Genomic DNA, 57,671 nt, shown 5'->3' with positions numbered 1-57,671 from the left:
TCTGTACCCAAGCTACATTCGTGGGCGTGGCGGGTGCAAGGTACCCTAAAACGTTCGGGCGACCTCAGTACCGCTAACTATCTGCTGAACAACACCGCAGCCCGTGAGGCGAACTTTTCGGTAGCTACGGGTGTACAAAAAAAGCAAGGTACTGCTGAAGTGTTTTACAGCCGTTATGAGAACGAAAGTAGTGTGTTTTATGGTTCTCACATCGGTAATTTAGACGACCTATTAGGCAGGTTTGAAATCGGCAGGCCGCTGACTACTTATCCGTTTTCGTACACTATCAACGCTCCTAAACAAAAGGTTGTGCATCATCTATTGAAAACTAAAGCGTTTTACTATTTGCCTTTTGGCGGTAAACTCACCACACAATACGCTTTTCAGAAGGATATACGCCAAGAGTTTAGTGTGCGCCGAATGGATAGAACACGTATCCCTGCGCTGAATATGGAGCTCACCTCTCACACCCTTGATGTAGATTGGGAAAATAGTTATAATTATTGGCAAACAACCTTAGGAGGTAGTTTTGGTAAGCAAGATAACTATAACCAACCTGGTACTGGGGTTGTGCCTGTAATCCCTAACTTTGCTTCCCTTAGTTATGGAGCTTTTGGGATACAGCGTTATCACTCTAATAGATGGATGGCTGAAGCTGGACTTAGGTATGACTACAAATACCTCAATGCTGATGGTTACGATATGTATTCACAACGCTACGGGGGCGAACATCAGTTTCATAATCTTACTTATACAGCAGGAGCATCATACCACTATAAATGGATAGACCTTAGTACAAATATAGGGGTAGCTTGGCGTGCCCCTCACGTAAATGAGCTGTACAGCAGTGGGTTACACCACGGGGCAGGCACCTACGACTTAGGCGATGAGACACTACAATCGGAAACAGGGGTTAAATGGCTTACCTCTTTTGCTTATAATCGCCCAAGACTACGAGTGAATGTAGATATGTATTTACAATGGATAAAGAACTACATTTACGATTATCCTACGGGAGAAGTGCGCACTCTCTTTTCGGGTGTGTACCCTATCTTTCAGTACACTCAAGCAGATGCTTTCTTTAGAGGCATAGACCTCGAAGCAAAATTACCTCTAGTAAAATGGTATAACCAAAGTGACAATGAGCTAAGTTATGAACTGAAAGGATCTGTAGTATTTGCTAATGAGATGCAAACCAAGCGTTATTTTCCGTTTATCTCTGCTCCACGTGTGAATCAGCAGTTAAAATGGAATGTAGACGGCAATAGAGGATTGCTAAGAAACTTTACCATAGGTATAGGGCATACTTTTGTAGCCAAACAAACTCGCTTTGAGTCTTCACAAGAGTTAGTTCCTACTACACCTGATGCTTATCACCTTTTTGAGGCTAATATAGGAATAACTCTGAAGATAGGTGAGCAGCAAACTTTAGGAATAAGGCTTTCTGCTGAAAACCTTTTAAACACTGAATACAAGGAATACACCAATCGTTTTAGGTATTACGCACACGATTTGGGTAGAAATGTATTCGTAAGATTGATTTATAATTTTTAAAAAAACATCAAAATGAAAAAAATATCACATTTTTTAAAAACTATTAGCTTAATAGCTATAATATGTTTTGCAGCAAGCAGCTGTAGTAAAGACAATACCCAACCTAAAGCTCCTACTGATGAAACTAAGGACAGAGGACACGATATGCCTGATAAGGTGCAGTTTATCATTACCGATATAGGCACTAACGAGGTACAAGAGCGCACCGCTAATAAGTCACCTAAAGATATAGTATATGACATCAATACCCCTATACAATGGCAAATAGGACACGAATACCGTTTTGAGATTGTCTATTACAACAATGGAGCTCGTATGAACCATGAGTTTGTAACTGCTGAAATGGCACCTATCCACCAACATTTCTTTCAGTTATTTCAAGGAAATTACCCTGGAAATAAAGAAGGAAGAGATGCGATGGTAACCGCTATGAACAAAGCTGTAAGTTATGAATATCAAGATACGGACCCTGAAAATGGCACTTATGGCACACAAGGAGTAAATTTGCGCTTGCGCACTTGGGATAAAAAACACCCTGAACTACGTGATCCTATCGGTCTAAAAGGCGTTTTTCACATCAAAGACGAGGCTACGGCTGGCGATTATAAGTTGCGTATCAAGTTAGCACACTTTATTATTGCTAATAAACTCAACCCTCAAACCCAAGAAGAACGCCCTTATAACGTAGTGGAATACTCTAATGCTTTTCAATTAGACTCGGATATGACACTACCCATAGAAATTAAACAATAACCTTTTTAATATTAAAAAACGATGAAAAATATATACGACCTTTTTAAAATCTCATTGCTCTCAATATTTGTTACTTTTCTTTCTGTCTCTTGCAGTAAAGACGATAATAAAGTAACCCCTCCTACTACGCAATCTTCTACCACTACCGCTACCACTACCTCCACCACCACAGCTACTACCGAAGAGTTTGTAGCTAAGTGGAGCCGACTTGAAGTGCGTTTTACCAAAGGGCATTCTCACGGCTATTTCCACGGCAACCCCGACTACCCCGTGAAATACCTCAAAACAGTACAACGTTTCTATTTTGAGAACAAAAATGGCGTTATTACCCCAGCAAGCGATAATCCTACCGCTATCCGTTGGGAAGGAAGTAATGATCAAGCTGGAGTGTCACTCTCTGGAATAGAACTTATCTTCTATGATAAAGAGGGCAAACGTATAAACTCACTCTTGACTACTGGTCAGGCTCCTAATCACTATCAATTCTTCTTTATCGCCGATAATTTCACAGCTGTAGCTAGCAATACTACAGTGCCTACCCAAGCTGAAGCCTTGCGATACAAATATCGTGATACCAATCCTGAAGAGTTGTACATCAAAGGAGGAGCAGGAATAGACAATAACCCCAATGCCCCCAAAGGTGTACTCCGTAAAGAGCAAATAGGTTTAAAAGGCTTTTTTGAAATCAAAAGAGCTTATGTAAATTTCAATTTGCATATTGTGTTAGGCTATTTCGCTACCAAACCCGCTGGATTAACTTATAGTACCCTTCCTGCTAATAAAGTTATGGAGGTGAAAGTCCCAATACACATTTACCACGATATCATAGCAGAAGATAAACAAATAGAGGATGCTGTGCGCGAATTTGGTGTAAGTAAAGATGAAATCGAAAAAGACTATAATGATATTCTCTCATCAGACCTCTCTCCTGAAAGTAGTGGTACTTTCTTGTAAAACAAAAATAAATAACATTGCTTTGCCAAAGGTCATAATACAACAAGTTATGACCTTTGGCAAAGTTTTTATATGATTTCCTTTCTAAATTTTGGTGGTTCAAATAATTGTTGTATCTTAGCCGAAAATTTTTAATACATCAACAAACTTAAAACACAAAATAACAATGGGAAAAGGATTTTTTAAAGTACCTAAGGCTGTAAATGAGCCCGTAAAGAGTTATGCACCAGGTAGCCCTGAGCGCGAAGCGGTGCTAAAAGCTTACAAAGAATTGTGGAACACCCGTGTAGACGCTCCGCTATACATTGGCAGTGAGGAAGTACGCACTGGCAATACGAGCGAGATGCACCCCCCACACGACCACAAGCACTGCTTGGGCGTTTACCACAACGCTGGCAAAGCAGAGGTAGAAAAAGCGATAGCTGTAGCCCTTGAAGCTCGTAAGAAATGGGCTGACCTTGCGTGGGAAGAACGCGCTGCTATCTTCTTAAAAGCAGCCGACCTTATCGCTGGTCCTTACCGCGCTAAAATGAATGCTGCTACAATGATAGCACAATCTAAAACTGTACACCAAGCTGAAATAGATTCTGCTTGCGAGCTAATAGACTTCTTGCGCTTCAACGTAGAGTTTATGGCTAATATCTATAACGACCAACCCAACTCTTCTGAAGGTGTTTGGAATCGCGTAGAATACCGCCCCTTAGAAGGTTTTGTATATGCTGTTACTCCATTCAACTTTACAGCTATTTCAGGTAATCTGCCTGCCAGTGCTGCCTTAATGGGTAACGTAGTAATATGGAAACCAAGTGCTTCGCAAGTATTTTCAGCCAATATGATAGTAGAAGTATTTAAGAAAGCAGGTTTGCCAGATGGCGTTATCAATGTACTACACGGCGATGCCGCCATGATTACCGATACACTACTTGCTAGCCCTCACTTCGCTGGTATCCACTTTACGGGCTCTACCAATGTATTTCAAGATATTTGGAAAAAAATAGGTAACAACATCCATAACTACCGTTCCTACCCCAAAATCGTAGGCGAAACAGGGGGTAAAGACTTTATCCTTGCGCACCCAAGCGCTTGCCCTAAACAAGTGGCTACTGCTATTACTCGTGGAGCTTTTGAGTATCAAGGACAAAAATGTAGTGCTGCCTCTCGCGTCTACTTACCTGAATCTAAAGCCAATGAAACCTTAGCCTTCGTAAAAGAAGATGTATTATCCTTCAAAATGGGCTCTCCCGAAAACTTCGAAAATTTTATAACTGCCGTTATTCACGAACATTCTTTCGATAAATTAGCTAAATATATCGACCAAGCTAAAAAAGATAAAGATGCCGAGATATTCGTAGGTGGTGGTTACGACAAGAGCAAAGGTTATTTCATTGAACCTACAGTGATTGTTACTACCAATCCTCATTACACCACTATGGAAACTGAACTTTTTGGTCCTGTAGTAACCGTGTATGTATACGACGACTCTAAATGGGAGGAAACCCTTAAATTAGTAGACCAAACTTCAGCTTATGCTCTCACTGGAGCTGTATTTGCTACTTGTCGTTATGCCATAGACGAAGCCGTGAAAGCTCTCGAAAACGCCGCTGGTAACTTCTATGTAAACGATAAACCTACAGGAGCTGTCGTTGGACAACAACCTTTCGGTGGCGCACGTGCCTCAGGTACTAACGATAAGGCTGGCTCTGCCCAAAATCTATTGCGTTGGGTATCACCACGCCTCATCAAAGAAACTTTTGTACCCCCTGTAGACTATCGCTACCCTTTCTTAGGATAAAATAAAATTTTAACTTTGCCAAAGTTCTCTGCCCATGTGGCTCACATCTTTGGCAAAGTTTATACTAATAAATAATTAATCATTAAACACTAAACATTAATCATTAAACATTAAATGGACTGGCTTTGGAATTTGATGACTAACCACGAAAGTGTTGCCTACACCGTGATAGTGTATAGCGTTGTCATCGCAGTAGGAGTTGCCTTAGGTAAAATAAAAATATTTGGCATCTCATTCGGTATCGCTTGGGTACTATTTGCAGGTATTGCTATGGCTGAAATGGGCTTTACTGTTAATATGCACATTCAGCACTTCATAAAAGAATTTGGGCTTATTTTATTCGTGTATACCATAGGATTACAAGTAGGACCCGGATTTTTCTCAGCTTTTAAAAGAGAAGGTATCAAACTCAATTTATTAGCTATTCTTTCTATCGTTACTTGTGTAGCAACTGTTATAGCAATTCACTACATTACTCAAACTGATATGTCAACCTTAGTAGGGATAATGTCAGGTGCTGTAACCAATACCCCTGGGTTAGGAGCTGCCAATGCTGCTCTTGCCGAAAAATTTGGTGAAGAAGCTCCCTCGCTCACTACAATGTACGCAGTAGCTTATCCTTTTGGTGTATTGGGTATCATCATTGTAATGTTAGGTTTAAAAAGTATTTTCAAAGTAAATTTAGATTCTGAAAAACGCTTAAATTCTGTACGCCATTCTAAAGACCAAGTGGTAATCAACCGCTTTGCTATCAAAGTTACCAACCCTTCTTTATTTGGAAAAAAATTAAGTGTTATCAAAAAAACACTTGATTTTGATTTTACTATCTCACGTATGTGCCGAAAAGGTGAAATCTTATTAGCTAATGCCGAAACTCTCATAGAAGAAGGCGATATAGTTCTAATTGTAGCCAACCAAAAAGAGAATGAAAAGTTCTTTACCCTAATGGGAGATAGTGTATCAATTACCGATTATTTCCCTGATGAAAAAGATATGCGTTACACCTCACGTCGCATCAACGTAACACAACGTGCTATTTTTACCAAAACCTTAGCCGAATTAGATGTACGCCGACGTTTTGGAGTAACCATTAGCCGTGTATTCCGTGCAGGGGTAGAGTTTGTGCCTTCTGCTCATACCAAGTTGCAGTTTGGCGATACAATTACTGTAATAGGCGACGAGACTCATATACAACTCGTGAGCAAAGAGTTTGGAAACTCCAAACGCCGCTTGCAAACCCCTCATATAGCCGAACTTTTTATGGGTATCACTCTTGGGGTGCTTTTAGGTAGCATTCCTTTTTCTATACCTGGTATACCTGGAGCAGTCCGCTTAGGTTTGGCGGGTGGTCCTCTCATTGTAGCAATACTTATCAGCCGTTATGGTGGTAAATTCTCAGTTACCCATTATGTATCACAAAGTGCTAATTTAATGGTGCGAGAAATTGGTATCGTGCTCTTCCTCGCTAGTGTGGGCTTAGATGCTCGAGCGCAATTTGTCCAAACCTTATTGCACGGTCAAGGTTTATATTGGATGGGATTGGGGGCTCTTATCACCCTTATACCTCTCATTATTACATCTTTAGTAGCCCGTATCAAAGAAAAGTTAGACTATTTGGAAATTTGTGGTTTGCTCTCTGGCGCCTCTACTGATCCTCCTGCTTTGGCATTTGCCAATGAAATGAATAATTCTGAAGTACCAGCCCTTACGTATGCAAGTGTTTATCCGCTTACTACCTTCTTGCGAATAATGGTCGCTCAATTATTGATTGTATTTTTTGTGTGATGTTTCAAAAAAAGTTGTACTTTTGCCCTCTGAAAAAAATAAAATATTATGTTTGGAGATATGATGGGAATGATGGGGAAACTCAAAGAAACCCAGCAAAAAATAGAAGAGGCTAAAGCGCGCTTAAATCACGTATTAGTTGATGAAATTGCCTCTGATGGCAGTGTAAAAGTAACTATTACTGCCAATCGAGAAATTAAAAGCATTCAAATAAACGAGGCTTTATTAGAAGACAAAGAAGCCTTAGAAGATTATTTGATTATCACACTCAACAAGGCTATTGCCAAAGCTACAGAACTTAATGAATTAGAATTAGCTAATGTAGCCAAACAAGGTCTTCCTTTTAACTTTTAAAAACACTAAATCTATGGGTAAAATAATAGCTATTGCAAACCAAAAAGGAGGTGTGGGAAAAACTACTACCTCTGTGAACTTAGCCGCCTCATTAGGCGTATTGGAGAAAAAAGTATTACTCATTGATGCCGACCCACAAGCAAATGCTACTTCTGGCTTAGGTATTGATGTAGATTCTATTGAGCACGGTACTTATGAGCTTTTAGAACACACAATGGAAGCTAAAGATATGATTGTTCACACTACCTCTCCAAATCTCGACCTTATCGCTGCTCATATCAATTTGGTGGCTATCGAAATTGAGTTGGTTGACAAAGAACAACGTGAGTTTATGCTTAAAAAAGCCTTAGAATCTATCAAAGATGAGTATGATTATATTTTAATCGACTGTGCTCCTTCCTTAGGTCTCATCACACTGAATGCTCTTACAGCAGCCAACTCGGTGATCGTACCTATCCAATGCGAATACTTCGCTCTGGAAGGATTAGGCAAACTCCTCAATACTATTAAAAGTGTACAAAAAACCTTCAATCCCGATTTGGATATCGAAGGCTTGTTGCTAACTATGTACGATGCTCGTTTGCGACTCTCTAATCAAGTGGTAGAAGAAGTGCAAAAACACTTCAGTGATATGGTATTCAAAACCATTATCCAGCGCAACGTACGCCTTAGCGAAGCTCCTAGTTTTGGTGAAACTATCATCAACTATGATGCCACTAGTAAAGGAGCTACTAATCACATCAACTTAGCTCAAGAGATTATAGATAAAAACAAAACTGCATAATGACGAAACCTGCTAAAAAACCTGCCTTGGGGAGAGGTATTTCAGCTATTTTTGGCAATAGCCCCGAAGTGGCTATCAATTCTATCAAAGATAAGAATGCCGATAAGATCGTAGGAAATATCATAGAGCTTGAACTCGACCTAATAGAAACAAACCCTTTTCAGCCTCGTACTTCTTTTAATGAAGAAGAACTACAAGGGCTCGCTTCCTCTATTGAGGAATTAGGAGTTGTACAACCTATCACCGTACGCAAACTCGACGGAGAAAACAAATATCAACTCATTTCTGGCGAACGCCGTTTTAGAGCTTCTAAATTAGCTGGGCTCAAAACAATCCCTGCCTATATCCGTATCGCCGATGACAACGAGTCGCTTACAATGGCTTTGGTTGAGAATATCCAACGTCAGGATTTAGACCCTATAGAAATTGCTCTTTCTTACCAACAGCTCATTGAGCAGGTAAACCTCACTCAAGACCAAATGAGCAAACGCGTAGGTAAAAAACGTTCTACAATCACTAACTATTTGCGTTTGCTGAAGCTTGCACCTATCATTCAAACAGGTATACGCGATGGCTTTATCTCTATGGGGCACGGTCGTGCGATTATCGCTATAGAAGCCCCTGAACAACAAGCCGAAGTGTACCAACGTATCATTTCCGATAACCTATCTGTACGTGATACCGAAGAGTTAGTACGCCGCTTGCAAAACCCCGAAACACCTAATGTGGTAAGTATTCAAATCCCTAAAAGCAATAGTAAAACTGAAGTACCTACTTATATCAAAGAAAATATGAGTAGTTTCAATCATTTTTTTGGCACTAAAGTTGCCGTAAAAATGAGTAAAGATGGCAAAGGCAGCCTTACCATTCCCTTTACCTCAGAGGAAGATTTCAAACGTATCCAAAGTTTATTACACAAAAAAGATGAGTAGAACAATTGTTTTCATAATGGTACTCCTTATGGGAGTGGGTATTTCGTACGCACAAAACGATACAGAGGAAGTGGTAGAAGTACCCTCCGATTCTATGCAGGTAGCCGTTATGCAAGACAATATGAAAAAAGTTCCTTGGAATACCGATCCTCTTTCGCCTGCCAAAGCAGCTTTCTATTCGGCTGTTATCCCTGGTTTGGGACAGATATACAACAAAAGCTACTGGAAAGTACCTTTGGTATATATTGCTATCGGAACCCCTATATACTTCTATGTACAAAACTCTAAGGAATACGATCGTTATCTCTCCGCCTACAAACGTCGCCAACAAGGCTTTACTGATGATGAGTTTTATGGTAATCGCTCTGATGGACAACCACGTCTCAGCACCGATGGATTGCGTCGAGGCATACAGTTCTATCGCCGTAATAAGGAACTCTCTATTCTCATAGGAGTAGCTTTGTACACCTTAAATATTATCGAGGCAAATGTAGATGCCCACCTCAAGCAGTTCAATGTTGATGAACGTCTTACTTTAGAACCTTTTATCCACAACGATTTCCTCACTCAACCCCAATTTGGTTTGACTCTTACTTATAGATCTAAAAAATAACAATGAACTCACAAAACCTATTAGAAACCTTGCGCCACATCGTTGGCGCAAAGTACGTTATTACCGACCCTTCAAAAACTGAACGTTACCGCACTGGGTATCGTTTTGGTACCGGAAATGCTATTGCCGTAGTCCGTCCTGCAACTTTGTGGGAACAATGGCAAGTACTTGAGGCTTGTGTCGCAGCCGATGTGATTGTAATTTCACAAGCTGCCAATACAGGTATTACGGGAGGGTCTAACCCTTTTGGTAACGATTACGACCGCGATGTGGTTATTATCAACACTATGCGTAATGACAATATTCAGCTTATCAACGAAGGGGAACAAGCGGTATGTCTCACTGGCGCAACTCTCAACCATTTGGAACAAGAACTGAAAGTATACGATCGTGAACCTCATTCTGTGATTGGCTCTTCTTGTATTGGGGCTTCTGTAATTGGAGGCGTGTGTAATAACTCTGGTGGTTCATTAGTTCAACGCGGACCTGCTTATACCGAAATGGCTCTCTACGCCCAACGCAATGCCGACGGTAAATTAGAGCTCATCAACCATTTAGGTATTGATTTAGGAAATTCTCCTAAAGAAATTCTCACTAATCTTCAAGAAGGAAAATACCAGCAAAAGGATATCCATTCCACTGGCAAAAAAGGACACGATCACAACTATTGTAACCATGTACGCGAAATCAATGCTGATACTCCTGCCCGCTTCAATGCCGACCCTGCTCGCCTATATGAAGCCTCAGGTAGCGCAGGTCGTTTAGGAGTTTTCGCAGTACGTGTAGATACTTTCCCCGCCGAGAAAAAAACTGCCGTATTCTACATAGGTACTAACGATACAGCCGTACTTACTAAACTGCGCCGTGATATGCTTGGAACTTTCGAAGAAATTCCTATTTCTGGTGAATATATTCATCGTACCGCTTTTGATATTGCTGCCAAATACGGCAAAGACACTTTTTGGTATATCAAAAATATCGGTACTGAATACTTACCTAAACTATTTTCTATGAAGGCTTGGGGAGATCGTGTAGCTAAAAAGCTACCTTTTATGCCCAACCATTTCAGTGAAAAATTCTTGCAATTCACCTCTAAACTAATGCCTCAACACCTCCCTAAAATATTATGGGATTATCGCAACCAATACGAACACCACCTCATTTTAAAAATGGGAGGTAAAGGAGTAGAAGAAGCACGTGCTTATTTGCAAAAAGAATTTTCTGATAGTAGCAAAGGAGCTTATATAGAATGTGATGCCAAACTTGCTCAAGCAGCAATGCTCTTGCGCTTTGCTGTAGCTTCTGCAGCCATTCGTTATCGCTCAGTACACGAAGATGAGGTAGAAGATATCGTGGCTTTAGACATCGCTTTGCGTCGTAATGATGAGGATTGGTTTGAAAAACTTCCTCCTGAACTCGATGCTAAGATTCTTCACAAATTGTACTACGGGCATTTTATGTGTCACGTGTTCCATCAGGATTATGTAATTAAAAAAGGTTACAATTGTGAAGAAATAGAAGAAGAGATGCTCAAAATATTAGATACTCGTGGCGCTCAATATCCCGCCGAGCATAACGTCGGACACTTATATCACGCTAACGACGACCTTAAAAACTTCTACAATTCACTCGACCCAACCAATAGCTTCAATCCTGGTATTGGTAAAACCTCCAAGAAAAAAGATTGGAAATAAGTAAATACTTTATCTCATTAAAAGCTGTTTGATGTTTTCGAACAGCTTTTTTTATGAAACTACTCCTTTTATGAAACACTGATTTACAAATATTTAGTAGCTATTAGACAATTTTATACCTTTTTTAGACAACAAAAGAAATCGTTTTTGCACGTTATTTATACCTTTGTGTCATCAAACGATACAAAAACAAACAACCATTGTATGAAAAGAAATCTATTTTTATCAGTTCTACTGTTATTAGTGAGTTGGAGTTATGCTCAACAACGCACCATTCGTGGAACTGTCAGCGATGCTACTACTAAGGAGCCTTTGATGAGTGCTTCAGTAGTAGTGAAAGGAACTACCAAAGGTGTCAGCACCGATATGGATGGTAAATATACCATAGATGTAGCGGTGGGACAGACCTTAGAAGTGTCTTTTATGGGTTATGTTACCCAAAATGTAAAAGTAACTGCCAATACCCCAGTGCCTTTGCTCATTGCTTTGGCTGATGAACAAAAAAAATTGGAAGAAGTAGTCGTAGTAGGATATGGTGTTACTAAAAAACGTGACTTAGCGGGTGCTATCACCTCTATCAAAACAGGTGATGTGAAAGCTGGTGTAGTAGCCGATATGTCACAAATGTTAAAAGGACGTGCCTCAGGTGTACAAGTACGTCAGAACTCATTAGAACCTGGTGGTAATGTATCTATCCGTGTACGTGGTGCTTCTTCAGTAAGTGCCGAAAATGAGCCTTTGTACGTAATTGATGGATTTCAAACCGACAATATGTCGCAAATTAGTATAGACGACATCGAGTCTATAGAAATCTTAAAAGATGCTTCTACCACAGCTATTTATGGAGCCCGTGGTGCCAATGGGGTTATTCTTATCACTACTAAAAAAGGTAAAGAAGGAGCTTTTAATGTAGAATATTCTAACCAAACTTCTTATAAGAATATGTACAACCCCTGGGATTTACTCGATGCAGGACAAACCATTTCACTTACTCGCCGTTTGTATGAGCAAACCCAAGATGCTGCCTATAATAAATGGACAGCACAACAAGCTACTTATCGTGGCAAAGGAACTGATTGGCTCAAAGAAACCACTCACGATGCTGTTACTGTATTACACCAATTCTCTGTTTCAGGGGGTACAGATCGTCTTTCTGCTTTTATGTCGGCTAACTACCTCAGCGAACCTGGTATTTTGCTTAATACCGATTACAGTCGTTATGGAGGTCGTACCAATTTACAATACAAAATTAGCCCTAAAGTAAGAGCGGGAGCTAATGTGAGTTTTTCTCAATCTAAAAAGAAATTCTTAGATATGGGCACTATCTCTTCCGATAAGAATATTATGTACCGCATCTTCAACTTAGAGCCTTGGAAAAACAAAGAAGGTTTTGATGTTTTTGGAACTAAAGATCGTCGTCCTGCTGTATTTGAAGAAATGAACGGAGCGCAACTCTATCGTCATTTCAATACAATGTACGCTACTGCTTATGCCGATATTGATTTATTGCCTTCTCTTACTATCAATGGCCGTTACACTTATGCTTACGACCATTTAAAAACTGAAAAATATTACGATCGTTCTACTTCTATCAGACAGTCGTATAAAGGTCAGGCTTTCCTTAGCCACGAAGAAAACGTAAAACACCAAATTGAAGGTGTTGCTACTTATCACCCCAAAATGGAAGGTAAACACGATGTAAAAGTAACTGCAGGTAGTTCTTATATCTATCAAAGAGGTAAAGGTGATGAAGTACAGGCTTATGGTTTTGCTTCCGATGTATTCTCTTTCAAAAACATCGGTGCTGCCCAACACTTAGACTGGATAGGCTCTGGCGAATCATCTATCAAAAAAGCTTCTGCTTTTGGTCGTGCCGAATATATCTTCAACAATCGTTATATTCTCAATGCTTCTGTTCGCGCCGATGGTTCTTCAGTATTTGGAGCCGACTATCGTTGGGGTATATTCCCTGCAGGTTCAATTGCTTGGCACTTAGGTGAAGAAAAATTTATGGAGTGGGTAAAACCTCTTATTTCTCGTATCAAATTGCGCACCAGCTATGGTCTTAGTGGTAATGATGGTATCCGTTTTGGTTTATCTCAATACCAATATTCAGTACGCGATGTGTATATAGGTAATGACCTCAACTCTAAGGGTATGTATCCTTCTAATCCTTACAATCCAAAACTTCGTTGGGAAACTACTGCACAATGGAATGCGGGTATTGATTTGAACATTGCAAGTGTAGAACTTAGTTTTGATTACTATATCAAACGCACAAACGATTTGCTAAACCCCGATCCTATCCACCCTTCAGGAGGATTCCCTAACTATACTAACGATGGTCGCCGTTTTGAGTATACCGCTATGATGGTAAACGATGGTGAAATAGAAAACCGAGGTTTTGAAATAGCTATCAAATCCACTAATATCAACAAAAATGGATTTATATGGAATACCGCTTTCAACTTTGCTCACAACCGCAGCGAAGTATTAAAACTCAACAACGGAAAACCTCGTTTTCAATACATACGTCCTCACGGGTCTTATGAAGAAAAAGAATATATGATGCTCAAAGAAGGTGAACCTTTAAGTGCTATCTATGGTTATGTGTTTGAAGGAGTTATACAACAAGGTGAAAGCTATGCTCCTCAACCTAACTCAGCAGCTGGTGATCCTAAGTTTAAAGACCTCAATGGCGATGGCAAAATAGACGCGAACGACCGCACTGTATTAGGTACTGGTATCCCTAAAACTATCATAGGTCTTAACAATAGCTTCACTTACAAAGGATTTGATTTTTCTTTCTTCTTTGAAGCTTCGTTAGGAGCTAAAATGCTCAACCTTACTCGTATCTACTTGGAAGACAACAACCGTTTAGCAGCCTCATCCGACCGTTGGACACGTGCTCACGCTTCTAATAGCGTACCTCGCAATGGTTATCAAAAAACAGCTGGATTGCAATATGGTTCTTATGTAAACTCTCGTTTTGTAGAGGATGCCGATTTTGTAAAACTCCGCAATGTTGAATTAGGTTATACTTTCACTGGTAGCCAATGGAATGTAAAAACCCTTAAAGCAATGCGTATGTTCATAGGAGGACAAAACTTGCTCACTTTCACTAAATATCAAGGTTTCGACCCCGATATCAGCACCAATGGCAGCAGTGCTGTTGCTCAAGGATTGGATTTGAACTCTTATCCTGCTTATCGCACAATCAACTTTGGAGTGAAATTAACTTTTTAATACAGAAGAAGAATGAAAACGAATTATAAACTATATACATTAGTAGGCCTCTTAGGATTATCATTTACAGCTTGTGAACTGAAAGAAGACTTAAGTTCGGTTTACAATAAGGATAACGCCTATACTACTGAAGAAAATGCACAAGAAGGGGTAAACGGAATTTATCGCTATCTTCTTGGAGCTACACACACAAGCAATTTCTACATCAACGATATGTCTACCGATGATTGTTATAAAGAAGGTATCGCTTTTGAAATTTATAACGAAAACGGACTTTCAGGAAATGTGGAACTCGCGAGATGTTATAACGGAAACTGGCAAATGATAGGTTGTGCTAACACAGCTATCGACAATATAACAATGATTCCTGAATCTCGTTTCAAAACGGCTGATAAAAAACCTGAGCTTTTAGCCGAAGCTCGCTTTATGCGTGCCTTCGCTTTCTATCAGCTTACAAATGCTTTCTACAGAGTACCTCTCATTACCAATGGTTTCTACGATTCTAATGCCAACCCTACTTTGGCTACAGTAGATGAATTAGACGACCAAATAGAACAAGATTTGCTCATCGCTATCAATAACCTCCCCGATCAGTGGAGTGCAAGCGAAGAAGGTGGCAATGGTCGCCCTACCAAGGGAGCTGCTTATGGTTACTTAATGCGTCTTTATATGCGTAAAGCTGGTCGTTTGCGTGAAGAAGGTAAAGATGCTACCGCCGCTTGGCAAGCTGCCTTAACTTATGCCGATCTTGTAATTGCTTCTGGCAAATATGCCTTGCAAACCAAAGTGTTTGATGTGTTCGACCCTTCCAAAAAAGAAACATTGAACAATAACGAAATTATATTTGCTATTCGCGCAAGTGATAAGGTACCTTCCGGTTCTTCCGATTTAGCTTTGTATTTCACCCCTTGGGAATACGATATGGGATGGAACAATATCAATATGCCTTTGGAATTGTATTGGAAATTCCACAGCGACGACCAACGTTTGAAAGAGCTAATTGTAACCTCTTACGACAATGTGTACGGGAAACCTATTAAGTATGTATCTCCTAAACTTAGTGAAGTAGGAACACTTAGAAATGAAGCAAGTAATCCTCAAATAGTTGAAAATGATGCAGTATATACTAAAAAATACAAATATACCAAAACAGGCTCTTACAACTACAATACACCTAACAACCTCATACTATTGCGTTATGCCGATGTATTGCTATGTAAAGCCGAAATCTTAAACGAACTCAATGGCCCTAATCAAGAATCAGTTGATTTAATCAATAAGATTCGCGAACGTGCTTTCGAAAACAGTACTCACAATTATACTTTAGCTAACTTCCCTTCTAAAGAAGAGTTGAGAAGCAAATTGTGCGACGAACGCTTATTTGAACTTAATATGGAAGGTGTACGCCGCGTAGACCTTATCCGTATGGGATTGTGGAAAGACCGCTTAGATACTTATATGGACACTGTAAAACAAAAATTTGAAGCTAAAGAAGCTAATCTCAATGCTAGAAGAGACCCTAATAAAGTACCTAACCCTTATGATTTAAGCCCTCAATGGAAAGTATATCCTAAGTTTAGCAATCCATTGAAAACTTACGACAAACGTAGATATTATCCTATACCAGGGGTATATAGCAACAAATACCCCGATTTGCAAAACAATCGTTCTTTTAGAGAACAATAATTTTAAAATGTAAACTAATATGAAAACCTATACAAAACCCATACTAATGGCAGCAGCTATCCTGAGTTTGAATAGCTGTAGCAAAAGCGATGTAGATGGGCGCTTTAGCGACAATCCTAAAAGTGAAATAGGCACCCCTCAAAAGGGAACTGCTAATACCGCCAATCAACTCAAATGGAATTTCGACAATACCGACGATTGGATTAATGCCAGTCAAGGTGATAATGCTAATATTTCACAAACCTCTGTGGAGAACAATACCGATGCTGAAGATGGTAAAGTAGTGAAAATATTCACTAATTTAGCTAGTAAAGAACGTAAAAAACTAAAAACTAAAAAACAATACGGAGCTGGTCTCTATACGTGGCGTACCTATATTTCCGATTTAGGAACTAATGAACGCGTGAGTATAGGCTCTTGGTTGTGGAATAGCGATAAACACGAACTTGATTTCGAGGTAGGATCTGGTACTAGCAAAGACCGTGATCTTTTAAAAACCGCTGATGATGAAGTGATTGCTTATATCACCAGTCAGGACAATCCTGCTCTACACCAAAAGATTAAAATCAAGAAAAATGCTTGGCACACCTTCCAAATCGATTTACAATTAGTAGGCAACAAGTATTTCGCTACTTGGCTCATTGATGGAGTGAAATGTGCTGCTCAGCAACTAAACTACGGACAAGAACACCCTTTCCACATCTTCTGTAGTACAGAAAACTTAAAGTTCGTAGGTGATAACTGGCCTTATAAAGATAATTATGGGTTATGGGATTATGTAACTTATACCCCTTATACATATTCTATAGCCCCTACAGAACCTCAAAACCAAATCAATCCAAAAGACCCTGAACCAGAACCTGATACTGGAGAAACAAAAGTATGGACATTTAAAAACTTCCCTAATGATTGGGGAAAATGGGCAAGAGCTAATGTAGAAGTTAATAATAAAATAGAGAATGGAAAATTAGTACTTACAACTTCTGCCAACTGTAGTGTTTCAAAAATATTTAATAAAACTCAGGCTGGTTATGGTAAATACACTTGTTCTATTCGTTTGCCAGAAGTAAATAAATCTGCTAAGATACAATTAGGTATGACTTTCTACAATGAGTCTCCGGAACGTTTCTTTATAATGATGGCTCGTTATGGAGATGAAGCAGAACGTAAACGCTTAGGTGCCAAAACAGGAGAATTGCTACTATTTGTACAATCTGTATCACCCGCTATAGAAGAGTATGTAGCTGTATTAAAACCTAATAAAGACTACAAATTTACTATCGACCTTAAAAAAGTAGGTAATAATTATGGCGTTGAATTTTCTCTTGATCAAAATGTTGTAAAAAGTTTAGCTGTAGCTAACTTTGGAGAAGACCAAATGAAATTTGAATGGAGTCTTTCAGCAGAATCTAATAGAGGAAGTTGGTTGCCAGGTGAAACCCTAGTAGATGGTGAGTATAGTGCTACTTTCAACTTTATTGAATATACCGCCTATTAGTAGTGAGTCAATGTTTATCTCTATAAATGGCAAATTGATTTTTTCCAGAGGCTGTCTCGCCTCCAATAATGAGACAGCCTCTGTTTTTAAAATAAAAGCTTAAAAGTGTTTTGAATACAAAAAATTAAACCTATGCAACGGATAAATCTATTTTTAATGATTGTGTGCTTAACGGCTTTTATAAGTTGTAGCAAGCAAGTCAGTGATATTCCTGAGGTAACCATTGATAAAACCAAAGTGATGCAATGGGATTTCAAAACGCTTGATGGTTGGTTATTAGGTAATCAAGATGAGGATTATCCGCAGGGGAAAGATAAAGAAACTTATGCTAAGGTAGTGGGAGATTCTTATGCCGAAGATGGTTGGGCTCTAAAAATATGGACAAAAGCTCACACTGAACAACGCAAAAAACAAAAAACTACACATCGTTATGGTGCAGGCATTTATACTTGGCGCGCTTACATTCCCCCAATGGAAACAAGTGCTTGGGCAAGTATAGGCTCTTTCTTATATAACAGTGAAGGTCACGAAATAGATTTTGAAGTAGGCTCGGGTGATGCCAAACGCAGAAAGAAGTTAGGCGCAAAAGAGGGACAGGTAGTAGTTTTTATGACTAGCCAAAATAATCCTTGGGCGCAAAATGCTGAGGTACTTATAGACAGCGACCAATGGCACACTTTTCAGATTAAATTAACTATCAATCCGCAGAATGACCATTATATTGCTACGTGGCTCATCAATGGAGTACAATACCTTCAAAAGGAACTCAACTATGGGCAACAGTATCCTTTCCGTATTTTTTGTAGTGTAGAAAATATAGATTTTATAGGCGACCATATTCCTACCAAAGATCATTATGCTTTATGGGATTATGTAATGTATGAGCCTTTTGCTAATGCTATTGAACCTGTAAATCCCGATAAAGAATAACACTTTTCCTTATTAAAACAATTAACTTAGAGAAAAACAACAAAGATTTAAAAATATGAAAAAGTCAATCATTATTTTGTTTTTAGCCATAGGTGGATTATTAGTTTCTTGTAAAAAAGACGATTCATTACCCCCTTCTCATCAGGGTAGCCTTACCGCTTTTGAGGTAGCTTTGAGTAAAACTAATAATCTTCGTGCTGAAGTAACTGCTACTTTTAGCACCGAAACTTCCTATCATATTGCTTATTGGGAGACTGCAAACCCTCAAAAAGTACAACAAACTAACACCTATAAAGCTACGGGCATTACTCACAAAACACTCTTGTTTCTCAAGCCCAATACCGACTATACCTGCCAAATTATTACCACAACAGGTATAAAATCACCTCTAAAAACTTTTAAAACCAAAAGTATAGAGACTTTTTTGCCTAATGCAACCTTGTTAGAAGACAAATTTAAAGAAAAAATAGAGGGTTTCTTATTAGCTAACAATCGCAGCTCAAAACATATCTACCTAATGGATATGAACGGAACTGTAGTGTGGTATGAACCTGTGCCTGATACTCCTGCTGTTGTGAACTACGACTCTCGCACACAGCGTTTCTACTTGCTCACCGATGCCCCTGGAGAAGGATTATTTGTATTCAATTCTAAAAAACTAAAAATAATAGACCTCTTTGGCAACATCGAATTGGAAAAAGAATTTGCCTCTATCCCCGAACTGAACAACCGCGAAGTACATCACGAATGCCGTCCCCTCCCCGATGGCAATATAGGCTTAGTAACCTATATTCATCAAACAGTAGACCTCAGTTCTAAAGGAGGCTCTCAAACCGATACTGTAACAGGTGATGGTTTTGTGATTATGACCCCAAAGGGTGAAATTGTAAAAACGTGGAGCTGTTTCGACCACCTAAATCCGATTGACTATCCTAATATAGCCCAAAAGAAAATAAAAGAAGACTGGATACACGCCAATTCCATCGATCAAGATAGTGAAGGCAATTACTATATGACCACCAATCGCGATAGTGAACTCTGGAAAATCAATGGTAAAACAGGCGAATTGATGTATCGCGTAGGTGAAAACGGCACCATCAAACCTACCGAAAAGCTTTTATCTCACGGTATCCATTGTGCTATAGTACAAGCGCCTAACGAAGTATTAGTGATAGACAATGCTCGCAACAACCAATTTACTGGTTCAAGAGCTCTTATTTATAATGTGAACGAACAAATGAAAACTGTGAGTGTTCCTTTGGAAGTTGCTTTGCCTAAGGGAATGTCCTCTGGCACTCGTAGTAATGTACAATTTATAGATAATCAGCACGTACTTTTTGCGTTGAGTACTCAAAAACAAGTACTCATTACTAATAGAAGTACTCCGCTCGAAATAAAACGCACTCTTTCGTTGCCTTATACCTTTTATCGTGTAACCTATATACCAACAATCCAATATTAAACAACTTTCCAATGAAAAAACTTTTATTCAGCACGCTTGCCTTATGTTTAATGGCTTGCTGTGAAGAAACAAAACCTGTAGTGAATTACGAGGTAATTCCACTACCACAATCTATTCAGTACACTAAGCAGCAACCTTTTGTATTAGATGCTAAAACAGTAATTACTTATCCGCAAGGCAACACTTTACAGGAAAAGAATGCTTCCTTTTTAGCTTCTTATATCCAAGAACTTTCAGGAATGCCTATAAAAACACAAGCCGGAGTAACCAATGGCAAACGCATTATATTGAAAACCGATTTGCGAAATGCAAACCAAGAGGCTTATCAGCTCACTGTAACAAGCGACCAAATCACTATTGATGGAGCAAGCCCTGCCGGTGTGTTCTATGGTATTCAAACTTTGCGCAAATCTATTGATGTAACTCACCCCAAAGCCTTAGTTTTTCCAACCGTAGTTATAAACGATGCTCCCCGCTTTGCTTATCGCGGAATGCACTTTGATGTGAGTCGCCATTTCTTTACTGTAGATTTTATCAAGCAGTATATTGATATACTCGCTCTGCACAACCTCAATAAGTTTCATTGGCATCTCACCGACGACCAAGGTTGGCGTATTGAAATCAAAAAATACCCTCGCCTTACTGAGGTAGGTTCAATGCGTAAAGAAACGCTTATCGGGCATTTGCTCAAAGATAAACCCCATCAATTCGACGGCAAACCCTATGGCGGATACTACACTCAAGAGCAAATAAAGGAAATTGTAAAATACGCTCAAGACCGCTATATCACCATTATCCCCGAAATTGATATACCTGGGCATACTCTCGCTGTACTCACCGCTTATCCTGAGTTAGGTTGTACCGGTAAAGACTATGCTGTGGGTACTAAATGGGGCGTTTTTGACGATGTGCTTTGTGCAGGTAACGAAGCATCTTATAAATTTTTAGAAGACGTTTTTGATGAACTTACCGAACTTTTTCCTTCTAAATACATTCATATAGGAGGTGATGAGTGTCCCAAAACACGTTGGAAAGAATGTCCTAAATGTCAGGCTAAAATCAAAGCTTTGGGTTTAAAAGGCGATGGAGAACACACTGCCGAGCAACAATTGCAAGGTTATGTGGTATCACGTATAGAGCAATTCCTTAAAACTAAAGGCAGGGAAGTAATAGGTTGGGACGAGATTTTAGAGGGTAACAACATCTCACAAGATGCGATTGTAATGTCTTGGCGAGGTACTGAAGGAGGTATTGCTGCAGCGCAACGTCACAACCGCGCTATTATGACCCCTCACTACAGTTTGTATTTCGACTATAATCAAGGAGAAGACCCTACCAAAGAACCGCTTTCCATAGGTGAATACCTCCCTGTAAAAAAGGTGTATGACTACGAGCCTATCGACCCTAAACTCACTCCTGAACAAGGTAAATACATCTTAGGAGCACAAGCCAATTTATGGACAGAATACATCGCGAGCCCTGCACACGCTCAATATATGCTCTTACCCCGATTAGCTGCCTTAGCCGAAGTGCAATGGACAGCTCCCGAGAAAAAGAATTTTCCTAATTTCCTAAAACATTTGGGGAACCTGCTAAACTATTATCAGTTAAAAGGTTATCACTACGCCAAACACATAATGGGAGTTACCCCTATAATCCAACCAGCTGCCAATAAAGACGGCATTCAAGTAGAGCTCCTCACCGTAGGTGATGGCAAAGTGTACTACACTACCGATGGCTCTACCCCCAATGCGAACAAAACACTCTACACCCAACCTATTAAGTTGAGCAATGAGTTACTACTCAAAGCTGTTGCTGTACATAAGGATACTATAAGCGGAGTATTTAGCTATCAATCCTTATTCAACAAGGCTACTTACAAAAAAATACAATTACTCACCGAAACCAACCCTAAATATACTTTTGGAGGAGCTACAGCCTTAGTCGATGCCCAAATAGGTGAAGATTCATATATCGATGGACATTGGGTAGGTTTCCCCGGTCGTGTAGGAGTAGAAGCAGTGATTGATTTGGGTAAAGAAGAAGAAATCAGCAATTTAAAAGCAGGTAGCTTAGCCGATACCCCTAACTGGATATTCCCTGCCTCAGAAGTTGCTATTTATAGTTCCCCCGATGGCAAAAACTTCCAACTCATCGCTCAGCAACCTTTGAAGATTGCCGAAAAAACCGACCCTATCAAGCGAGTACCTATCAGTTTAAATTTTGCTAAAACTAAAACCCGCTATGTAAAAGTAGTGCTCAAAGGTACTATAATCCCCGAATGGCACGAAGGTAAAGGCACCCCTGCCCTACTCTTTGTAGATGAAATCCAACTAAATTAAATACTTTAGAAGATACATTTTTCATACGTAATATTGCTTTTATTTAAAAATTGTGTAATTACACAATGAGGGCTGCCGGATTTTTCTGGCAGCCCTTTTTTTAATTTGCACCTGATACCTATCACCTGACACCTGATACCTGATACCTGACACCTCTTTTACTTTGGCAAAGTTACTCTCCTCCCGCAACACTTACTAACTATTGACTTTTAATCACTTACGATTTTACTACCAAAAATAAATGTTAAAATTCTTGTGTAGCGTAAAAATTGTTCATACTTTTACAGCCGAATTAGACAACTGAGAACAATTTAAACATTATTCAATTGTGTTTAAATAACTATTAAAAGACATAAATAATATTAGCGTTTCGCTTTACATTTTCCTATCATAGAAAAACGACCAATTTTTTTTGATGTAAATAGGAAAGTAAAAGTGGAAATGCCTGCGATTACGTGGGCATTCCTTTTGCTTATTTACATCAGCCTTTGGTCGGGCATTCTATGATAAGTAAACAAGGAATGCACCGCGTTTTTTTATGCAGTAGAATGAATATAATGTTAAAAACAAAAATACTATGAATGATTTTATAGCCAAACTATTAGACCATAAACAACCTATGGAAATAACTCCAGAAAGGACTTCTGTAGTTATGATAAATTTGAAAACAGCTCGTCTCTTATGTGGTAGAAATATAGAAACAGGAGATAAACTAACTGACAAAGACAAAAAAGTTTTAGAAATTCGGGAAGCACTTTGGAAAGAAGGTTTAGGTTATTCCTATTTTTCGGGCATTATGTGTTATCTTGTCTTGTTAGAGCAATTAGGACAAATCTTTAATCCTTCTACTACTCAGGAAAACGCTATCTACAAAGTTTTAAAAACTTACAACAATGTAGCAAATAGTGATGAAAATTATACCTTAGTAGGACTTAGAAATGCTTTAGCTCATAATGGGGGCTTGGTTAGCAAAAGTGATAATTACCCTAAAAAATTTGTACTTAGCTTAGAGGAAAGTAACAAAGTGGTTGAACTTCCTCAAGAGAATTGGGATAACAACTATTCCAATAAAAGTGAAGACTGCAATACAATTATTTATGTAAATAATTTTATCAATTTAGTAGAAGACATCTTTAGAAGAGTCAAAGAAGATGCAATAAATGGAAGTCTTACTTCTATAGATGAACAAGAAATAAAATCAAGATTTACAGTAATTAACGGATAAAAAATAACTTATGGAAATTATAGTCATAATTTTACTAATAGCAATGGTTGTTGTTATGTATGGTATTTTTCAAAATTTATTTGGCTCTTCAGAAGAGATTACAGTAATAGAAGAAATACCCTCTCCTCCTAAGGATTTAAAAGAGGTAATGGCTCAAATGCAAAGTGAAAAACTTTTTAAACAAGCAATATCTTTAACAGAACAGAACAATTACACTGAAGCATTACCTATTTTAGAACAAGCCGCTAACTTAGGGAATGTAGAAGCTATGTGCCTATTAGGTGATTTGTATAGTGAAGAAAAGGGAGTTGAATGTGATTTACAAAAGTCTTATGAGTATTACATTCAAGCTGCTGAAAAAGAATTTCCAAAAGCACAATACAAATTAGGTATGCTGCTATTTGAAAAGAATGACACATATAAAGCTCAACTCTGGATAGAAAAATCTGCCCAAAATGGATATCCCGAAGCTCTTGAAATTTTAAAAAGAATGGGGATTAATATAACTCCCATAAGAAAAGATGAAACAACCTTAGATAGAGGGAGCAATAGTATTGGGAACAATAGTATTGAAAGTATGCGTAATAGAGGATTACTTAGCAATGTATTTGTATCTACTTTATTGTTAGGTATTACTCTTTGGATAGTATTTTTTATGTTAGGACTACTTGTTCTAAACTCAACTAATTATGATAATTATATTTATAAAAACGACTCTTATATAAGAGAAGAGGCAGCTGTAATAGCTTCTATCACAGCTCTTATAGGAAGTGCCATTGGTTTGATATGTATGATTATTGCTTACTTTAAACCAAAAGTATCCTCTTTTGCTTATGCTATAGTAATATTTTTATTAGCATGGATACCAACATTAGTAATATTCTTTATAAATTCAGGCTTTTCACATGAAGATGATACTATAGGATTTTTTGGGCTAACTTTTGTCTATATAATATCGTTGGTTATTATAAGTATGTTTATCCATTTATCTAAAAGTAAAAAACCTATCATAAATTTTTAAGATATGAAAAGGATATTACTATTTTTCAGCTTTTTCTACATAGTTTTGCTCTCAGCACAAAAAGTAAACATAGATCTACTCACTGAAGATGCAACAAAAGGTAATGTAGAAGCTCAGTTTTATTTGGCTACACTTTACTATTTAGGAGGAGATGATGTAGAAAAATCTCCCGAAGATGCCGTTTATTGGTTTGCCAAAGCAGCAGAAAAAGGAAATGCACTTGCTCAACTTGGGTTAGGTGAATGTTATCGAGAAGGTGTAGGAGTAGAGCAATCTCATTCAAAATCAGCTTATTGGTACAGAAAATCAGCACAACAAGGTAATTATAGTGCTCAATTCAATATTGGTTATTACTATAGCGAAGGGATTGGTGTAGAGCAATCTGATAGTAAAGCTTTCTATTGGTGGAAAAAAGCGGCAGAACAAGGAGATGCAAAAGCTCAGAATAACTTAGCTGCTTGCTATTATCTTGGAAAAGGAGTTGAAAAGTCTAAAAGTAAAGCTATATTTTGGCTACGTAAGGCTTGTGAAAACTTCAATGACAAAGCTTGTGAAATGTTAAACCAAATAAAATAAATATCATAACAATGAAAAAAGTATTGTTTATCTGCATGTTACTTGCTTTGGTTTCTTGTGAATCAGAAGAAACTAAAATCAACAAAGCAAAAGAAGTTGTTAGTCTTTTTGCAAGTAATACCGCGTTTGAAAATTTAGAAAAGTTGCCTCTATACTATCCTGATATAAAAAAAATTGAAGGACGTTTTTTGGCACTAAAAGATTTTCAATTATTAAATGCTGTACTAAATGAGAGAACAATTTCTGTAATAGGAAAAGCTCAAGGAAATGAAGTACTTTTCGAAGTTGAAAAGAAAAACGGAAAGTATATTATTACAAAAACCAAAGGGCTTTCTATGTTTGTATATTCTGAACTTTACAAATACTGCAAACAAATTGGTTGTATAAAAGATGATAACTACGACATTGAAATCTCTAAAATTTGCTTTGAAAAACGATTTGAGTTTAATAGCTTAGTGGAGAGCATTAAAAGAGAAATCGAACAAAATGTTCGTTTGGAAAATCACACTGTTCAAGGTGGATATGGATATGTTACAGGGAATATTACCTACAAAAATTACTCAAATTTTACGATCCCTCGTGATACATACAATTTATATGTTGAGTATCTTAACAGCAAAGGAAAAGTACTTTTTAAGGAAAAAACTGTTGAATTTACTACACTAACTTATGGTGAAAGTAATACAACTTGGGTATCGAAAGATGTTCAAGGAGCAAGCAAAATAGCTGTTTCATTAGAAATAACAAACACTGATTTTATTGAAAAAATACTAGCCGAACACGCAAAGGGAAGCGATTGTACCTATTCTAATAACCTATAAAATTAAGAACAATGAAAAAAATATTATTTTTAATAGTGTGCTTTTTGCCTTTTGTTGTAGCTTGCACACAAGAAAATAAAATAAAGAATGATCTAACTGAACTCGAATTGAAAGATAAGGTCAAATCCTTAAGAATTATCAATTATGAACCTATTGATAAATTTGGGGAGATTACAGCAGGAGAAAGATTAGAAGGCAATAGATCTTATAGTTTTAATGAACAGGGATTTATATTGTCTTTTGAAACTTTCGGAAAAGATGGAGAAATTAAAACTTCTCAAAAAATAATTTACAACGAACAAAATAAGAAAAGTGAAATACGTACTCTAAATATAGTTGATTTAGGAGATACAAAAATAAATTTTGAAAGTAAATCAGTCTACAAATATAATTCAGAAGGTAATAATGTAGAGATACTTACTTTTGCAAGAGATAAAGAAACAGCTAAAGAAGAGTATCAGTACAATTTAAAAAATGAAAAAATAGAAGGAAGAACAATATTCTTTCAAGATGATGGGAAAGAAATATTTGGAGGAAAAGAAATCTATAAGTATGATGATAAAGGCAATTTGATTGAACAAATTGGCTACTCTTCTAACGGAGATGAAACTACGAGAAGTCTTTTTGTCTACGATCAAAAAAATAATAAAGTAGAAGAGGCTTCTTATAAACAAAACACTTTGGAAGAAAAACGATTTTTCAAGTATAATAATGAAAATAGAAAAATAGAAGAGTTAGTTAATCTATCCAATTCTAAATATAAGTTGGTATTTTATTTTCAATATGATAATAATGGAAATGAATTGAGTTCTGAGGGAGTGCTTAATATGAACTTAGAAAATAGAATTCTTAGAAAAGATTCCTATAAGTATATTTATGATGATAAAGGGAATTGGACAGAGAAAATCATCTATGAAAATGGCATAGCTAAGTTTATCACAAAAAGAATTATTGAATATTACTAAAAAATACACTTATGAAACTAATATTTTTTTTGTTGAGCCTTATGGCTTTGGTAGCTTGTGAGAGCAAAAGTAGTAAAACTGACTGGGATAAACAGAATTTAAAAGGCAAGGTGAAATCCATAAAAGAAACACCTTATGAAGCTATAGGATATTCAGGTGAATATCACAAGGGAAATTTAGCTCCAAGAGGCTTTGCTAATAATGAATTTTCTTTTGACGAGACAGGAAAATTACTTAAAGAAATCTCCTATAATAAAAATGGGGGAGTCTTTAATGTTTATACTTATAATTATGATAATAAAGGACTGTTATTAAGCAAAGACACTTATGACAGCAAAGGAAATCTCGAAGAAAAATCAGTTTATAAACATGATCTTCAGGGTAATATAACAGAAGAAAACTCATATAATACTAATGGGAAATTAAAATCCAATAATTATTATATCTATAGATATGATGAAAAAGGAAATCAAGTAGAACGTTATCTATTCGTTTATGCAACAGATGAGGAAGGTAATTTTTCCTTTGATGAAAATGGCACTGCGAAAATTGAAATTATCTATAAAGAAGAAAATTCGTATGACCAAAAAGGAAATAAAATAAAAAGCACAATTCAAGATCTATTTCTTGGTAAAACAGAAATTTCCTATGAGTATGATAATAGAGGCAACTTAGTTAGAAAAATTGAAGCAGGTGGAGTATTGGACGGAAAAGAAAACGTAACTTGTAAATACAAGTTTGACAGTAAAGGCAATTGGATAGAAATGACTAAGACAATAACATCTCAAGGGCACAGTAAAAATTTAATCATAGAACGGAATATAGAATACTATTAACTATGAAAAAAATAATCTTACTCCTCACCCTATTTTTAACTTTGATTGCTTGCAACCAAAGAAAAAATTATTACAACGACAATAGCACTGATGACTATGAGGAAAACTCTACTTATGAAAAAGAAGAGAAATACCCTGATGGTACTTATGAAGCTGAAGTAGAAGTTTACAATCCTGACACGGGGCACGAAGCTACTTATACATTAGATGTAGAAGTGGAAGACGGAGAACTTACCAAAATATATTGGAATAATGGTGGATGGTTAGACGATAGCCATTTCTCTCCTGTAGACATTAGCGATGGTTCAGCCTCATTTGAGGATGATAGAGGTCGTGAATACAAAGTTGAACTCAATTAAATTCTACATCTATGAAAAACATTCTTCTTATCATTACCCTATTCACCTCCTTATCTCTCTTTTCACAAGTAAGAAAAGAAGTAGAAAATGGTATTTGGGTAACCTTCCCTAAAAATCCGCAGTACAGTGTGGCACAGGGGGCACGACAGTATATCGCACAAACAGACAACGCGGTGTGTATGGTGCAGAGTGTAGACCTACCACAACGCTCTCAGTACTTAGTTGCTGAAAGAAACTTTTCAGAAACTCAAAAAAAAGAGGTAGCGGATAGTTTTCTCAACAACTATACTCAAGGGGTGATGGCTTCCTCGGGCAATACTGCACAGATAAGCCCTATCAAAAAAGGAGCTCACTATGGTAGAAAAATAAACTATTCAGCGGTCAATCCTGCTACGGGTGAGGTTACCCAGCGCAGTAGTATAGTGCTTTTTGTCCGTGCTAAAGTAGTGTCGGTAGAATGTATAGCAATGAACAACAGCTCCAAAGCTACTACCGAGATGAATAGCTTTTTAAACTCTATTACTGTGAGATAGTATTTTACAAAACATTTAAAACTTTGCCAAAAGTCATAGCCTTTATTGCTACAACTCTTGGCAAAGTCTTTCTTACTTCTTATCTTTTATCTCTTACCTACCCCCTACTTTCCCATTCTACTTTTCGCGATACGTACATCACGATTGCTAAAATGGTGAACAAGCCAATACTACCCACTAATAAAGCATAGTTTTCAAGCTGAATAATCACATAGATAAAGCCGTAGAGTGCCGCTAATGAAAGCCCTATAAAAGTAGGGAACTTCTTATTTTTCAGTATAGAAACCGAATACAAACTGATAAGTCCTACAGTCATTACCGATGATATAAAGTAAGCAAACGAGAAACTACTGTGTTCAGTAATAGAAATAAGTAAGGTATAGAACAAGATAAGGGATAAACCTATCATTGAATATTGAAAGATATGAATCTTTATCTTGCTGATACTTTGTATCAAGAAGAATATCAAGAAAGTGAGAAAGATAACCAAATAACCGTATTTAGTAGCGCGTTCATTCTGTTGATATTGGTCTACAGGAATGATAAAATCTACATCATAAGTGTATTGCGCAATGCTTGGCAAACTTCCAAACGATTGTTGTGCAAACGGACGATTGATGTGCAACACCTTCCACGAAGCGTTAAACCCATTAGTATTTATCTGTTTGGTATAAGGCAAAAAGCCACCAGTAAAGCTGGGGTCAGCCCAATTGGAGGTAAGTGTGCCCTCTGTCGTCTTCCCGATAGGTACAATAGCTATCTTCTTGCTACCATCGTACTGCACCGTAAAACTAAACGATGGATTTGCTAAAAACTCCTGATAGTTGATAAAACCTGTTTCAAGTGAGGACACCTCATTAGCTTTACTCTCATAGTCAGAGTAATAATTCTCGTTATCACTTTGCTCATAGATAGGTTCAAAAGCGTAAGTCTTACCCCCTAATTGAATGCTTACTCCGTTTTTAATACTTGCAAGGTTAGTAGTGCGGATGAGAATTGTAGCCTTATCCCAACTGATATCCTCATTAGCAATTCCTTTAGTTGTAAAGTTAGGAGCTACATAACTACCTGTAAAATCCATAGTTGCATTAAACACCACCGACTCATAGTTATTGCGTTTCTTCACTTCAGTTTTTACATTTGAAGTATTTTTCAATTCCTCGGGGAAGAAATAAGCATATTGAGTTTCAAAAACATTTTTGTTCTTGTCGCTATACACCTTATAAGGGATTTTGAGAATAGGTCCATAGAAAAAGACCTCACGCCCCCACTTGCTATCAATCTCATTGATAACCTCCTGCTGACGTTCTTTGCGTTCTCTCACTAAGTTTTGCACTAATAAGAGCGGAATGAGCAATACCAAAGTAAGTGCCCCAATAAGCATCAAACGAAAAGTGTTTGATTGCCATACATTAGATGTTGTTGATGGTTTTTCTGGATACATAATATTTAAAATTTATAATTAATAATTAACAATTAACACTAAAGCGCTTTGTAATTCAAAGTGCGTATATAAAAAAGAAAGGAGATAATGTTACTCCTTTACGGATCGTCCTCCTTCGGGGGTTCGGGGGCAAATTGGCAAATTTCCTAATCTGCTAATTTCCCAATAATCTTCTCGAGTGCATTTAAATGTTCTTGGAAAGCCTCGCGACCCTTTTCAGTTACTTTATAACTCGTATTAGTTTTGCGCCCTATAAACGATTTTTCAATAGTGATATACTCTTCAGCTTCCAAGGCACGGGTATGGCTTGCCAGATTGCCGTCGGTTACCCCTAAGAGTTCTTTTAGAGTATTAAAGTCGGCACTGTCATTGACCATCAACACCGACATAATCGCTAAGCGAATGCGGTGGTCAAAAGCCTTATTGATATGTGCTAAAAGAGACTTCAAAATTAGATAATAGGTATTTAGGTAATAAAACCAGCAAGGGGTCTTTTAATTCTTTTTCTTTTTGGGTTCTATATAGAAATTCTTATCACTTAAAATATTAGTAATCATATATTTCCCTTTGTTATTTTTCTTCAATTGATAATCTACGCAAGTTTTCTTCTTTTCCCAGTCAGAAAGCAAAAAACATACTCTATATCTATCATTACCTAAAGAGGTAATTTTCAAACTGCGATTAAGAGTTTTTGCTTCATAGTCTTGTGCTTGTATAAAAGGGTCATATTCTGGTGAATTATCTTCGCGAGAGGGAGGAAATACTTTATTGAACAATTCCTTAGATACATATTTTAAAAATTGCTCTTCTTTCCATGAATTATCATCATATATTACTTTGTAAAACTCCTTCAAAGTAGCGATAGCCTTTTGTGTATCACTACTTTCATTTTGGGCTTTTAAAACTGTTGCTCCAATAAGGAAAAATAGTGTTGTGATAAAAATTTTTGCTTTCATAATATTTTGTTCTATCCGTCCCAACCTATATCAGTAATTTCTTTGTCGTTAAAATCTATTTCTAACGAATGGTCAGAGGTAAAAATATCTCCTGCCGAGATATGTGCCGAAACCTCTTTACCACCTACCCATATACTACCGCTATATACCTCTAAAGTGTTGTACCAATTGTCATCAGCTTGAGGTGTATATTCAGCACAATGCTCATTGTAGTAATTAATGAGTGTCGCTTTAGCATCCGAAAGCCATTCTAAATATTCATTTATACTATGCAAGCAATTTTCTAAGGAAGTTTCTTTGTTTATAAAGAATGAAAAATCCTCTCCTGCCACCTCTTTGTTAAAAATCACTACTTTTTTCGTTGAGAGCACATACTCACATTCTGACTCTAAATCTTCTACTTTCTCAAAGTCACTTGTTTTAAAGGCAGTCTGCTTTTTCTTTGCTTTCAATTTGCGAACATCCTTGATACAAAAAGTATTTTTATGCGTTTTGGCTTTATCTTCCAAAACTAATAGTTTGCTTTTCTCCTTATAATTAGTAGTATCGGCAATGCGCAAGAAAGTCTCATAAGCCGAAAGGTGGTATTCTAATAAGGTATAAGTATCAGCGAGGATACGCTCTTCCTCTTTAGTGCACTGGGTTTTAGCTTGCAAATCGTACAACAAATCGTACAATGCGATAGCTCCCTCGTGAGAACCTCCTGCTTTGCGAAAAGCATTAGAAGCATCGATATAGCGTTTTAAGATTTCAGTCATCATTTATTATTTTCGTTCATATTTGAAGTGCATAATGCCTCCATAGAGAATATGGCATACGCCAAAACCTAATGTCCAGAACAAGAGTCCGTAACCAGGAAAATATACAGCTAATAAGCCTAAAATAATTTCGGTAATACCGAGATAATGCACATCACCAAAGGTGTATTTACTCACGTTCACACACGCCAAACCGTAGAAAATAAGCGTCATAGGAGCTAACAGTCCGTAGTACTCATTTTTGATAAGCAAGACACTGAGCAAGCCTCCCGTGAGTAGTGGAATCATAAAGTTATACAATGCTCTTTTAGCAGTAGGTGTTACTAAAGTTTCGCCATTGCGTTTGGCTTTGCGCACTGAAAACAAATAAGCTGTGAGAATAGAAGCTACAAGCACTGCTAAAGCAATAGCTATAATAGCTTTAAAGGTTTTGCTTTCGATATACACATACGGATAATAGTTATAATGGTGTTGCAATAATACATACACTCCTGCTGCTCCCATAAGAGCATACACACCTGCCAATACCCCCGAAAGTCCGCTAAGCGAAAGAAAAAGGGTAGATTTACGCATCATTTGGCGTATTTCACGTAGATCCTCTAAATATTTATTTTCTTCCATAGTGAAGCACTTTGTGCTGCAAAGTAAATACTAATAGTTGTAACTGCCAAATATTTTTGAAACAATTTGTAAAAATATTTTTCTAAACACTGAATTTGAATAGGTTATAAAATTAAAAACTTTGCCAAAGGTTGTAGTAATGTGTTACAACCTTTGGCAAAGTAAAAATATTGATATGAACAATCAGAATTGTACGATGATAAACTCACTTCGGCGGTTAGCTTGGTGTTCCTCTTCGGTACAAGGTACGCCATTAGAGCAACCATTTACCAATTGCGTTTCACCATAGCCTTTACCTGTAATTCTGTTTTTCTTAATACCATGACTTACAATCCATTTGATAGTAGATTTAGCACGGCGCTCAGAAAGTGCTAAATTGTACTTATCAGAACCACGACTATCAGTATGCAAACGTACATCCACTTTCATTGTAGGGTATTCTTTCATTATAGCTACGATTTTAGCCAATTGCTCTGCAGCATCTTTGCGAATATTAGCTTTATCATAGTCAAAATAGATGTTTTCTATCTTCAACACTTTAGCTAAATCAGTACCCACAGCTATTTTAGGCGTTGCTGGAATTGGAGTAAGCAACACTTCGGCTGTTACTTTCTGATTGCCATTGAGAGCTATTGATTGTTGCCCCGATTTGTATGCTTCTTTTTCCGATTTGAGAAGCAATTGTAAATCACCACAATCGGCATTGTAGAGAAGAGCGAAATTACCATTGGCATCGGCTGTAGTTTCTTCTAACAGAGTATTATTAGCTCCCCAAAGTGTTACCTTTGCCATTGGTATAATTTGCTTAGTATCTGCATCTTTTACTACTCCTGATAAGCTATACTGACAAGTGAAATGCAATGGAGTATGCTCGTAGAAACTATAAATATCATCACTTCCTTTTCCTTCGGGACGATTAGAAGTAAGATAACCTATTTTAGTTTGACTATTAATGACATAACAAAAATCATCTTCGGCACTATTAGCGGGACGACCTATATTTACAGGTTTAGTAATAGGGTTGCCTTCTTCATCTAATTTCACTGCATAGATATCCAAACCACCCAAACCAGGGAAACCATCTGATGAATAATAAAGCACATTATCATCTGAGATAAAAGGGAAAGACTCGCGCCCTGAAGTATTGATGCGATCGCCTAAGTTTTCGGGTTTGCCATAACCACTTTTGAGGATTTTAGCACGATAGATATCTGATGAGCCTAAAGTACCTTTCATATCCGATGAAAAGTAGATATACTTACCATCGGGACTGAGAGCAGGATGTGCCACGCTGTGGATATTGCTATTGAAAGGCATTTCTTGCACATCACCCCATTTGCCGTGTTTATCTTTAGTTGCTTTAAAGATTTTGAGGAGTACGGTTTGGTCTCCATTAGTCTTCACTTCGTTGTTGATGAAGTTATTACGAGTGAAATACATTGTATTGCCATCTTTCGTAAAAGCAGCTGTCGATTCATTGAATTTGGTATTGATACCGTTTAATTTAGCTTTTTTAGTAGCTTTTAAGCTATCGGTATTGGCTTCATAAAGACTATAGAAATTATCCCCTGTCCAATCGGAACGGCGTTTGAGGAATCCGCTTTTAGAAGTAGCATATACGATATTATCACCGTAGAAAGCTGTACCATATTCAGATTTTTTAGTGTTGATTTTTAACAAATTCAGCTCTAACCTATCCGAATTGCGTTTAATCTCTGCTTGATAATCTCTATTTTTGAGGAAAAGAGCTGCACGAGTATCTTGTTTGCCTACCAACTCTACAAACTTATCCATTATCTTATCAGAATTATCATAGTCACCTACTGTTTTGAGTGTTTGTGCATAACGGTAGTAATATTCTGGTTTGATATTGAAAGGCTTGTTAGTTTTAGCATCTTTGCCTTCAAAAAGTTTGGCATACCACTTATTAGCTTGTTGATAATCGGCATTGTAGTAATAAGCATTGCCAAGATTTTCTAAAAGCTCTTGAGGTTCTATTCCTCTCTTTGCAATACTTTCATAAGCATTAATAGCTTGTACATAATCTAAATTCTTGTAGTATTGCGCTGCTTTCTTCAATGCTTCTTTATCGCTTTGAGCATAGCCTAACTGCAAAATCGCCAATGTTATAGCTAAAAAAAGTTTTTTCATAGAATTCAATAGATTTCTTTTTATTATCTAATTTTTAAAGCATTACAAGATTAGAAGAATCGAGGTGATACGATTTTTTTGTAGGTTTTCACCAATTCGTAACGCAAGAAGATTTCGTGTGAACCTGAATTATATTTGCGCAACTCAGTAGTTTCAAAATCGTAGCCATAACCCGCAAACCAGCGATCGTTGATTTGGAATCCTGCCATTAAACTCACCGCAGCCGACCAACGATAAGCGGCTCCTAACACAAACTTCTCGTTGAACATAAAGTTTGCTGAAAAGTCTAATTGCAAAGGTGCTCCAAACGATACTTTAGAAAGTACTGCTGGTTTGAACTTTGTATTTTCGGATAAATCAAACACATAACCTCCTATCAAGTACAAGTGTTGTGCATTTTTAAGCACTGACACTGAACTTTTGTTGTAGTGAGTAGTTTCGAGCATATTAGGCACTGAAAAACCAATGTAGTATTTATCAGTATACCAATACAAGCCTGCTCCTATATTAGGAGAAAATACACTTTCACTCCCTGAAAGGCTTTGATCGGTTTTATCTTTTACATCCAACTTGTTGTAGTCTATTTGAAACAAACTTGCTGAACCATTGATACCGAATGCCAATTTAGAATTTTCGAAGTTTAACGTGTATGACACATCGATTGTTAAATCTGTTTGGTTTTGAGGTCCTATACTTTCACGGAAGATACTTCCTCCTAAACCTACATTGCGCAAACTCTCCATAGGCTGGTGATAACTGATGCTTCCATTAGTAGGTGCACCACTGATACCCACCCATTGGGTACGGAACATTCCAAAGAGGCTTCCTACCTCTCGAGACCCTGTGTAAGCAGGGTTAAACAGCATAGTATTATACATATACTGTGTGTATTGAGACTCTTGTTGTGCAAAAATCTCACTGCAAAATAACATTGTTAGTGCTGAAAAAAGTACTTTTTTTATCATTTTATTAAACTTTCTATACTTATTTATCTTAGTTATTTTTGATATAAAATCGGGCAAAGGTACATCTTTTTTATAAATAATACAGCTTCTTGTAAAAAATATTTTCACTTATAGTTTATTTTCTCAAATATAACCAACCTATTTTTCTCTGTAGTTGATGGTTTTCATCGGTGTATTCTATAAAATAGAAGTAAGTGCCTGAGGATAATTCCAAAGATTCTTTTACAGCTACTTTTCCTTGTGTAAAACCTTTAAATGATTGGTTTTTATTATCATAGCCTACAACATCAAACACTTTTAGTCCTTCTTTATTATAAATACGCACTATATTATCAGGATATTTTTCTATACCTTCTATATGGAAATAATCGTTTTTATTATCATCATTGAGAGAAATTGCGTTATAGGTTATCAGTACATTTGTAGGGCTTGCCTTTTCATCTTCTTGAGGTTTAGGAGGGGAAGGAGGTGTTGGGTTATCAGGCACTATTACTTCCACTGTTGTGGCATCACAAATAGTTAGATTCTCTATACACAACTCGTAGTTGAGGGTATAAGTGCCTGCTGGGGTATGAGTAGGTACTATCACATTTCCAGTAGAGGTTTCTATGTAAGGAGCTGTATCCGTAGGTTCTTCTGCTTCAATATTAATATCATCATTTGGAAATTCTATAGGATTATCATCGATTGTATCGTTAGCAAGTATATTCCCAACAATAGAATTCCCCGTATAAGTAAATTCATCAGGAGTTACCACAAGTGAAGAAGGAGGTACAGGAGGAGAGGTAATTGATACTTTCACTATAGCCGTATCACAATTAGACTGGTGATAAATATCACAAATACGATATTCCAAAGTATAAGTACCTATGGGTGTGCCTTGAGGAATAAGTACATTTCCCGCTAAATTAACAGATAAAAGATAGAAATTATCACTATCTTTACTACCTCCTATCACTTGAAAATTAACCAAAGAAGCATTAGGAGTTTGCTCTCCTATGCTATCATTGCTGTATATACTTTCGGTAATCGTAGTCGTCCCTATGGTAATGGTATAAGTATCATCACGAGCGACAATAGGAGCTATTGGAATTTCCGTAACAATCACTGTAATAGTAGCAGTAGCACAATTATGAGTATCCTTTATATCACAAATGCGATATTGCAGGGTATAAGTACCGGTAGGGATACCTTGAGGAATGAGTATATTTCCTGCTAAATTAACAGATAAAACATAGAAGTTATCATTATCTTTACTACCTCCTATGGCTTGAAAATTAACCGAATAAGCGTTAGGAGTTTGTTCTCCTATGCTATCATTGCTATATATACTTTCAGTAATAGAGGTTGTTCCTATAGTAACAGTATAAGTATCATCACGGGCAATCACAAGAGGTTTGCTAACCTTTACTGTAACCGTAGTAACTCCACTGCAATTATAAGGTGCAGATTTAGCGCAAAGACTGTAAGTTAGTGTATAAGTGCCTGCTGGCGTATGGGCAGGAAGGAAGACTTCACCCGTAGCTATCTCGATGTAAGGGACATTTGTCAATGCGGTGGTTGTGTTAATGGTAACACTTGCCGTCATTACTGATTGAGTGTTGTAACTATCATTGGTGAGGATATTGCCTAAGACGATAGTTTGGGTGGCAGTGGTATGACTGAATGTATCATCGGTAGTTTGTAGTTTTATAGGAGAAGGGCTAACAATTACCGTAACGGTAGCAACTCCACTGCAATTATAAGGGGTAGATTTAGCACAGAGTCTGTAAGTTAGTGTATAAGTCCCTGCAGGGGTATGAGCTGGCAAGAAGACTTCTCCAGTTTGTGTAGCGATGTAAGGGACATTTGTCAACGCGGTGGTTGTGCTAATGGTAACACTTGCCGTCGTTACTGATTGAGTCTTGTAGCTATCGTTGGTGAGGATATTGCCTAAGACAATCGTTTGGGTGGTAGTGGTATGATTGAAAGTATCATCAGTAGTTTGTAATTTTATAGGAGAAGAGCTGACGATTATTGTAACGGTAGCTACTCCACTGCAATTATAAGGGGCTGTTTTGGCACAAAGACTGTAAGTTAGTGTATAAGTGCCTGCTGGGGTATGGGCTGGTAAGAGCACTTCACCGGTAGAGGTAGCAATGTAAGGGACATTTGTCAATATAGTGGTTGTGCTAATGGTAACACTTGCCGTCGTTACTGATTGAGTGTTGTAGCTATCGTTGGTGAGAATATTGCCTAAGACAATCGTTTGGGTGGTAGTGGTATGGCTGAAAATATCATCGGTAGTTTGTAAATTTATAGGTGAAGGGGTGACCTTTACTGTAACGGTAGCAACCTCACTGCAATTATAAGGGGCTGTTTTAGCGCAAAGAGAATAACTTAACGTATAAGTGCCTGCAGGAGTGTGAGCAGGTAAGAAGACTTCACCAATTTGTGTAGCGATGTAAGGGATATTTGTCAATGTAGTGGTTGTGCTAATGGTAACACTTGCCGTCGTTACTGATTGAGTGTTGTAGCTGTCATTGGTGAGGACATTACCTAAGACAATGGTTTGGGTGGTAGTGGTATGCCTGAAAGTATCGTCAGTAGTTCGTAATTTTATAGGAGATGGGCTAACAATTACCGTAACGGTAGCAACTCCACTGCAATTATAAGGGGCTGTTTTGGCACAAAGACTGTAAGTTATTGTATAAGTGCCTGCTGGCGTATGGGCAGGTAAGGACACTTCACCAGTAGCATTCTTGATGTAAGGGGTATTTGTCAACGTGGTGGTTGTACTAATGGTAACACTTGCAGTCGTTACCGATTGAGAGTTATAGCTGTCATTAGTGAGGATATTACCTAAGACGATCGTTTGGGTGGTAGTGGTGTGGCTAAAAGTATCATCGGTAGTTTGTAGTTTTATAGGATGTAAAAGTGTTTCCTCTATAGGGATAGTTATTTCTTTTTTGATTGAGGTATAGAGAGGAGTAGCCGTACAAGTTTCTCTACCGCTTTCTTCTGTGGTATAATATACCATTTTTGAAGAAGGCACAAACGTCAGTTTTTTATTGGTTTGTAATTTTAAAGTATAATCAAAAGAATCTTCTTTCTTTTTCCCTTGGGGCAATAAGAATGTATATTCTGTGACATTTTGGGATAACGGCACTACACTTTTTAAATCTCCCAATGAGAATACAGGTGTAATTCCTACTGGTAATTGTACTTTAAAATATGATTTTTCACCCGTTTGGATTGTTTTATCAATTGTATTTATTCTAATTTTCCCTTTATAGAGCACTTCATCTGTAGTTTCACCCCTTATTTTACCTTCTTGATAGGACAATAAGTTTGAAACAGTATAGTTGGAAACTATTTTTTCAGTAATTTTAGAGGCTTCAAATAAACCTTCCGTTGTTAAATCACTTCCCCAATAAACTTGATATTGTATAGGTATAACTGAAAAACAATTGGTTATCTCATATATTTCAGAAAAAGAAACTCCTATAACGCTTTCTTTTTTCAGCACACCTGCGTTTACTTTATAAAAATACCGTCCTTTGTTAGCAAGTCCTTTAGGAACTGTACTTTCAGGAACAAGGAGATGATCTTCCCCATTTTTCTTATAGTAAAGAGCTTTATTTTTTATATTATCAGGATATTGTACAGAAAGATAAAATTCCTTTATAGCACCTTCCCCTAAGTTTTTAACACTAAAACCTCTTCTGTTTTCTCCCTTTTTTCCTACTTCTATAGGTTCTGTTACTATTGATAATTTGGGAAATCTAAATTGATAAGGCACAGAAGTAGATTTTTCAATTGTTTTGCCTCCAATCATAGCTTCTACTATATCGTTATAATTCACATTTGCCTTTACACATTTGCTAAATTTTCTATAAACTAAAAAATTTACAACACTTTCAGGCTTAGCAGTGACTATAAAAATAGGCTGATTGATTGTAGAATCAGTTGTTTTTTCGACCTTAACAAGTGTTCCTTCTTGTTGAGGCACTTCAATTCTAGAATAGTTTATTCCTTCAGGAAAAAAAACTTTTAAGTTTACAGAAGTCTCACCTTTAGGAATTTTTACTTCAATTGCTAAAGGAGCTTCAAAATTTGTTAAAGCAATATGAACAGCAGGATCTACATTAATCCAATTGATAATATTTTGACTAATAGCCGTACTTATTGAAAAGAAAAACAGAAGACTGCTAATGAATATTTGTACTTTCCTACACATTTTCTCGTATCATTTAGTAAATACGGTGCAAATATAGGAATTTTATTTTAACAAAACAACAATAAAAATTAAATCTTTTTTATTAATATTTAACATATCAAGTTTTAGTCAACAATAAACTCTACACGTTTATTTGCCTGATGTTCTTCTTCAGTACAAGGCACTCCTTTTTCACAACCATTTACTAACTGAGTAGCCCCATAGCCTTTAGCAATAATACGGTGAGAAGCGATACCTCGTTTGATGAGCCATTGCTCAATAGATTTTGCTTGTGTTTCAGTAAGTTCTCTGTTATATTTATCGTTTCCTCTACTATCAGTATGTACTTTTACGATAATTTTTAAGGTAGGATTATCTTCTAGAAAGGCAACTATTTTAGCTAATTGTACTGAAGCATCTTTGCGAATATTGGTATGTCCAAAATCAAAATAAATATTATCGATATTAAATATATTAGCCAAATTATCTCCTTTGTTTACTTCAAAAACATTAGGAAATAAAGAATATATTTTCTGTTGTGCTGTAGTTAAAGAAATAGGCTGACTCATCAGCTCATAATTATTCTTTTGGATTTCGATATAAGCGTCTTGGAAGTTAGGATATATTTTATTAACCGAAAATACAAAAAAACCATTTATATCACTAGTATCGGTAAGGGTTTCACCTGCCGCATTTATCAAAAATACTTGGGCTCCAGCTACAACTGTACCTTTCTCGGCATCTGTAACTAATCCCATTAAATCATTAGGAGTAGTATTGGGATGTTTAGTAAAAAGCAATTGCATTTTATCATCAAAAACACTCATTTGCCTTTTAGCTTCACTCTTTTTGCCTACCTTTTGCAATAGCACTGCATAGCGATAGTGTTCTATAGGATCTAACTGATAACCTATACCTTTTATAAGTTTTTGATAGTATTTGAGTGCTTGAGTCTCGTTGTGATTAGTGTAGTAGTAATTAGCAAGACGCGTTACTACTTCTTGTGTTTCATAACCTCGCTCTACTACTTTTTGATAGAGTTGAGCAGGAATTACTTGTACCTGTGCTGTAGCCAAAGTAACATTGACCAATAACAGCCATAAAACTTTTGCTTTCATATTATTATATCTTTCTTTCTTGGCTACAAATATACAAAAAATAATCACAAGTTGTATTTATAAAAGTAAAAATAAAATAGGCTTCTTGTTTTATCAAGAAGCCTATTTTATATTTTTATAAACTACCTATTAAAAGTAAGCGTTAAGAGTTGCAGATACAATACCTAGCCCTTGTTTACTTCCGATATTGAAACCAAAAGTATTAGTTTCTTTATTTCCGTCACTTGTATAAATAAGAGCTACTCCATAAGTGTATTGAGCACCAAGAGCTACTTTAGGGAAGATGAAGTATTCAACTCCACCAAAAGCTTGTGCACCTACACCAAAGCCAAATTGTTTTTTAGCAGGAGCAACAAAACCAACTAACACATCTGCCCCATAGTAACCTTGCAAACGAGTAATTCCTTTTCTCCACTCTTTACCAAGACCTACTGTTAGTCCAAAGTTGCTAGTAGCATCAACATCCTTTGTTTTCTCAACACCAAAATTGAAACTTGCTATATAACGCATAGCTTTGTTATCTTCAATAAATCTCTTCCCTACAATTGAAATAGAATTAACATTTGTTGTTTGAGAAAAGGCTCCTGTTTGAAAATTCAAAATGTTAGCATTTTCTCTGAAAAGATTGTCTCCTGGGTTAGAAGTTGTTCCATTGAAAGCTTGACCTAAGTAAGTTAGAGCGTTTCCAACGTTAAAACCAATTGACCAATCTCCTTGTTTAGGTAGATATTCTTCACCTTTTGAAGAAACTAATTCTTGAGCTGAAGCAGCACCAAAAGCAAATACTGCTGCTAATGATAAAATGATTTTTTTCATCGTATAAATGTTTTTAGTTAAAATTTATAAGGCAAAAATAAGTCATTCTTTTATACCTACCAAATAAAATGTAAAAAAAATATACTAATTTTATAAAACATTTGAAAAACAGCACTTTACAAATGCACTTTGAGATACTTTTTTACATTTTATTAATAAGCCTTAGCAAATAGTACACGTTTAGTAGAAGGTTTACCCGAATAAATGCATACTCCGGCTTCTTCTTTGGCATCTAATGGAATACAACGTATTGTTGCTTTTGTTTCCTCTTTGATGCGTTCTTCTGTTTCAGGAGTACCATCCCAATGAGCTGAAAGGAAACCTCCTTTGGTTTCGAGTAACTCTTTAAATTCGTCATAGCTATTTACCTCAGTAATATGCGTATTGCGGTACTCCAATGCTTTGTTATAGATATTAGCTTGTATATCCTCTAATAGTTGCTGGATATGTGCTACAATTTGATCACCTGTTACGGTTTCTTTTGTAAGGGTATCGCGACGAGCTACCTCAAAAGTATTATTTTCTATATCGCGTTGTCCTACAGCTAAACGAACAGGCACTCCTTTGAGTTCGTACTCGTGGAATTTAAATCCTGGTGATTGCGTATCACGATCGTCGAATTTCACGCTAATACCACGTTTTTTAAGTTCTTCTACCAAAGGTTGAATGTGTGTACGCACTTTTTCTAATTGTTCTTCACCTTTATATATAGGTACAATCACTACTTGTATAGGAGCTAATTTAGGAGGCAATACCAATCCGTTGTCATCACTATGGGTCATAATCAAGGCACCCATCAAGCGGGTTGAGACACCCCAAGAGCTCGCCCATACGTATTCTTGTTTACCCTCTTTAGTAGCGTATTTCACTTCAAAGGCTTTGGCAAAATTCTGACCTAAGAAGTGTGAGGTTCCTGCTTGTAGCGCTTTACCATCTTGCATCATTGCTTCTATACAAAATGTTTCATCGGCACCTGCAAAACGCTCACTTTCAGTTTTCAATCCTTTAATTACAGGCACTGCCATAAAGTTCTCTACGAAAGTAGCATAGACATTCATCATTTTTTCAGCCTCTTCAAGAGCTTCGGCTTTAGTAGCGTGAGCGGTGTGTCCTTCCTGCCATAAAAACTCAGCAGTGCGCAAAAACAAGCGGGTGCGCATCTCCCAACGTACCACATTTGCCCATTGGTTGATGAGTATTGGCAAATCACGGTAAGACTGAATCCAGTTTTTATAAGTACTCCAGATAATCGCCTCGGAAGTAGGACGCACAATCAATTCTTCTTCTAATTTAGCTTCGGGGTCTACTATTAATTTACCTTTTTCATTAGGGTCGGTTTTGAGACGATAGTGGGTTACTACCGCACATTCTTTAGCAAAACCTTCAGCATTTTTTTCTTCTGCTTCAAAATAGCTTTTGGGTACAAACAGTGGAAAATAAGCATTGGTATGCCCCGTTTCTTTGAACATACGGTCGAGCTCTGCTTGCATTTTTTCCCAAATAGCATAGCCGTAAGGTTTGATTACCATACAGCCACGCACGCCTGAACTTTCGGCTAAATCGGCTTTTACAACCAATTCATTATACCATTTAGAATAGTCTTCACTACGTGATGTTAAATTCTTGCTCATATATATTTTAAAATCTTTTTATAGATTAGCAGTTCTTCTCCTTGTTTTTGTTTTATGAGGAGAAACGGTTGCGTGTTTTGCTTTGTAGTAATACAAACATTTTTCTATATAAAAATCATTTTGATTACGAATAAGTCCCGCGACATTGTCGTTGAACCAAATTTCGGCTAAACTCGCTTTGAGATGTTTAGATATATCACCGATATTTCTATTGAAATCTATTTGGATACGTCTATTTTTTAAGAAAGCGGCAAAGGCTTTCAGCATTTCTTTTGATATTTTATAATCGGTGATGAAATACGCTTTAGAGGGTCGTCTGTTTTGTGATGGGTGTTTATCTAAATACTCAAACAGAAAGAAATTGGTAAGCCCCGAATTGAGCACCTCGTTCACCATATAAGTTTCGGGTTTCATATCTATAGGGACATACACATCGGGGTAAATTCCACCGCCACCATATACCACTTTCCCTTTAGGAGTGATAAACTTCAGTGAATCGGGGATAGAAGCCTCATCTATTTCAAAACTTCGGCGCTGGTGGCGCAAATTATAAGGTTTTTGGATAGAGCGCCCTGTAGGGGTATAGTAACGAGCAGTGGTGAGGCGTACTGCTGAACCATCGGGTAAGGGCATTTCGCTTTGTACCAATCCTTTACCAAAAGTTCTACGCCCTACAATCACTCCCCTATCGTTATCTTGCAAAGCTCCTGCAACAATCTCACTGGCAGAGGCACTATTTTCGTTTACTAAGACGAACAGAGGTTTATCTTCAAAAAGACCGCCATCAGTAGCATAAGTTTCTTCAATTTCTTTGCGATTGTTTTTAGTAAATACAATCATCTTGTTCTTATGCAGGAATTCATCGGCAATTTGTATACCTACATTGAGGAATCCACCTGAATTGTTTCGCAAGTCTAAAATCAAACTGTTAATACCTTCTTTTTCTAAGGCTTTCAAAGCAGATGTAAATTCATCGGTAGTGGTTTCGGCAAAGCGATTCATACGAATATAGCCCAGTGTGTCATTGACTTTGTAGAAGCAATCTATACTCCTAATAGGGATAAATTTACGCTCTATAGACAATTTGAAAATACTATCGCTGCTTTTGCGGTAGATTGTCAAATCGACTTTAGATTCCATTTCACCTTTGAGGATATTTTTGATTTTATCGGTGTTTAAATGTTTTTTAAACAGCGTATCTTGCCCTGCCATCAAAATACGGTCGCCAAAGCGGATACCTTTGTGCATTGCATCACTCCCCTCAACAGGTTTGATGACGGCAATGGTATCATTATACATATAGAAGCTAATGCCTACACCGACAAATTTACCACTCATTGTTTCGGCTACCTCTTGAATATCACTTTTGGAAATATAAGTGGAATGAGGGTCTAACTTGTGCAAAATACTATTAATGGTAAGATCGACGATGCTATCGGTATTTACCTTATCCACATAATCTTCCTCAATATAGTCTATAAGTTTGCCGAGTTTTACCTTATAAGGATTTTCTGGTACCGTATCTATATCGGTGATAGGCATAGGCACGGGAGGAGGCGGTTTGGGAATATAGAAGTTCGCTAACTGGCGACCTAATATAAGCCCCAATGCCAAACTTAAACCTATAAGAATTGGGAGTATGTAGTACTTGTTTTTCATTTATTGTTTTATTTGCGAAAAGCAGTAATACCTTGTTTTATCCATTGATAAAACTCATCGGGATCATCGGTATCGAGGGTATAACCAATAGGGGCTACCAAGTTCTCTCCTTGGTGATTCATCAACACATAAAAAGGTTGAGTGTTAGCTTTATATTTGAGAGTTTGAAATTCACTCCATTTTTGCCCAATAGTTTTAATCATCTTGCCCTCTCTGATTTGTGAGGGTTTCACTTCGCTCTCAGGAAGTTCTCGCTTGTCGTCTACGTATAACGAAATCAATACCACTTCATTTCTAAGGGCATCGAGTACTTGAGGATTAGGCCATACGTTTTGTTCCATTTTACGGCAGTTCACACAAGACCAGCCTGTAAAATCTAACATTACAGGTTTATTCACTTGTTTGGCATAAGCCAATCCTTTTTCATAATCATCAAAAGTAACGATATTGTGAGGTTTGAACAAGTGCGCTCCTTCAGGAAGAGCCCCTTCATCTACATTTGTACTACCTCCTCCAGCGGTATAACCTACACCATAAGGTGATTCGCTATAGTGTTGTGGGGGTGGAAAAGCGTTGATAAGGTTGAGTGGCGCACCCCATAGCCCTGGAATCATATAAACCGTAAAACTAAGGGTTACCAAGCCTAATAACAAACGACCTACAGAAATACGATCGGTAGCATCGTCGTGAGGCAAGCGTATTTTTCCAAAAAGATAGAGTGATAAGGCAGCGAAAACGGCAATCCAAATAGCGATAAACACCTCTCGTTCTATCCAGTGATATTGCAATACCAAATCGGCATTAGAAAGGAATTTGAACGCTAACGCCAATTCTAAAAATCCTAATACCACTTTTACAGTGTTCATCCAACCCCCTGATTTAGGCAATGAATGCAACCAACCAGGGAAAGCAGCGAACAAGGCAAAAGGCAAGGCAATTGCTAATGAGAAGCCGAACATTCCTATAATAGGAGCAATTCCACCTTCAGAAGCTGCTTGTACTAATAAAGTACCTACAATAGGACCTGTACAAGAGAAAGATACTATTGCCAAAGCTAATGCCATAAAGAAAATACCTACAAAACCACTGCGATCGGCTTGTGCATCTACTTTGGTACTCCACGAACTAGGCAAAGTAATTTCAAAAGCTCCTAAGAACGAAATAGCAAACACTACCAATATCAAGAAAAATATGAGGTTGAACCAGAAGTTACTCGCCAAAGCATTTAAGGCATCTGCTCCAAAGATAGCGGTAATAGCTGAGCCCAACAACACATAAATTACAATGATAGAGATTCCATAAATTACAGCATTTTTGATACCTTTAGCTTTAGTTTTGCTCTGTTTGGTAAAATAACTCACTGTCATAGGAATCATAGGAAATACGCAAGGAGTGAGCAAGGCAGCAAAGCCAGAAAGGAAAGATATAAAGAATATTGTCCAAAGACCTTGGTGTGAAATAGGAGTTTGAACAGGAGCTTTGGGTGCTGTAGTTTGGCTTACGGTAGTTGCAGGAACAGTGTTATTTTCCTCGGTATTATTACCAAAAGTAAACTGAGGAGTTGCGCCTTGATTAGCCGCAGCAATCCCTGAAAGGAAAAATTCTAAATCTACTGAATCGGGGGGCAAGCAGTTGCTATCGTCACAACTCATAAACTCAACTTCAGCTTTGATAGAGATAGAAGTAACTTCACCCAAGAGTTTAATACGTTGTTTGAAAACTGCTTGTCTATAGAAATAAGCAATTTCCATATCAAACACCTTGTCATGTTTTACAATAGGTTTTGACTCTTCAGTTTTTCCTACCAACTCAAAAGTAGGCTCTTGGGTATATTTAAAGGAGGTAGGTACCGGTCCATTAGGTGGGATGTTTTGTCCGTAGAGTTTCCAACCTGCCTCAATGGAAGCTGTTGCTACCAAATAGTATTCGTTATCGTTGATTTTTTCAACCGCTGTTTTCCATTTTACAGGGTTGTGTATTTGAGCATTTGCTATAGTTGCAAAAGCAATAAGCAGTAATGTAATGAGTTTTTTCATTTGGTCGTTTTATTTAAGAGTGCAAAATTACAACAAAATAATGATATAGGCAATAACAAGCTTTTATAAAGTCTTAAAGCCTCTAAGTTACTTACTTAGTAATTGCTAACAATCCTAATTTACAAAAGTAATTAATGTGAGTTCAATATAATTAATCACTTAACAATCAGCAAAATATTTTTAATCTCCCACGAATTTCACGAATTTACACGAATTTGGGACTGTATAAAACTCTTCGCTTTATATTATCTCACAAATTTTCACCTTACGGTGAATTATTTTGTGAATATATTGTGATACTTTAAAAGTAATTGATTATCAAGGTAATCAACTTTGCCAAAGGTCGTAACACGACGAACAATTAAAACTTTAGCAAAGTGTAGCGACGCAAAAGGTTTGTAATAGTAAGGCTAATTGCCATTAGCCCCTACAACATACCTAAAAAGCGAGCCTTGCCATATAGAAGCCGTCATAACCTGATTGATGTGCAAATATCACTTCTTCAGCTTCTAAACGAAAATCTTTTCCAGCTTCCGAAGCTAAGAATTTCTCTACTTGTTGGTGGTTTTCACTCGGCAATATAGAACAAGTTGCATAAACGAGTTTGCCTCCTTTCTTGAGTAATTTACTATACTGTTGTAAGATTTCTTGTTGGGTAGCGCGTATCTCGTCTAAAAACTCAGGGCGCAATTTCCATTTGGCATCGGGGTTGCGGCGTAATACTCCCAAACCACTACAAGGAGCATCAATAAGCACACGGTCGGCAGTGCCTTGCATACGCTTGAGTTGTTTGGGATCTATGAGTTTGGTTTCTATGTTGAAAGCCCCATTGCGGCGCGCTCGGCGTTTGAGTTCTTGCAACTTCTGTTCATAGATATCCATTGCAATCACCTGACCTTTGTTTTGCAATAGGTTGGCTATATGGAGTGTTTTGCCTCCTGCCCCTGCACAAGTATCGATTACGCGTTTCACCTTGTCATCTATTTGCATAAAAGGAACAACTTTTTGAGAGGAAGCATCTTGTACCTCAAATAGACCATCGGCAAAGGCTTGGGTTTTAAAGATATTGCCCCGTTCTACTAATTGCAAGGCATTAGGATAGTCTCGCAAAGGATAAGTCTCTATTTTTTCTTGTCGTAGAAACTGTTGCAAACGTTCCAAAGAAGTTTTGAGGGTATTGACACGCAATACTACGGGTGCTAAAGTATTGAGAGCGTGCAGTTCATCTGTCCATAGCGTTTCTCCTAACTCTTTTACGCCTAAAGCATCTAGCCAATCGGGTACTGATTCACGGAATTTTCTAAGTTTAGAAAGTTCATCGAACTTACCTTTAATTCGGCGAGCAGGCGTATCTTCAAAATAGTTACCCCAATCGGGCAAGGTAATACTTTTTAGGGTTGCCCACACGGCAAACATACGGCGCAGGTTATGCACTGTAAAGGGTTCGTGTACTTCGGCAATTTCGGCATAAAGGCGTTTCCAACGCACGATGTCATAAATAGTTTCGGCGATGAAAGCCCTATCGCGAGCACCCCAACGTTTATCTTTTTTGAGTTGTTTTTCAACTACTTTATCGGCGTATTGCCCTTCATTGAAGATAAAGGTAAGCCCCTCTATCACGGCATCTACTAAGTTTCTGTGTAATTTCATTATACTAAAAATGAGACGGCAATTTTTTATTACCGTCTCTTTTTTTGAGGGGAAATTGCAATAATTCGCCCCTACAATATGATACAAAAGTAATTCTAATATTATTTAATTAAAAGAGCTGTGCCGTAAAGGTAAACAAGAAGTTACCATAAGTTGATTTGATCTGTGCGTTATCAGTAAGGACAGTTTCGTACATTTGGTATAGGTTAGTTTGTTTAGCAATATCATAAGAGGCATCTAAACGAATACCACCTAAAGTAACTCCTGCTCCAAACGAATAACCTGTAAGGTCACCTACAGTAGCTATAGCTTTGCGATATGGACTTTGCTCGTAACGATAACCTGCACGGAGACTTACGTAGTTTCTGCTTGCTTCTTGTTCTTTTAACAATTTAAAAGGGATACGGAATTCCCCCCCCACTCGCAAGGAAGAAGTGTCACCTAATTCGTTTTGGATAATAGTATTCTCCGCTTTCATATTGTTACTTCTAAATTTCATATTATCATAGGCTTTATAGGTATAATCTACGCTCAATATTGCTCTTTTTTTGATAATATAAGCTGCACTAGCTGTCCATGCACCAGGAGTACGAAATTTATATTCACGTTCATACCAAATAGGGTCTCCATAACGATTGACTAACTCAACATCATAGTCATACGTACGGGTTGCAATTCCTGAAGTTGCATATAATACTTGGCGTGATTCTTCTTTGAGACTGTACCATGTAGGTGATTGATAACTCACTCCTACTCGCAAGTCATCGGTTATTTTAATTATACTTCCTAACTGTAATGAAATTCCTTCACCTAATGTATTGATATATTGTTTGTGATTAGCATATCGCAATAAAGGATTATTACTTTGAAAATTTTCATCCTTTAAGCTATAAAGTGTTTTTTCATTAATGTTATGTACATTTAAGTTCATTCCCAAGTAAATAAAATCACCTATTTGAGAAGAGAAGTTAAAATTATATTTATTTATATAACCTGAGCGATCTATTCTATAAGTTTCTAAACGTTCTTGATTATAGCCACTAGGTATATAGGTAGTATTAGTAGCTGTAAGTGTTTGAGGGGAAATAACATTTGCCATCAAACCTAAATAAGCCATTTGAGCAGCATAACCTTCTGTACGTCCTAATTTAGCATAGTATTCACCTATTTCCTCTTGCTGATTAGAGTGTCTATAATTATATCCATTAGCAAAAGTGTCAAAGCTGAAAGGATTACCTGCATTACCTTTAGTAGCGTAATACAAAAAATAATCATCTAAGCCTTTGCTATTATAAGCTGAATAAGAAAATTTATCATTATCAAAAGTTTTCACTAATTGATAATTAAATCCAAAACTTATTCTTTTAAAAGTAGGTGATGCATCAGGTAGTGTTAGAACAAGACCAAAGTGATTGAGATTAAAATCATTGTTACTTTGCTTGTGATTTCTATCAAGAAAGGTTATATTTCTTTTTTGGTTATTGTTATTTAAAGAAAAAGAAATTTCACTTGCGCTAAAGACTGCACTTCCTGCAGGATTAATGTTGAAAGCAGAAGGATCACCTCCTAAGGCTCCAAAAGCGCCACTCATTGCTTTAAAACGAGCGGTACCAGTAAGCTCTTCTGTTGTATAACGCAAAGCATCAGTATAATTCTGTGCTTGTATGTTCATTACAAAAAGAAAAGCTACTAAAAGTAATATATGACTAATTTTTTTCATTTGCTAATATTTTTAATCACGGTTAGAACTTCTATACCCCCCTCCTCCACTATTAGAGGAACTACCACTATTATAATTCCCGCCTGAATTACTATTGCCATAATTAGAGCTTCTACCTGAATAGTTAGAATTATTAGATTCATAAGCTCTTCTTAATTCATAGCCTGAAGGGGTGCTATTGTAAGAAGGGGTTTGATTTTGATAAGAGGGTCTATTAGTCTCATTGCCATAGCGATGATTGTAAGAACCTTGTGTTTGTGAACGATTATAAGAACCTCTATCATAATCACTATAACGATTTGGATCACCTCTTCGTCCATCTTCTCTTATGATGGCGCGTCCTCGACTATTACCATAGGAATAGTTTGGTTCATAGTAATAATCTCTTGAACGATAATAGTCGTAATAATATCCATAAGGATAGTAACCATAATAAGGATAATATCCATAATAAGAATAATAGCTATAGTATGGATCATAACCATAGTAAGGATAGTAACCTCCATAGTAGTAGTTATCCCAATAAGGATCGTAATAACTACCCCAACCTAAAGATAGACTCCAACCAGAACGATAAGAACGGTAGTATGGATAAGCGTAATAACCATAGTAAGGATTTGCCCAACCGCGATTGTAGACATTTACATTCACTTGTGAAGGGTTAGAACCCCAACCTCCATAAGAAGAAGTTCCTGAAGCATAGGCATTAGAACGATAGCTATTTACATCAGTAAAATGAGTAAAACTACTATCTACTGTAGGATTTTCATACTGTTTGGCTTTATCCCTAAAATAGCTATTGTAACCATTATCAGCATAACGATTTTCGGGTTGATAATCATAACGTTGAGGAGGCATTTCTCTCTCTACATAACGTGGCCTTTCGGGCACGGGGTCATTATAAATGCCATCGGCGTAGTAGTAGCCGACGCAAGAAGTGAATGTGAATGAAACTACGATTGCCAAGACAAGTTGTTTCATTACACTTGTAAGTTTTGCATTCTTTTTCATAGTCATTTTTATTTTAGTTAATAGCAATGAGTTAATAGTTGATAGCTAATAGTCATAAATCAATTTTTATGCCAAATTCTTTTCTCATCTAGTCTTGAGTTTTCACTTCTTTGAGCTGAGTTCCCCAAAAAAGCACTTTCTCTCCAAAAGTTTCAGCGGCTTGTTGTAAAAGTTGAGGGATAGTATTTTCAATAAAATGCAATAAATGAGAAGGAGAAGAGGTTTCGCAATGTACTGCATAATGTTTTTCGGGAGCGTCTAACAATTTGAATACTCGTACTTTTTCTATAGTTCCTGATGTTTTTACTATTGGTAAATAAACAGATTGCAGCCAGTTCTGCCAAAGTAAAAACACTTCATCACTCACTACCATCGTTAAATTGTATACGTACATAACTGATTTATTTTTTGCAAAGATAAGAATTAATTTGTAACTTTGCCCGCAAATCATCAATAAATTAAAAACGTATGGCAAGCATTCGCATTTTAAAAAAAGAGATCAACTATGTGTTGGGAGATATCATTGACGCTGTGTATTTCACTGGCAAAATGGAAACCAAAGAGGGCAAAGCTCTTGTAGGAGAAATCCTAAATGATTTTGACTCACTTATTGATAAAGTAGCTGATAAATCAGTAGAAAACAGAGGCGCTCATCTCAAACAAGTAAGAAAAGAGTTTGAAGAAAAAGCAGGTGCCTTGATTGGGAAACTCAACGCCTTAGCGTAATTTCACTTTGCTAAAGTCGTACTCCGCCTTTAGCAAAGTTTTTTAATAACAAAAAGAAAACAATAATGAAAAAAACATTACAATACATTCTTATCAGTGGTGGTGTAGTACTGCTTTCAGGGTTCTTAGTAAACGCTATGTCAGTTAAGAAAGAAGACCTCAATATTTTTGAACAAACTGAAGCTGAACTAACTGAGAATCCTCTTGCTAGTGAAGAAACTTCTTCTAATCACAAAGATGATTTTTTTGATAACTACAGAACATACGCTATTGACCTACCTGAAAAATTAGATTTTGCAGGTGAAAAAGTACCTATGGATGACCCTGATGTATACGAACGATTAGACAGAGAATTTCTCGTGAATGTTTATTGGCAGTCTAACAGTTTGTTGCTATTCAAACGCGCTAACAAATATTTCCCCATCATAGAACCTATACTCAAACGCAACAATATTCCTGACGATTTTAAATATTTAGCTGTTATAGAAAGCGGGCTCACCAATGCTGTATCGCCTTCAGGAGCTAGTGGTTTTTGGCAGTTTATGAAAGCTGCTGCTCAAGAGTACAGTTTAGAAGTAAGCGACCAAGTTGATGAACGTTATCACTTAGAAAAAGCAACGCAAGCTGCTTGTGATTACCTAAATAAAGCCAAACGTAGCACAGGTTCATGGACAATGGCAGCAGCTGCCTACAACGCTGGTGTAGCAGGAATGAACAAACAGACTACTTTTCAGCAAACAAACAACTACTACGATTTGTACCTAAACAGTGAAACTTCGCGTTATGTATTCCGTATTTTGGCTGTAAAAGAAATAATGAAGCACCCTAAAAAGTATGGATTTATCTTCGATAAAAAGCACTTGTACAACGAATTACCTACTTATAATGTAATGGTAGATAGCACCATAGAAAATCTTAGTGATTTTGCTAAAAGTCAAAATATCACTTACAAAGAGTTAAAAAATTACAATCCTTGGCTACGTGATAGGAAACTTGACAACAAAGATAGTAAAACCTATTACATCAGGATTCCTAAAAAATAGGAATTAGGAGTTAGGAGCTAGAAATTAGAAATTTGTAAGTTTTCTAATCTTTTTTCTTTGGGGGCAAATTGTTTTAACACTTCTGTATTACCATTGGCAAGCCAAATGTGACTGGGTGTCATACTTGTATCTTCGTTGAGCAAATGGTGTTGTAATAGTATATTTCTCGTTTGTTTAGCAACGGCATAGCCCGAATCTATGACTTTGATACGGGCAGGAATGAGTTGTTGTATCTGAGGCAATAAATAGGGATAATGGGTACAGCCTAATACTAAATAATCAATACCTAAGGCGACCATTGGCAAAAGATGATGACGCAATAGTTGGGTCATTTCGGGACTTTCTATACGTCCTGCTTCTATAAGATCTACTAGCCCCTCACCTACTTGTTCTATAATTTCCACTTGCTCCTCTTGTTTGAGGTGCTCACTTGTTTTAGCAAAAAGATCACTTGCAAGTGTACTCCGAGTGGCTAAAACACCTATTTTCTTAGTTACACTCTGTAAGCTCGCCGGTTTGATAGCAGGTTCGATACCAATAAAAGGCACATCCTTATACTTATTCCTCAAATAAGAAATAGCATTAGTAGTACCTGTATTGCAAGCTACTACTATAATTTTAGCTTTTTGAGCCAACAAAAATTGAGTATTGGCATCACAGAGAGTTATAATCTCTTCCTTTGTTTTTTCTCCATAGGGAGCATTCTTATTATCAGCTAAAAAAAGAGTACTCTCATTAGGCATTAGGGCATTAATTTCCTTCCAAATAGTAGTTCCTCCTACCCCCGAATCAAATAGACCTATAGGAGCTGTAGAGAATGTAACATCACTCATTTTTCTATTATCTTATTTTGATGGTGCAAAAATAAAAAAAAGTGTTCACATAGCGAACACTTTTTGTAAATAAACCATTTTGTAATATGTGTAGTTTTCAATTAGAAACCTAATTTCTTTTTTACAGTGCCATAGAGGTCTTCACCTGTAGCAACAATCACACTTGAACCCGCACTTGAATCTAATACGTATTGCAAGCCTTTTTCTTTAGCAATATTTTCGATAGCAGTTTTTACTTTTTTAAGCAAAGGCTCTACGAGTTCTTGTTGTTTTTTTTGCAAACTTTCAGCAGCTGTTTGTTGAGTTTTACGGATATTTTCTTCCATTGTTTTTATTTCCTCAGATTTTTTAAGGAACTCAGCTTCTCTCGATTTTCTTTGAGCTTCAGAAAGTGCTGCGTACTCATTATCATATTTTTGAGCTTTAGCTTGCAATTCTTTGATGGCAGCTTGAATGTCGTTCATATAGCCTTGCTCCATTTTTTTCAACTGGGCTTCTATAGATTTTCTTTCAGGCATTTCTTCCAAAAGTTTTTGCACATCTATATGGGCAACTTTCACCTGTGCAGTGAGCATTGTTGTAGCTCCAAAAAAGAGAGCCAATGCAATCATCAATGTTCTAATGTTTCTCATCATCTTTGTTTGTAATATTAGTTATTTTAAAATTTTTACTTAGTTTGTTGTGCGAGTTTGTGTTCCCGCTTCTTGTTGTTTTTGCAAGCGTTCTGCTTGTTCTTTTTCACGTTGAGCTTTTAAAGCTTCACGTTCTTGCTGAGCTTTTTGAATGCGCTCGGCTTGTTCTTTTTCACGCTGAGCTTTTAAAGCTTCACGTTCTTGCTGCATTTTCTGTACGCGTTCCGCTTGTTCTTTTTCGCGTTGAGCTTTTAAGGTCTCACGTTCTTGTTGCATTTTCTGCACGCGTTCTGCTTGTTCTTTTTCGCGTTGTGCTTTCAAAGTTTCGCGTTCTTGCTGAGCTTTTTGTTGACGTTCTGCTTGTTCTTTAGCACGTTGGGCTCTGAAGTTTTCACGCTGTTGCTTCATTTCTTCTGTTTTGCGCAAACGTTCTTGTTCATATTGCACTCGGCGTTCTTCACGTGCTTTTTCGGCTTCTTTGCGTTTTTTCACACGCTCTTCCACAAACTCAAAATCGTAACTTTCTTTTAAGAGCTCTGCCATATCTTTATTGCGATCGGCAGCATTATCTTTTTTCTTCAAGGCACGAAGTACTACCTTACTAAGGTTGTGTTGCTCGTTAGAAAACAACATTGTCGCATCACTTTTTTCAAAAATAAAGTCATACTTGCGCAATTTACCTATCTCTTGCACTATGTTGAACACTTGGTCTTGAATAGGCTTGGCGAGCAAAAACTTTTGATTGATGTACTCTCCATCTTTAGCATCAAACTTTTGCTGTTTGTAAGCATTGAGGTTGTACTCCATCAAAGCGATTTCCTCTTCCTTATCTTTTATCAATTCAGGAGTAAGTAATGCTTTTTCAGCCTCTAACTTATCTTTTTCAGCTTGTATTTTAGTCAGGCGTTTTTCTATCTCTGCTTGCCATTGTTCTACTTGCAATGCAAACTGCTGGTTTGCTACTTTGTAGTCTTCCAAATTAGCCAAAATATAGTCCATATCCACATAGCCTATACGGGAAGGCTTCTGTGCAAATGAAAGTGTTATTGTTGCCAATAGCACTGCAAAAAGAACTGATAACTTTTTCATAGAAAATATCGTGCCAAAAATTAGAATTGTTGTCCAAAAATGAAATGAGTTTGCCAACCACTGCGGTTTGTACTATTAGCTGGATTATCAAATCCATAACCAAAATCAATACCCAACATACCAAATTGTGGCATAAAGAGTCTCAAGCCTAAACCTGCTGAACGCTTAAGTTGGAAAGGATTGAAGTTTGAGAATCCATCGTGTACATTTCCTCCTTCGGCGAATGCCAAACCATAGATAGAAGCCATAGGTTTGAGAGTGATAGGGTAACGCAACTCCAATGAGAATTTATTGAATATAGTTTCTCCACTATCTGAAGATAATCCGTAGTTCTCATAACCACGCATTTGTATGTTTTCACGACCATCCATATTGTAATAACCTAATCCATCACCTCCCATAAAGAATCGTTCAAAAGGTACTATACCGCGATTGTTGTTATAAGCCCCGAGATACCCAAAGTCGGCTCCAAATTTCAACACAAACTTGCTGTACAAATTAGTATACCAAGCTGAAGTGAATTTGAATTTATAGAATTCTAACCAACGGAAGCGTTCTTGGTCTATAGAAGCTATTTTGTCGCTATCGTTATTCGCAATAGCTTGTGTACGATCCTCTAACAACTTAGCGTAATTCACTCCATTAAACAAAGAATAAGGAGGGGTAACCTTTGCGCTGATAGTAAAACTACTACCCGTCATTGGATAGATAGGGTTAGGTCCGCTAGAATTACGCGATAGAGCAATAGTGTAAGCAAAAGAGTTAGATGAACCATCTTTGAAAGTAAAGAGCCCTAAATTAGGATAATCTTTCAAATCGTAGTGTTTATAGGTGAGTGTGTGAGCGATTTGGAAATAGTCATCTGGAACTCTAAGACGTTTTGCTAATCCTAAACTAAACTCAGTGATATATACACGGCGGCTTTTATCTACATCATAACTTCTATAGCTATAACCAAATTGTTCAGTACGGCTAAATGATACTGAGAACTGTACTGGCTGTTTGCCTCCCATCCAAGGTTCGGCAAATGAGAATCCATAAGTGCGATAGTATCTACTCACTTGCAAGCTGAGTGATAAACTTTGTCCGTCACCCATAGGTACAGGACGATAAGCCTTTCTATTGAATATATTTTTGATAGAGAAGTTGTTGAACGATAAAGCTACCGTTCCAATAAAAGAACCTCCTCCATAACCACCTTGTAATTGTACCTGACTTGAACCTGTTTCGGTAAGGTTATACTCTATATCTACTGTTCCTGCATTAGGATCGGCATTTTTGAAATCAGGATTGATATTTTGAGCATCAAAGAGTTGTAATTGACCTAATTCACGCACAGTACGCACTACGGCATCTTTACTATATAGGTAACCAGGACGAGTACGCAATTCACGATAAATTACATAGTCGTTTGTTTTTTCGTTACCTTTTACTGTTATTTTATTGAAATATGCAGGTTTTCCTTCTACAATGCGTATTTCAAAATTGATAGTATCGTTCACCACTGAAGTTTCTACAGGATGTACTTGAGAGAAAAGATAACCACTATTTTGGTACAAGTTGGTAATATCTTCAGCATCGGGTTTGGTATTGTCTTGCACACGTTTTTTGAGCAATACTCCATTATACACATCCCCTTTTTTAATGCCTAAAATTTGATTGAGTACGCGGTCGTTGTAAACTGAGTTCCCCAAAAAGCGGATATCACCAAAATAATAACGTTTGCCCTCTTCTACAGCAATATTTAAACTTACATTACCATCTTTTTCTTTGATGAGAGAATCACTTACCACACGAGCATCTCGATAACCTTTTTCCTTATAGAAATCAATCAGATTTGTAAGATCTTCCTCATAGTTCTTTTTCACATACTTAGAGCGTTTCCAAAAGCGACCAAAC

The 57,671-nt window shown here is 37.1% G+C and carries 47 protein-coding genes (2 of these 47 only partly in view); 26 read left to right on the top strand and 21 right to left on the bottom strand.

Features of this window, described 5'->3' with window-relative positions; translation table 11 throughout:
- The 24 genes from DR017_RS06255 to DR017_RS06140 all read left to right on the top strand — a co-directional run.
- Positions 1 to 1,554, top strand: partial view of a TonB-dependent receptor gene (locus DR017_RS06255; protein ID WP_002681492.1) — the 3' portion only. 762 nt of this gene lie to the left of the window's left edge; 1,554 of the gene's 2,316 nt are visible here — the last part of the coding sequence; its start codon lies off the left edge, out of view; its stop codon occupies positions 1,552 to 1,554.
- Positions 1,555 to 1,566: 12 nt separating this feature from the next.
- Positions 1,567 to 2,307 carry a hypothetical protein gene (locus DR017_RS06250; RefSeq protein ID WP_002681442.1) on the top strand — a complete coding sequence of 247 codons (741 nt, stop codon included), beginning with the start codon at positions 1,567 to 1,569 and terminating at the stop codon, positions 2,305 to 2,307.
- Between the two features lie 21 nt (positions 2,308 to 2,328).
- On the top strand, positions 2,329 to 3,261 hold the full coding sequence (locus tag DR017_RS06245; protein WP_002681455.1) for a hypothetical protein: 933 nt from the start codon (positions 2,329 to 2,331) through the stop codon (positions 3,259 to 3,261).
- 166 nt (positions 3,262 to 3,427) lie between these two features.
- On the top strand, positions 3,428 to 5,053 hold the full coding sequence (gene pruA, locus DR017_RS06240) for an L-glutamate gamma-semialdehyde dehydrogenase (protein ID WP_002681427.1): 1,626 nt from the start codon (positions 3,428 to 3,430) through the stop codon (positions 5,051 to 5,053).
- Positions 5,054 to 5,167: 114 nt separating this feature from the next.
- Complete coding sequence (locus DR017_RS06235) at positions 5,168 to 6,838, top strand: putative transporter (protein ID WP_002681448.1); 1,671 nt, start codon at positions 5,168 to 5,170, stop codon at positions 6,836 to 6,838.
- 48 nt (positions 6,839 to 6,886) lie between these two features.
- On the top strand, positions 6,887 to 7,192 hold the full coding sequence (locus tag DR017_RS06230) for a YbaB/EbfC family nucleoid-associated protein (RefSeq protein ID WP_002681444.1): 306 nt from the start codon (positions 6,887 to 6,889) through the stop codon (positions 7,190 to 7,192).
- Between the two features lie 13 nt (positions 7,193 to 7,205).
- Complete coding sequence (locus tag DR017_RS06225) at positions 7,206 to 7,976, top strand: ParA family protein (protein ID WP_002681430.1); 771 nt, start codon at positions 7,206 to 7,208, stop codon at positions 7,974 to 7,976.
- The gene (locus DR017_RS06220) at positions 7,976 to 8,908 is read left to right on the top strand and encodes a ParB/RepB/Spo0J family partition protein (protein ID WP_002681452.1); all 933 of its coding nucleotides are present in this window, start codon (positions 7,976 to 7,978) and stop codon (positions 8,906 to 8,908) included. The genes DR017_RS06225 and DR017_RS06220 overlap by 1 nt, the downstream gene beginning before the upstream one ends.
- A complete protein-coding gene (locus DR017_RS06215) occupies positions 8,901 to 9,521 on the top strand; it encodes a DUF5683 domain-containing protein (protein ID WP_040361747.1) in 621 nt (206 codons plus the stop codon). The genes DR017_RS06220 and DR017_RS06215 overlap by 8 nt, the downstream gene beginning before the upstream one ends.
- Before the next feature lie 2 nt (positions 9,522 to 9,523).
- Positions 9,524 to 11,215 (top strand): D-lactate dehydrogenase, encoded by a 1,692-nt coding sequence (gene dld, locus DR017_RS06210; protein WP_002681485.1) that lies wholly within the window; start codon positions 9,524 to 9,526, stop codon positions 11,213 to 11,215.
- Positions 11,216 to 11,419: 204 nt separating this feature from the next.
- Positions 11,420 to 14,461 carry a SusC/RagA family TonB-linked outer membrane protein gene (locus DR017_RS06205; RefSeq protein WP_002681437.1) on the top strand — a complete coding sequence of 1,014 codons (3,042 nt, stop codon included), beginning with the start codon at positions 11,420 to 11,422 and terminating at the stop codon, positions 14,459 to 14,461.
- Between the two features lie 12 nt (positions 14,462 to 14,473).
- Positions 14,474 to 16,147, top strand: coding sequence for a RagB/SusD family nutrient uptake outer membrane protein (locus DR017_RS06200; protein WP_002681464.1), 1,674 nt, complete (start codon positions 14,474 to 14,476; stop codon positions 16,145 to 16,147).
- Positions 16,148 to 16,166: 19 nt separating this feature from the next.
- Positions 16,167 to 17,645, top strand: coding sequence for a hypothetical protein (locus DR017_RS06195; protein ID WP_002681459.1), 1,479 nt, complete (start codon positions 16,167 to 16,169; stop codon positions 17,643 to 17,645).
- 132 nt (positions 17,646 to 17,777) lie between these two features.
- Positions 17,778 to 18,575: a hypothetical protein gene (locus DR017_RS06190; RefSeq protein ID WP_002681440.1), complete on the top strand. Its 798-nt coding sequence runs from the start codon at positions 17,778 to 17,780 to the stop codon at positions 18,573 to 18,575.
- Positions 18,576 to 18,630: 55 nt separating this feature from the next.
- Positions 18,631 to 20,037 carry an aryl-sulfate sulfotransferase gene (locus DR017_RS06185; RefSeq protein WP_002681471.1) on the top strand — a complete coding sequence of 469 codons (1,407 nt, stop codon included), beginning with the start codon at positions 18,631 to 18,633 and terminating at the stop codon, positions 20,035 to 20,037.
- Between the two features lie 11 nt (positions 20,038 to 20,048).
- Positions 20,049 to 22,379 carry a glycoside hydrolase family 20 protein gene (locus DR017_RS06180; protein ID WP_002681432.1) on the top strand — a complete coding sequence of 777 codons (2,331 nt, stop codon included), beginning with the start codon at positions 20,049 to 20,051 and terminating at the stop codon, positions 22,377 to 22,379.
- A 577-nt stretch (positions 22,380 to 22,956) separates the two neighbouring features.
- Positions 22,957 to 23,604 (top strand): hypothetical protein, encoded by a 648-nt coding sequence (locus tag DR017_RS06175; RefSeq protein WP_002681467.1) that lies wholly within the window; start codon positions 22,957 to 22,959, stop codon positions 23,602 to 23,604.
- 10 nt (positions 23,605 to 23,614) lie between these two features.
- Positions 23,615 to 24,625, top strand: a complete 1,011-nt coding sequence (locus tag DR017_RS06170) for a tetratricopeptide repeat protein (RefSeq protein ID WP_040361750.1) — start codon at positions 23,615 to 23,617, stop codon at positions 24,623 to 24,625.
- Between the two features lie 3 nt (positions 24,626 to 24,628).
- Complete coding sequence (locus DR017_RS06165; protein WP_002681453.1) at positions 24,629 to 25,201, top strand: tetratricopeptide repeat protein; 573 nt, start codon at positions 24,629 to 24,631, stop codon at positions 25,199 to 25,201.
- Between the two features lie 11 nt (positions 25,202 to 25,212).
- Positions 25,213 to 26,022, top strand: a complete 810-nt coding sequence (locus DR017_RS06160) for a hypothetical protein (RefSeq protein WP_002681419.1) — start codon at positions 25,213 to 25,215, stop codon at positions 26,020 to 26,022.
- Between the two features lie 11 nt (positions 26,023 to 26,033).
- Positions 26,034 to 26,987, top strand: coding sequence for a hypothetical protein (locus DR017_RS06155; RefSeq protein ID WP_002681423.1), 954 nt, complete (start codon positions 26,034 to 26,036; stop codon positions 26,985 to 26,987).
- 11 nt (positions 26,988 to 26,998) lie between these two features.
- Entirely contained in the window at positions 26,999 to 27,823 is an 825-nt protein-coding gene (locus DR017_RS06150; protein ID WP_002681426.1) for a hypothetical protein, read from the top strand.
- Between the two features lie 2 nt (positions 27,824 to 27,825).
- Complete coding sequence (locus DR017_RS06145) at positions 27,826 to 28,182, top strand: hypothetical protein (protein ID WP_002681475.1); 357 nt, start codon at positions 27,826 to 27,828, stop codon at positions 28,180 to 28,182.
- A gap of 11 nt (positions 28,183 to 28,193) precedes the next feature.
- Positions 28,194 to 28,715 (top strand): hypothetical protein, encoded by a 522-nt coding sequence (locus tag DR017_RS06140; RefSeq protein ID WP_002681457.1) that lies wholly within the window; start codon positions 28,194 to 28,196, stop codon positions 28,713 to 28,715.
- Positions 28,716 to 28,812: 97 nt separating this feature from the next.
- Here DR017_RS06140 and creD read toward each other — a convergent pair whose 3' ends face one another.
- The 17 genes from creD to DR017_RS06055 all read right to left on the bottom strand — a co-directional run bounded on the left by creD (position 28,813) and on the right by DR017_RS06055 (position 51,843).
- Positions 28,813 to 30,159 (bottom strand): cell envelope integrity protein CreD, encoded by a 1,347-nt coding sequence (gene creD, locus DR017_RS06135; RefSeq protein WP_002681489.1) that lies wholly within the window; start codon positions 30,157 to 30,159, stop codon positions 28,813 to 28,815.
- 146 nt (positions 30,160 to 30,305) lie between these two features.
- Positions 30,306 to 30,608, bottom strand: a complete 303-nt coding sequence (locus tag DR017_RS06130; protein WP_002681450.1) for a winged helix-turn-helix domain-containing protein — start codon at positions 30,606 to 30,608, stop codon at positions 30,306 to 30,308.
- Positions 30,609 to 30,653: 45 nt separating this feature from the next.
- Positions 30,654 to 31,115 (bottom strand): hypothetical protein, encoded by a 462-nt coding sequence (locus tag DR017_RS06125; RefSeq protein ID WP_002681491.1) that lies wholly within the window; start codon positions 31,113 to 31,115, stop codon positions 30,654 to 30,656.
- 11 nt (positions 31,116 to 31,126) lie between these two features.
- On the bottom strand, positions 31,127 to 31,873 hold the full coding sequence (locus DR017_RS06120) for a hypothetical protein (protein WP_002681478.1): 747 nt from the start codon (positions 31,871 to 31,873) through the stop codon (positions 31,127 to 31,129).
- A gap of 6 nt (positions 31,874 to 31,879) precedes the next feature.
- Positions 31,880 to 32,494, bottom strand: a complete 615-nt coding sequence (locus DR017_RS06115; RefSeq protein WP_002681439.1) for a hypothetical protein — start codon at positions 32,492 to 32,494, stop codon at positions 31,880 to 31,882.
- A gap of 183 nt (positions 32,495 to 32,677) precedes the next feature.
- Positions 32,678 to 34,645 (bottom strand): OmpA family protein, encoded by a 1,968-nt coding sequence (locus DR017_RS06110; RefSeq protein WP_040361753.1) that lies wholly within the window; start codon positions 34,643 to 34,645, stop codon positions 32,678 to 32,680.
- 50 nt (positions 34,646 to 34,695) lie between these two features.
- On the bottom strand, positions 34,696 to 35,610 hold the full coding sequence (locus DR017_RS06105; protein WP_095909140.1) for a PorP/SprF family type IX secretion system membrane protein: 915 nt from the start codon (positions 35,608 to 35,610) through the stop codon (positions 34,696 to 34,698).
- A 115-nt stretch (positions 35,611 to 35,725) separates the two neighbouring features.
- Positions 35,726 to 39,829 carry a T9SS type B sorting domain-containing protein gene (locus DR017_RS06100; RefSeq protein WP_002677512.1) on the bottom strand — a complete coding sequence of 1,368 codons (4,104 nt, stop codon included), beginning with the start codon at positions 39,827 to 39,829 and terminating at the stop codon, positions 35,726 to 35,728.
- A gap of 104 nt (positions 39,830 to 39,933) precedes the next feature.
- Positions 39,934 to 40,926 (bottom strand): OmpA family protein, encoded by a 993-nt coding sequence (locus tag DR017_RS06095; protein WP_002677388.1) that lies wholly within the window; start codon positions 40,924 to 40,926, stop codon positions 39,934 to 39,936.
- 129 nt (positions 40,927 to 41,055) lie between these two features.
- Positions 41,056 to 41,742, bottom strand: coding sequence for a hypothetical protein (locus DR017_RS06090; RefSeq protein ID WP_002677441.1), 687 nt, complete (start codon positions 41,740 to 41,742; stop codon positions 41,056 to 41,058).
- A gap of 152 nt (positions 41,743 to 41,894) precedes the next feature.
- Entirely contained in the window at positions 41,895 to 43,373 is a 1,479-nt protein-coding gene (gene proS / locus DR017_RS06085; protein ID WP_002677490.1) for a proline--tRNA ligase, read from the bottom strand.
- An 18-nt stretch (positions 43,374 to 43,391) separates the two neighbouring features.
- Positions 43,392 to 45,032, bottom strand: coding sequence for a S41 family peptidase (locus DR017_RS06080; protein ID WP_002677585.1), 1,641 nt, complete (start codon positions 45,030 to 45,032; stop codon positions 43,392 to 43,394).
- Between the two features lie 8 nt (positions 45,033 to 45,040).
- Positions 45,041 to 47,068 carry a protein-disulfide reductase DsbD family protein gene (locus DR017_RS06075; RefSeq protein ID WP_002677208.1) on the bottom strand — a complete coding sequence of 676 codons (2,028 nt, stop codon included), beginning with the start codon at positions 47,066 to 47,068 and terminating at the stop codon, positions 45,041 to 45,043.
- 438 nt (positions 47,069 to 47,506) lie between these two features.
- Complete coding sequence (locus DR017_RS06070) at positions 47,507 to 48,718, bottom strand: RsmB/NOP family class I SAM-dependent RNA methyltransferase (RefSeq protein WP_002677186.1); 1,212 nt, start codon at positions 48,716 to 48,718, stop codon at positions 47,507 to 47,509.
- 109 nt (positions 48,719 to 48,827) lie between these two features.
- Entirely contained in the window at positions 48,828 to 50,438 is a 1,611-nt protein-coding gene (locus tag DR017_RS06065; protein WP_002677177.1) for an OmpP1/FadL family transporter, read from the bottom strand.
- Positions 50,439 to 50,450: 12 nt separating this feature from the next.
- Positions 50,451 to 51,449: a hypothetical protein gene (locus DR017_RS06060; RefSeq protein ID WP_002677609.1), complete on the bottom strand. Its 999-nt coding sequence runs from the start codon at positions 51,447 to 51,449 to the stop codon at positions 50,451 to 50,453.
- 88 nt (positions 51,450 to 51,537) lie between these two features.
- On the bottom strand, positions 51,538 to 51,843 hold the full coding sequence (locus DR017_RS06055) for a DUF4286 family protein (RefSeq protein ID WP_002677510.1): 306 nt from the start codon (positions 51,841 to 51,843) through the stop codon (positions 51,538 to 51,540).
- A 74-nt stretch (positions 51,844 to 51,917) separates the two neighbouring features.
- Here DR017_RS06055 and DR017_RS06050 point away from each other — a divergent pair, with 74 nt between their 5' ends.
- Together DR017_RS06050 and DR017_RS06045 are read left to right on the top strand one after the other, a co-directional pair.
- On the top strand, positions 51,918 to 52,175 hold the full coding sequence (locus DR017_RS06050) for a hypothetical protein (RefSeq protein WP_002677593.1): 258 nt from the start codon (positions 51,918 to 51,920) through the stop codon (positions 52,173 to 52,175).
- A gap of 65 nt (positions 52,176 to 52,240) precedes the next feature.
- The gene (locus tag DR017_RS06045) at positions 52,241 to 53,218 is read left to right on the top strand and encodes a lytic transglycosylase domain-containing protein (protein ID WP_002677218.1); all 978 of its coding nucleotides are present in this window, start codon (positions 52,241 to 52,243) and stop codon (positions 53,216 to 53,218) included.
- A 17-nt stretch (positions 53,219 to 53,235) separates the two neighbouring features.
- Here the strand turns inward: DR017_RS06045 and murI are convergent, their stop codons facing one another.
- The 4 genes from murI to DR017_RS06025 all read right to left on the bottom strand — a co-directional run.
- A complete protein-coding gene (gene murI / locus DR017_RS06040) occupies positions 53,236 to 54,051 on the bottom strand; it encodes a glutamate racemase (protein WP_002677407.1) in 816 nt (271 codons plus the stop codon).
- Between the two features lie 101 nt (positions 54,052 to 54,152).
- Positions 54,153 to 54,686, bottom strand: coding sequence for an OmpH/Skp family outer membrane protein (locus DR017_RS06035; protein WP_040360600.1), 534 nt, complete (start codon positions 54,684 to 54,686; stop codon positions 54,153 to 54,155).
- A 36-nt stretch (positions 54,687 to 54,722) separates the two neighbouring features.
- Positions 54,723 to 55,772, bottom strand: coding sequence for an OmpH/Skp family outer membrane protein (locus DR017_RS06030; protein WP_040360602.1), 1,050 nt, complete (start codon positions 55,770 to 55,772; stop codon positions 54,723 to 54,725).
- A gap of 20 nt (positions 55,773 to 55,792) precedes the next feature.
- On the bottom strand, positions 55,793 to 57,671 hold the 3' portion of the coding sequence (locus DR017_RS06025) for a BamA/OMP85 family outer membrane protein (RefSeq protein ID WP_002677574.1). It continues 653 nt past the right edge of the window; the window shows 1,879 of its 2,532 coding nt (coding positions 654-2,532); its start codon lies off the right edge, out of view; it ends in the stop codon at positions 55,793 to 55,795.

The organism is Capnocytophaga sputigena (assembly GCF_900446695.1).
GTDB lineage: Bacteria > Bacteroidota > Bacteroidia > Flavobacteriales > Flavobacteriaceae > Capnocytophaga > Capnocytophaga sputigena.
This window is presented reverse-complemented; position numbering and strand designations above follow the sequence as displayed.

Excerpts from the sequence above, each read along its gene's own strand:
- DR017_RS06245 (WP_002681455.1), top strand. The coding sequence starts at position 2,329 with ATGAAAAATATATACGACCTTTTTAAAATCTCATTGCTCTCAATATTT.
- DR017_RS06090 (WP_002677441.1), bottom strand. The coding sequence starts at position 41,742 with ATGAAAAAAATCATTTTATCATTAGCAGCAGTATTTGCTTTTGGTGCT.
- DR017_RS06155 (WP_002681423.1), top strand. The coding sequence starts at position 26,034 with ATGAAAAAAATATTATTTTTAATAGTGTGCTTTTTGCCTTTTGTTGTA.
- DR017_RS06080 (WP_002677585.1), bottom strand. The coding sequence starts at position 45,032 with ATGAAAAACAAGTACTACATACTCCCAATTCTTATAGGTTTAAGTTTG.
- DR017_RS06075 (WP_002677208.1), bottom strand. The coding sequence starts at position 47,068 with ATGAAAAAACTCATTACATTACTGCTTATTGCTTTTGCAACTATAGCA.
- DR017_RS06250 (WP_002681442.1), top strand. The coding sequence starts at position 1,567 with ATGAAAAAAATATCACATTTTTTAAAAACTATTAGCTTAATAGCTATA.
- DR017_RS06060 (WP_002677609.1), bottom strand. The coding sequence starts at position 51,449 with ATGAAAAAGAATGCAAAACTTACAAGTGTAATGAAACAACTTGTCTTG.
- DR017_RS06175 (WP_002681467.1), top strand. The coding sequence starts at position 22,957 with ATGAATGATTTTATAGCCAAACTATTAGACCATAAACAACCTATGGAA.
- DR017_RS06095 (WP_002677388.1), bottom strand. The coding sequence starts at position 40,926 with ATGAAAGCAAAAGTTTTATGGCTGTTATTGGTCAATGTTACTTTGGCT.
- DR017_RS06185 (WP_002681471.1), top strand. The coding sequence starts at position 18,631 with ATGAAAAAGTCAATCATTATTTTGTTTTTAGCCATAGGTGGATTATTA.
- DR017_RS06215 (WP_040361747.1), top strand. The coding sequence starts at position 8,901 with ATGAGTAGAACAATTGTTTTCATAATGGTACTCCTTATGGGAGTGGGT.
- DR017_RS06120 (WP_002681478.1), bottom strand. The coding sequence starts at position 31,873 with ATGACTGAAATCTTAAAACGCTATATCGATGCTTCTAATGCTTTTCGC.
- DR017_RS06200 (WP_002681464.1), top strand. The coding sequence starts at position 14,474 with ATGAAAACGAATTATAAACTATATACATTAGTAGGCCTCTTAGGATTA.
- DR017_RS06225 (WP_002681430.1), top strand. The coding sequence starts at position 7,206 with ATGGGTAAAATAATAGCTATTGCAAACCAAAAAGGAGGTGTGGGAAAA.
- DR017_RS06030 (WP_040360602.1), bottom strand. The coding sequence starts at position 55,772 with ATGAAAAAGTTATCAGTTCTTTTTGCAGTGCTATTGGCAACAATAACA.
- DR017_RS06140 (WP_002681457.1), top strand. The coding sequence starts at position 28,194 with ATGAAAAACATTCTTCTTATCATTACCCTATTCACCTCCTTATCTCTC.
- creD (WP_002681489.1), bottom strand. The coding sequence starts at position 30,159 with ATGTATCCAGAAAAACCATCAACAACATCTAATGTATGGCAATCAAAC.
- DR017_RS06115 (WP_002681439.1), bottom strand. The coding sequence starts at position 32,494 with ATGGAAGAAAATAAATATTTAGAGGATCTACGTGAAATACGCCAAATG.
- DR017_RS06045 (WP_002677218.1), top strand. The coding sequence starts at position 52,241 with ATGAAAAAAACATTACAATACATTCTTATCAGTGGTGGTGTAGTACTG.
- pruA (WP_002681427.1), top strand. The coding sequence starts at position 3,428 with ATGGGAAAAGGATTTTTTAAAGTACCTAAGGCTGTAAATGAGCCCGTA.
- DR017_RS06195 (WP_002681459.1), top strand. The coding sequence starts at position 16,167 with ATGAAAACCTATACAAAACCCATACTAATGGCAGCAGCTATCCTGAGT.
- DR017_RS06170 (WP_040361750.1), top strand. The coding sequence starts at position 23,615 with ATGGAAATTATAGTCATAATTTTACTAATAGCAATGGTTGTTGTTATG.
- DR017_RS06235 (WP_002681448.1), top strand. The coding sequence starts at position 5,168 with ATGGACTGGCTTTGGAATTTGATGACTAACCACGAAAGTGTTGCCTAC.
- DR017_RS06150 (WP_002681426.1), top strand. The coding sequence starts at position 26,999 with ATGAAACTAATATTTTTTTTGTTGAGCCTTATGGCTTTGGTAGCTTGT.
- DR017_RS06100 (WP_002677512.1), bottom strand. The coding sequence starts at position 39,829 with ATGTGTAGGAAAGTACAAATATTCATTAGCAGTCTTCTGTTTTTCTTT.
- DR017_RS06165 (WP_002681453.1), top strand. The coding sequence starts at position 24,629 with ATGAAAAGGATATTACTATTTTTCAGCTTTTTCTACATAGTTTTGCTC.
- DR017_RS06065 (WP_002677177.1), bottom strand. The coding sequence starts at position 50,438 with ATGAAAAAAATTAGTCATATATTACTTTTAGTAGCTTTTCTTTTTGTA.
- murI (WP_002677407.1), bottom strand. The coding sequence starts at position 54,051 with ATGAGTGATGTTACATTCTCTACAGCTCCTATAGGTCTATTTGATTCG.
- DR017_RS06050 (WP_002677593.1), top strand. The coding sequence starts at position 51,918 with ATGGCAAGCATTCGCATTTTAAAAAAAGAGATCAACTATGTGTTGGGA.
- dld (WP_002681485.1), top strand. The coding sequence starts at position 9,524 with ATGAACTCACAAAACCTATTAGAAACCTTGCGCCACATCGTTGGCGCA.
- DR017_RS06110 (WP_040361753.1), bottom strand. The coding sequence starts at position 34,645 with ATGAAAAAACTTTTTTTAGCTATAACATTGGCGATTTTGCAGTTAGGC.
- DR017_RS06035 (WP_040360600.1), bottom strand. The coding sequence starts at position 54,686 with ATGATGAGAAACATTAGAACATTGATGATTGCATTGGCTCTCTTTTTT.
- DR017_RS06105 (WP_095909140.1), bottom strand. The coding sequence starts at position 35,610 with ATGATAAAAAAAGTACTTTTTTCAGCACTAACAATGTTATTTTGCAGT.
- DR017_RS06220 (WP_002681452.1), top strand. The coding sequence starts at position 7,976 with ATGACGAAACCTGCTAAAAAACCTGCCTTGGGGAGAGGTATTTCAGCT.
- DR017_RS06190 (WP_002681440.1), top strand. The coding sequence starts at position 17,778 with ATGCAACGGATAAATCTATTTTTAATGATTGTGTGCTTAACGGCTTTT.
- DR017_RS06230 (WP_002681444.1), top strand. The coding sequence starts at position 6,887 with ATGTTTGGAGATATGATGGGAATGATGGGGAAACTCAAAGAAACCCAG.
- DR017_RS06160 (WP_002681419.1), top strand. The coding sequence starts at position 25,213 with ATGAAAAAAGTATTGTTTATCTGCATGTTACTTGCTTTGGTTTCTTGT.
- proS (WP_002677490.1), bottom strand. The coding sequence starts at position 43,373 with ATGAGCAAGAATTTAACATCACGTAGTGAAGACTATTCTAAATGGTAT.
- DR017_RS06145 (WP_002681475.1), top strand. The coding sequence starts at position 27,826 with ATGAAAAAAATAATCTTACTCCTCACCCTATTTTTAACTTTGATTGCT.
- DR017_RS06055 (WP_002677510.1), bottom strand. The coding sequence starts at position 51,843 with ATGTACGTATACAATTTAACGATGGTAGTGAGTGATGAAGTGTTTTTA.
- DR017_RS06070 (WP_002677186.1), bottom strand. The coding sequence starts at position 48,718 with ATGAAATTACACAGAAACTTAGTAGATGCCGTGATAGAGGGGCTTACC.
- DR017_RS06125 (WP_002681491.1), bottom strand. The coding sequence starts at position 31,115 with ATGAAAGCAAAAATTTTTATCACAACACTATTTTTCCTTATTGGAGCA.
- DR017_RS06180 (WP_002681432.1), top strand. The coding sequence starts at position 20,049 with ATGAAAAAACTTTTATTCAGCACGCTTGCCTTATGTTTAATGGCTTGC.
- DR017_RS06205 (WP_002681437.1), top strand. The coding sequence starts at position 11,420 with ATGAAAAGAAATCTATTTTTATCAGTTCTACTGTTATTAGTGAGTTGG.